The organism is Algoriphagus iocasae (genome assembly GCF_014206875.1).
Taxonomy (GTDB): Bacteria; Bacteroidota; Bacteroidia; order Cytophagales; family Cyclobacteriaceae; genus Algoriphagus; species Algoriphagus iocasae.
Genome location: NZ_JACIJO010000001.1, coordinates 1,377,694 through 1,435,364, shown reverse-complemented (window position 1 = coordinate 1,435,364; position 57,671 = coordinate 1,377,694). Strand labels below are relative to the sequence as shown.

Sequence of the window (57,671 nt, the reverse complement as noted above, 5' to 3'; positions counted from 1 at the left end):
AGGGAATCCTTAGAGTTGATTTCTTTAAAATAAGCCAGTCCATAATAAAGTGACTTGCCTTTATAAAATCGATAATCCTGTAAATAATACTCGATTTCAAACCCCAGTGCTTTATTTTCAACTATCAGAGGTTGGTCGGCTGTGGCATGGATGTAGTTGGGGCTTCTTTTGGCTTTGATCAGTTCGAAATCCAAAACCCATGGATTTTGGATTTCCATTTCCTTGAAAATCGGATCATCAGGAACAGCTAAAAACACTCGTTTGAAACGCTCCAAATGTCTTTCCCATTTCTTGTCTCTTTTACTTCGGGTTTCAACTTCCGTAAGAACATTTTCTAATGGTTCCAACTCAAAATTCGCCTCAATCAAGCTTTTCCCTCTCGTCTCCAACTTTTGGGTACTGGTCCGAAAGCCAACGAAGGATGCCACTAACTCCAAGGTAGCAGGTAAATCTGACCGAATCAGAAACTCCCCTTTTTCATTGGTAGTGGAGCCTATCGTGGTATTATTGATAAATACATTGGTGAATTGAAGTGGTTCTTTGGTTTTGGAATTAATGACCTTCCCACGGATTATTTGTGCATTTACCTGAAACTCGATCAGAAGCAAAAAAATTAAAGAAAAAACCTGCAAAGGCTTAAAAGTCATGGATATTTTGGGTTTAAACTAAAACCAATATACCAATTCAGAATTAAATTTAAAGAAAAATAAACCGCCCTTTTGAGGCGGTTTCATTATTTAATATCCTAATGTCTTTAACATGCTTTCTTCTGTCTGATCTTCCCTGAATAATCGATGGACAACCTTCCCATTTTCATCCCGATCGATCAGCACATGTTTAGGTGCCGGAATCAGGCAATGCTGAATTCCTCCATAGCCTCCCAGTGATTCCTGATAAGCACCTGTATGGAAAAATCCTAGGTATTGCTTTTTGCCGTTATCAGGTTTTGGAAGATAAATATTGAATTGATGCGCTTCTGAGTTATAGTAGTCCATGCTATCGCAAGTCAAACCACCCAGATTGATATTGTGGTACGTTTCATCCCAGTTGTTGATAGCAAGCATGATGTATTTCTGGTTCAGTCCCCAGCTATCCGGCAATTGCGTGATAAAAGATCCGTCGATCATATACCAAAGCTCTTTGTCATTCTGAAGCTTTTCATCCAAAACGGAATACAAAACTGCGCCACTCTCTCCTACTGTGAATGAACCGAATTCTGTGAAAATATTCGGCTCGGTGGTGTTGTTTTTAGCACACATCCATTTGATGTTTTTCACGATCTGTTCTGCCATGTATTGGTAGTCATAATCGAAAAAGACATTGGTCTTGATTGGCCAACCACCTCCTATATCCATGGTATCCAATGTCGGCGCAACTTTCTTCAGATCCACATATTTCTGAATGAATCGAGTCAATTCCGACCAATAATATGCTGTATCCTTGATTCCAGAGTTGATAAAGAAATGAAGCATTTTCAAACTTACCAGAGGATGATCCTTGATTTTCTCTTCATAAAGCTTGATGATGTCATTGTATCTCACTCCGAGACGGGAAGTATAAAATCCAAACTTTGGTTCCTCATCAGCCGCGATACGAATTCCTACCTGGAAAGGCACTTTGACATGCTCCAAGTAATAATCAATCTCACTGAGGTTATCCAGAATCGGAACACAATTCACAAATCCATCATTGAGGAGTTCGCTGATATATTGCTTATACAACTCCCTTTTAAAACCATTACAAATGATAAACGTGTCTTTGGTGATTTTCCCTTTTACATATAAACTTCTCACCAATGGAATATCAAAAGTGGAAGAAGTCTCAATATGAATGTCATTCTTTAATGCCTCATCCAAGACAAAGCTGAAGTGGGAAGACTTAGTGCAATAGCAATATGTATATTTTCCTTTGTAATCATGCGTTTGAATCGCATTGTTAAAGTAAGTCTTTGCCTTTTGGATGTTTTCAGAAATCTTAGGCAAATAGGTCAACTTAAGCGGAGTACCATATTCTTCTATGATCTCCATCATGTTTACCCCGTTAAAAAATAATTCATTGTTTTCAACATGAAACTCTTTGGTTGGAAAATCAAAGGTCTGCTGAATAAGATCAATGTATCTGTTCATTTTGACTTGTTTATTAATGCGAAATAGTCGGATACAAAAATTGTTCTTTCTCGGGGGATTTCAAATGAAAAAGGACAATTCCCAATGGAAATGTCCTTCTCAATTTTATAAAACAGTTTTAAAACCCCTATTAATCGGCTAAAAGGGCCGTTTGAAGTAAACTTTGCTCAGTTTTAAAACGAAGTCTGTTATCAATAATTTCTTTCAAAACCTTCTTGAATTTCACTTCTTTTTGAAGCAAAGCCAGAACTCGGGCAAAAAATTGCTCAACCTCGGTTTGATCTTCTTCTTTGAACGAATAAAAGATTGACCTCTCCTCATTGGAAAATGTCAGATGCAAAGACTTCGGTTTCCCTAATCTGATCAATCCTCTGAACAAAGGGAAAAGTGTATCAAATCCGTTTTCCAATCTGCACATTCCCTGCATCATTTCCCCTGATTTTTGATTAAAAATCTTAACCATTTCCTTCTGGCTTACTGACACCTGAGAAAATCTGGAATTACTTCCTAAAGTCACATTGAAGAGACTTGAGGTAGCTGGAGTTTGATAAGATAATGCGCTCATTTCGTTATGAATTATATTTCGATGCTTCAAATGTAAAATCAATTTCTTTTATTTCCTATATTCCCTATAATTTTTGTAGGATTTAAATACATAATATTTCTAATCATCTCATATACAGAGTTTTTATTTAAATAATTTAGATTTCTGTAAGATAGAAATTGCCTTTTCTAGTACTTGATCTTCCTTTGCAAAGCAAAATCTCAGGATCTTATGATCGTCCTTATTATTGAAAAACACAGAAATAGGTATACTGGCCACTCCTATTTTTTGGGTCAGCCTAACAGCCAGATCAAAGTCCGATTCTTGAGAAAGATGACCATAATAAACCTGTTGGAAAAAACTACCTTGGGCTGGAGTAAATTGAAAATCCGTCCCTTTTAATCCTTCACAGAACAGGTCCCTTTTCTTCTGATAAAAATGAGGGAGTTCCAAATAATGGTTTTGCTCTTCTAGGTATTCCGCCAGAGCATATTGAAGTGGAGTTGCCGTACTAAATGTAACAAACTGATGTACTTTTCTAAACTCTTTGGTTAACTCAGCTGGCGCAAAACAAAAACCGATTTTCCAACCAGTAACATGAAAAGTCTTTCCGAAGGAGCCACAAACAAAAGTCCTCTCTTTTAAAATGGGATGTGTCATTAAGGATAGATGCACTCTCCCATCAAAAGTGATGTGTTCATACACTTCATCGCTTATCACATAGATTTCTCTTTCTTGGATTAATGCAGCCAATTGATTTAAATCATCTTGGGTCCACATGTAGCCAGATGGATTATGAGGCGTATTGACCATAATCAAGCGAGTCTTTTCAGTTGTAGCCGCTTTCACCCTTTGCCAATTCACAGAAAAATCCGGTATATCCAAAGGAACAAAAACTGGAATTCCACCAGCGAGAATGATCCCCGGTGCATAGGAATCATAAGCCGGCTCTAATAATATCACTTCATCCCCTGGCTTCACGACAGCAGTAATGGCTGAGAAAATCGCGTCTGTAGCGCCTGAAACGATGGTAACTTCACTTTCTGAATCATAGTCAACACCATGGACTTTCTTGGTTTTCTCTGTCAAAATTTCTCTCAAAACCGGTATTCCACTCATCGGAGCGTATTGATTTTTGCCCTCATTCATGAATTTGTACACCAAATCCAGCAAGTGGGGATCACAACTAAATCCAGGAAAACCTTGTGATAAGTTGATAGCTCCATAGTCAGTTGCCATTTTGGACATGATGGTAAAAATGGTCGTTCCAACATTAGGCAATTTGGAATCAAAAGTCATAGACAATAGGTTATTTGAGTGGATTGAAATCTGAATTTAAGAATTATCCATTTTCATCCTATTTCTTCTTGGCTTGGATATTTAACTAGGAAAAGGAATTAATGAAGTGAGCAAGCATTGCATCCGGCCTGATTTTTTGCTCAATTTTACCTACTTTTGCGCCACCAATACACCCAAATCTAACTTTTAAAAAAGTCCCATGCGTGATATAAAATTAGTAGAAGTTCGCTCAGAAATTGCGGCAGGAACAAGAGGTGCTAGTCTCGGAATCGATGCTTTGAAAATCGCAAGTCTGGATAAGAAGTCGGATTTCTTTACTCAGTTTGATCCGATAAATGTCCCCGATGCCAATAATTACCTCTGGAAGGGAAATAGATTTGAGCATGCCAAATATATAGATGGAGTTTATCAGGTTTTGAAAAACGTGTATGGCACCATCGAATCCTTAAGGATGGAAAAGAAATTCCCTATAGTTCTAGCCGGAGATCATAGCACTGCCGCTGGTACTATTATGGGAATTAAAGCCGCCAATCCTGAAAAACGATTAGGCGTGATTTGGATTGATGCTCATGCTGACCTACATACGCCTTTCACTACTCCTTCTGGAAATATGCACGGAATGCCATTGGCAATGGCAGGAAGAATAGACAACCTAGATTGCAAGGTCAATGAGCCTGATGAAGAGACTTTGATCTATTGGAATAAGATCAAAAATATCGGAGGCGAATTTCCTAAAATTGATCTGAAAGACATTGTTTTCATCACAGTAAGAGATACTGAAGGTCCAGAAGATTTTCTGATGAAAAAACATGGCATCAAAAACTTCAAGACCAAACAAGTACGGGAGTCAGGTGTTGCTTCTATTGCAAAACAAGCATTGGAGGAGTTGAAAGATTGCGATCAAATTTATATTTCTTTTGATGTGGACAGCTTAGACAGCTCTATTTCTGTGGGAACAGGCACTCCGGTCGCAGATGGTTTAACTGTCGAAGAAGCGATCCAGCTCAATGCCGAATTGATCAAGGACAAAAGAGTGTGTTGCTGGGAAATCGTGGAAGTCAATCCAACTTTGGACTCTGAAAATGTGATGGCCGAAAATGCTTTTGAGGTATTAGAAATTACTACTAAGTCATTGGTGGATAATTTTTGATTAAACCACAAAGAGCACAAAGTGACTCGAAGATGAATGGAAAAGACCAAATAAATGAAAATGAATTGTCAAATATCAATCTTGGAGTGGCAATTGACATTCATACACAATTTGGTCCAAGATTACTTGAGAATGTTTACAAAAAAGTTTTAGCAATAAACTTCAAAACTTAGGTTTGCATGTTGAATTCGAAAAATCAATGCCAATCCAAATTGATGGAGTTGTTGTTGATCTTGGTAATAGAATAGACCTTCTATTGGAAAAAAAACTGGTTGTAGAATTAAAATCAGTTAAAGAAATATCCGATGTGCACCTTGCCCAAATAATCAATTATCTAAAGTTGGGAGAGTTTAAATTAGGCTTAATCATAAACTTTAATGTTTCTAAATTAAAATACGGAATAAAAAGAGTCATAAACACGAAAGGCCCAAGGCTTTTTTAATTTAATCTTTGTGAACCTTTGTGCACTTAGCGGTAAAAAATGATACCTTTTTTGGTAGTACAATATTATGAATATACAAGAATCGATACTTAGCGGCATTCAGCTGGCTTTTCAAAATATCTACAACCACGATGTGGCGCTGGATCAATTAAGTCTAGCTCCTACCCGTAAGGAGTTTGAAGGCACCTATACTTTCGTGGTTTTCCCTTATTTGAAAGTGAGTCAAACCACTCCTGAAAATACAGCAAATCAAATCGGAGAGTATCTGAAATCCTCAGTTTCAGTTGTCAAAGGTTTTAACGTAGTGAAAGGTTTCTTAAACCTTGAACTCAATGAACTGATCTGGTTGGACGTATTCAAGCAATTGTATGGAAATACAGATCTTGGCCAACTTCAGCCAAATGGACAAAAAGTGATGGTAGAATACTCTTCTCCCAACACCAATAAACCTTTGCACCTTGGGCATTTGAGAAACAACTTTTTGGGCTATTCTGTAGCTGAAATCCTTAAGGCAAACGGTTATGAGGTTACCAAAGCCAATTTGGTCAACGATAGAGGGATTCACATTTGCAAATCTATGGTTGCTTATCAGCACTTTGGAAATGGTGAAACTCCTGAATCGGCTAACCTAAAAGGTGACCACTTGGCTGGAAAATACTATGTGATTTTTGACAAGGAATACAAAAAGCAAATAGAAGCTCTTAAAGCCGAAGGTCAATCTGAAGAAGATGCAAAAAAGAATGCTCCACTTCTATTAGAAGCGCAGGAAATGCTTCGTAAATGGGAAGCAAATGACGAGGAAGTTGTCAGCCTTTGGAAACAGATGAATGCTTGGGTTTATGATGGTTTTGCAAAGACATATGAGAAAATGGGCGTCAATTTCGACAAATTCTATTATGAGTCGGACACCTATTTATTGGGGAAAGATATCGTAGAAGAAGGGCTGGCGAAAGGTGTATTTTTCAAAAAAGAAAATGGCTCAGTTTGGGTCGATCTGACCGATGAAGGACTGGATGAGAAGTTGGTATTGAGAGGCGATGGAACTTCGGTTTACATCACTCAAGATATGGGAACTGCCGATCTAAAATACCATGATTTTAATCTAGATAAATCTGTATATGTAGTTGGTAATGAGCAAGATTACCACTTTGATGTATTGTTTAAGATTATGCGTAAACTTGGCCGACCATATGGTGATGGTTTGTACCATTTATCCTATGGAATGGTGGATTTGCCTTCAGGCAAAATGAAGTCCAGAGAAGGAACTGTGGTGGATGCTGATGACTTGATGCAAGAAATGGTCGACACTGCAGCGCATCATACTAAAGAACTTGGGAAGATTGATGGTTTCAATGAAGAACAGGCTGCTGAACTTTATGAGACTTTGGGTTTGGGAGCTTTGAAGTATTTCTTGCTTAAAGTAGATCCAAAGAAAAGAATGCTTTTCAATCCACAGGAATCCATCGAATTTCAGGGAAATACTGGACCATTTATCCAATATTCTCATGCCCGTATCAAATCAATTTTGAGAAAAGCAGAGCAAATCGGAGTGGATTTCAAAAATCCTGACTTCAGCGGAATTACTGCTGTGGAAGAGTCTGAGGCAGGCTTGATTTTCCTTTTAGGCGATTTTGAAAAGAAAATAAAAATGGCTGGAGATGAATACTCCCCTGCTGTCATTGCACAATATCTCTTTGATTTGGCAAAAGAATACAATCGTTTTTATGCAGACCTTCCTATATTTCTAGAAAATAACCCATCTGTTCTTGCATTTCGCGTAGCATTATCAGCACTTACTGCCGCAACAATCAAGAAAGGAATGAGTTTATTAGGAATCAACGTACCTGAAAGAATGTAACTATGAAAAAGCTTCTTATTCTCTTTACTGCAATTTGTCTTTTCTCTTGTCAAAAAACATTGGAAAGACCTGAAGTCTTACAAGCTGGCTTTTTCGCAAGTATGACAACACCCATGGAAAGCACATTTTATGATTTCAAGATGAAAGATCTTGACGGAAAAGAAGTGGAGTTCAGCAAATACAAAGGCAAGAAAATTCTTCTTGTCAATGTAGCCTCCAAATGTGGCTATACACCACAATATGCAGCACTACAGGAATTAAATGAAAAATATGGCGACAAAGTCCAGATTTTAGGATTCCCAGCAAACAATTTTGGAGGTCAAGAGCCTGGCTCTAACGAAGAAATCAAAAGCTTCTGCTCTGAGAATTACGGAGTGACTTTCCCTGTATTTGAGAAAATCTCAGTTAAAGGTTTTGACAAACATCCTCTGTATCGCTGGCTAAATGATGAGAAACTAAACGGATGGAACAATCAGGAACCTACTTGGAATTTCTGCAAATATTTGATCGATGAAAAAGGAGAATTGGTCAAGTTTTATCCATCAGATGTAACTCCAATGGATGAAGCAATTCTCAAAGCAATCGGTGCATAAATAGAATTCAATTATTTGTGAAAAAAGCTATCCAAACTAAAAAAGAAGCCTGGCTGCACGCAGTCAGGCTTCGTACTTTACCTCTTTCCCTAGCCAGTATTTTTGCTGGTTCGTTTTTGGCCAAATTCAAAGATGTCTTCCGATGGGAGATTCTGGCTTTGGCCGCTCTGACTACCATCTTTTTACAGATCCTCTCTAATCTTGCCAATGATTATGGGGATACTGTCAATGGAGCAGATCATCAAGAAAGGCAAGGCCCAGTTCGAGCGGTACAATCCGGCTTGATTTCTCTTCAGGAAATGAAAAACGGAATGTATTTGTTTGGAGTACTTTCCCTGATTTCCGGCCTTTTACTTTTGTATTTTGCAGTCCAGACCTGGACTCTTTTCTTCATCTTTCTTGGATTGGGTTTAGCTTCCATTTGGGCGGCTGTTTCCTATACTTCCGGAAGCAATCCTTATGGATACCTTGGACTTGGCGACATCTCCGTTTTTATCTTTTTTGGGCTATTGGGTGTGATAGGAACTTATTTCCTACACAGTATTGACTTCAATTCAATCATAGTTTGGATAGGAATTTCTATGGGATTTTTCAGCACCACCGTATTGAATATTAATAACATAAGAGATATTGAATCAGATCAAGTAGCCGGCAAAAAATCAATCCCTGTTCGAATCGGTAAAAAGGCTGCTGTTAAATACAATTGGTTTTTGATTTTAGGAGGGTATGTTTCTTTGCTAATCTTTTGCTTTTTGAGCCAAAGCTGGGGAGCAAGTTTAGCATTTTTGATACTGCCTCTTATGTTAAGAATAGGAATGGGAGTTTCAAATGGAAAAACTTCAGAGGAAATAGATCCTTACCTAAAGAAAATGGCATTAAGTACTTTGCTGTGGGTGATTTTATTCGGTGTAGGATTACTTTTTTTGTGAAAAGGAGTGAATTTTCCTTCAGAGCTTCCATTTTTTAGCTAATTTGGATGAAACAATACCACAATTCACTATGATCAAAGTACTCGTACCTTATGATTTTTCTGAGCAAGCACAAAACGCTCTAAATTTTACTACTGGCCTAGCAGATAAAATCACTGGAATTCATGTAGAAGTTATCCATGTCATGGAAGTTCCATACGTTTCTAATATCGGGACTATGGGAGGTGGAGCAGAAATGCCTGAAATCGAAAATCAGATATTTTTTCTTGAATTGAGGGAAAAAAGAGCTGCTCAAATTGAAGAATTGAAAAAAGCACACGAGGGTAAAAATTACAGTTTCAATGCCAAGCTAAAGTTGGGAAATGCATTTCAAAGCATTAGCGAATCTATTGTTGAAGAAAACCCTGATTTAGTAGTGATGGGTTCCAAAGGTTCTTCCGGCATGGAAGAGGTACTTATCGGAAGTAATACAGAAAAGGTCGTACGTACTGCGACTTGTCCAGTGGTTACTGTGAAAGCATCTACTGATCCGGGTTCACTCAAGAAAATCGTTTTTGCAAGTGACTTCAAAGAGGATAGCGATGAGATCGCAAGAAGAATGAAGAATTTGCAGGGATTGTTTAATGCCCAGCTTTACTTCGTAGTAGTGAATACTCCAGCAAATTTTGAAACCACTAGAGAGTCAATCAAAAGAATTAATCTATTTGCAAAAACCTATGGTTTTGAAGGAGTGAAAGCAGAAATTTACAATTCAAGATCTGAGGAATCTGGAATTATTGAATTTGCTGAAGATATCGATGCAGATTTGATTGCCATGGCTACACATGGTAGAACTGGATTTTTGCACCTGATCACTGGAAGTATCGCAGAAGACGTAGTAAATCATGCCAAGCGTCCAGTTTGGACCTTGAAAGTAAAATAAATAGCCAAAATTAAATTAGAGCCTGTCCACTTGGGCGGGCTTTTTCATGTATCTATGGCAAAGAGAAATAACGATTGGAAGAAAAGAGATGGAGTAGTTTATTCAACTTCAGACGATTTTGAATACCAGGAAGGCGGAAATGAAGAAATGGATACGCTCCCTCCTTCCCAACAAAATCTAAAAGTGATGCTGGATAAAAAAGCACGTGCAGGAAAGCAAGTAACTTTGGTGGACGGGTTTGTGGGATCTGATGAGGATTTGAAAGAATTAGGTAAGCTACTCAAAAATAAATGTGGTGTGGGTGGATCTGCAAAAGACGGAGAAATCCTGATCCAAGGAGACCATAGAGACAAAGTGGTACAGATACTGCAGGCGGCTGGATACAAAGCCAAAAGATCTGGAGGTTGATTTAAATTCACACTACAATTCAGAAACAGAAAAAAGCCCTATTCGAATAGGGCTTTTTAATTATTGTTCTCCGGAAGAATTGGAGATTTTCGGAATTCTTCCCGCTTCCAAAATTGGCAAATTCGCTTCTGTAGGGATGTAGATCACCGTTTTGTCACCCAAATTCTTTTGCTGGCGCACCCATAAATATTGGATATACTTCTCTGATATAGATCCGTTTTCAATTTTGATTGCTTCAGCAGCTCCTTTTGCACGTTCTATTTCAGCTTGAGCATTAAGCTTCTCTGCTTCCAAATTTGCCGCAGCCTCTTCGATCAATATTCGTCTATTTTGTTCCGCTTTGGCAAATTCTGCCCTTCCACTCATTTCCTGTTGCCATACATTATAAGTCGGACATCCCCACATGCCAAAACCAATGAATGCAAATAACATCCAGGAAATGATCGTACCGAATAAGACAGGTGTTTGTTTTCTTTCCATTTTTAATAGGGTTTTATAAGGCCGCCCAAGGCCGAACTATTGAGGAAAGATAAGTAGGAACTCAATAAAAATTAGTCCGTCTAATTCCCAAAATTTCTTTTAAAATAGAATTTTGGAATAAATCCTAAAAAGCAGTTTTTCAATTTGCCAGTTTCAATTCCATCCCTATATTTGCCAACGGAAATGAAAAATAACACCCCAAATATTGCTTTTTCAACTACTGCACATGCTGTGCAGCATCATTTCCATCATTCCTCCTGAGGAATATTTTTACATACCCGGTGAAGCCGATGACAGGGATTCCGCTTTTCACCAAAAATTATTTCAACCTTTTATTTCTTAGCGTAACTTGCCAACATGGAACAAATTATCCGTATTGCCGTGCAAAAAAGCGGCAGATTATCAGATGACTCATTAGCCCTCATCAAAGAATGTGGGATCAAATTTTATAATGGAACTGGAAAGCTTAAATCCACTTCTACCAATTTCCCTATCGAATTTCTTTTTCTCAGAGATGATGACATCCCAGGTTATGTATCCGACGGAGTAGCAGACTTGGGAATCGTAGGAGAAAATGAACTGGTCGAAAAGGACAAATCTGTTACTGTTCTTAAAAAGCTTGGCTTTTCAAAATGTCGACTTTCATTAGCCATTCCAAAAGGTCAAACTTATTCAGGTTTAGAATTTTTCGAAGGAAAAAACATCGCTACCTCCTACCCGAAAATCCTTGGCGACTATTTAGATTCCAAAGGAATCAATGCGGACATTCACGAAATCAGTGGTTCTGTGGAAATTGCTCCAAGTATCGGATTGGCAGAAGGAATTTGTGATATAGTCAGTTCGGGTTCTACTCTGATGATGAATGGTCTGAAAGAAGTGGAAGAAATTTTTAAATCTGAAGCGGTTCTGATTGCAAATGATCAGTTGAGTGAAGCCAAAAAAGAGATTGTCGAAAAGCTTTTGTTCCGCATGAATGCTGTTCAAAAAGGAAAAAGCAGCAAATATGTATTGATGAATGTTCCAAATGCTTCAATCGATAAAATCATCAAATTGATTCCAGGTATGAGAAGCCCGACGATCTTGCCACTGGCTCAGGAAGGCTGGTCATCAGTTCATTCAGTTTTAAACGAAGATCAGTTCTGGGAGCATATCGAAGAACTAAGAGCCGCTGGTGCCGAGGGAATCCTCGTAGTACCAATCGAAAAAATGATCCTTTGATCTCAAAAAAAGAAACTCATTCCAAATGAAAATTCTTAATAATCCAGATTCGAATACTTGGGAAAAAGAGCTTGCCCGACCTGTACATAAAACAAAGCAAATCAACAAAATCGTCAAACCTATCTTAAGAAAGGTCAAGCGAAATGGTGACAAAGCTTTGATCAAATTTGCTTTGGAATACGATCATGTACAATTGGAAAGTCTGTTGGTTTCTGAGAAGGAAATAAAATCCTCTGAGAACTCACTTTCAAAAGAACTCAAAGAGGCAATCCAAGTTGCCAAAATCAATATCGAGAAATTCCACAAAGCCCAAGTCTCTGAAGATTTGGTGGAAGAAGTGATGCCTGGAGTAGTCTGCAAGAGGAATAGCATGCCGATTCAAAAGGTGGGATTGTACATTCCTGGTGGAACTGCCCCACTTTTTAGTACAGTTTTAATGCTGGGGATTCCAGCAAAAATTGCCGGGTGTAAGGAAATCGTCCTTTGTACACCTCCGGACCGACATGGGGAAATTCATCCTGCAATTTTATATACCGCAGACTTGATTGGCATTACCAAAATTATCAAAGCTGGTGGAGCTCAAGCTATCGCAGCGATGACTTTTGGCACAAACACGGTTCCTAAAGTGGACAAAATTTTCGGCCCTGGAAATCAATATGTCACTGCTGCCAAGCAAATGGCTACAAAATATGGCGTAGCCATCGATATGCCTGCCGGTCCATCCGAAGTGTTGGTGTACGCAGACAAAACTGCTGTTCCGGCTTTTGTGGCGGCGGATTTACTTTCACAAGCGGAGCATGGTGTGGATAGCCAAGTTGTTTTGGTGACCAATTCCGAGAAATTTGCTCAGAAAGTAATCAAAGAAATTGGTGCACAGGTAGAAGAACTTCCAAGAAAAGATATTGCTGTGAAAGCATTGAAAAATTCCCGTGCAGTGATCATGAAAGATCAGGTACAAGCATTGGAATTGATTAATGAATATGCTCCTGAGCATTTGATTATTTCTGTAGAAAATGAAGAGGAAGTAGTCAATTCTATCTACAATGCAGGATCGATCTTCATCGGAAATTTCACTCCTGAATCTGCCGGTGATTATGCTTCTGGAACAAACCACACCTTGCCTACTTATGGGTATGCAAGAAATTACAGTGGTGTCTCTTTGGATAGCTTTATCAAGAAAATGACTTACCAAAAAATCACGGAAGAAGGAATTAAAAACCTAGGACCAACGATTGAAGTGATGGCTGCCAATGAGTTGTTGGAAGCTCATAAAAACGCAGTAACGATTCGTCTTAATTATTTGAAAAACAATAAACTATGAGCTTTGATCTAAACTCATTATTAAGACCTCACATTGCAAAACTGCAACCCTACACTTCTGCAAGAGATGAGTATACCGGAAAGATTGGAGTCTTTTTAGATGCCAATGAAAATCCATATGGATCGGTAACGGATCAGAATTTTAACAGGTATCCAGATCCCTATCAAAGTGATTTAAAAGCTGAAATCGCCAAGATCAAAGTAGTTAAAAGTTCTCAGATATTTTTGGGAAATGGATCTGATGAAGCGATCGATTTGTTATTCCGGGCATTTTGTAATCCAGGTAAAGACAATGTGATCCTACTTCCTCCTACCTATGGAATGTATGAGGTCAGTGCATCGATCAATGATGTCGAGATCAGAAGGGTTTCTTTAACTGAAGACTTCCAGCTAAAACCTGAAAAAATCATTGCTGCAACGGACGAAAATTCCAAAATCATTTTCGTTTGCTCCCCTAATAACCCTAGCGGAAACAAGGTCAAAAGAGAAGAAATTCAATTCCTTTTGAAAAATTTCAAGGGAATCGTAGTGGTCGATGAGGCTTATATTGATTTCAACGATGAACCGAGCTTTACCACCGAGTTGGATGAATTCCCAAATCTGCTGGTAATCCAAACCTTTTCAAAAGCCTGGGGTCTGGCATCTTTAAGATTAGGAATGGCTTTCGGGTCAGAAGAAATCATCAGAATTCTAAACAGAATCAAACCTCCTTATAATATTTCAGGATTAACTCAGGACACTGTTTTGGCAGCAATCCGAAATACAAAAAGGGTAGAAAAAATGATCGGGGAAATACTACAAGAAAGGGATTTCCTGGAAGAGAAATTGGCTCAAATGCCTTTTATTCAGCATATCTTCCCTAGTCAGGCTAATTTTCTATTGGTCAAAATGCCTCATGCATCTGATGTTTATAATGAACTGATCGAACAAAAAATCATTGTCAGAAACAGATCAAAAGTATTGCTTTGCGATGATTGTTTGAGAATTTCTGTCGGAACCAGATCTGAAAATGAAGCCTTTTTACAGGCATTGGAAAATGTCATTTCCAAAACCGTTTAAACCTATTGAACCTCTCCATGAAAAAGAAAGTACTATTTATAGATCGTGATGGAACGATCATCAAAGAACCACCAACAGATTTTCAGGTTGACAGTTTAGAAAAGCTTGAATTTTTGCCTAAGGCGATATCCAATTTGAGAAAAATCGCAGAGGAAACGGATTATGAGTTGGTAATGGTGACCAATCAAGATGGATTGGGAACAGATTCTTTTCCTGAAAACACCTTTTGGCCGGCTCAATACAAAATGCTGAAAACTCTGGAGCAAGAAAATATCTTCTTCAAGGCGATTCATGTCGATCGCACATTCGAGCATGACAATGCTCCTACCAGAAAGCCAAGAACGGGACTATTGACCGATTATTTTTCTGAAGAATATGACCTTGCCAATTCTTATGTGATTGGTGATCGATTGACAGATGTGCAATTAGCTGAAAACTTGGGTTCCAAAGCCATTTTCATTGGAGAAAACATAGAGAATGCAGCTCTTTGCACAAAAGACTGGGATGAAATCTATGAGTTTTTGAAGATGCCTCCCCGTGCTGCAGAAGTCAGTCGCAAAACTTCAGAAACCGACATTTACATCAAACTTAACTTGGATGGAAGTGGGCAATGCGACATCAAAACCGGTCTTCATTTCTTTGATCACATGCTTGAGCAGCTTGGAAAGCATGGCAGCACAGATTTAGAAATCAAGGTCAATGGAGACTTGCACATCGATGAGCACCACACCATTGAAGATACCGCTTTGGCTTTGGGAGAAGCTTACCTGAAAGCTCTTGGTGATAAAAAGGGGATTTATAGATATGGTTTCTTACTTCCTATGGATGATGTTTTGGCGCAGGTAGCCATTGATTTCGGTGGAAGACCATGGATGGTTTGGGATGCCGAGTTTAAAAGAGAAAAAGTTGGTGACATGCCAACAGAAATGTTTTACCATTTCTTCAAATCATTCTCTGATACTGCAAAATGCAATCTGAATATCAAAGCAGAAGGCGCTAACGAACATCATAAGATCGAAGCAATATTTAAAGCTTTGGCAAGGGCGATAAAGATGGCGGTCATGAGAGACCCGAGAAATATCAACCAATTGCCAAGTACTAAAGGAGTCCTTTAATAGTCAGAGGATTATCAAGAATTTATTTTGAAAGGATTAGGAAATTTTCACAATGAAAATTTTTCCTAATCCATTTTTTTTGTTTCATTTAGTTATGAAACGAATTCCACATATTTTAACTATCTCAATAGTCATTCTTTTATTGAGTTCATGCTCCAACGATTTTCAAAAAATTGAGGCTTTATACAACAGCCAAAATTATGAAGCTGCACTCGAGGAGTTAAATAGCTATCTATTTTTTCATGTGACAGATCTAAAGGCTATTCATATGCGGGCAAGATCTTATGAAGAATTGGGGGACTTTTCAAGTGCCAAAAAGGATTATGAAAAAATCATTGCATTGGACGATGAATACGCACAGGCCTATGCAGGATTAGGAAAACTTTATTTTGAAGAGGAAGACTATGATAAATCGGAGTCTTATCTCTTAAGAGCAGCCTCATTGGAGCCCAAGGATTTTGACATTTTATATCTGCTGGGAAGAGTGCAGCTGATCAATGAGAAATATACTTCCGCAGAACTGTTTTTGACCAAAGCCAGAGAAATCAATCCAACGAATGCAAAAGTCCATTTTTACGAAGGTATGGTTAGAGCCATGAAAGGAGATGTGCTAGGCTGTGCTGTATCATTTAATAAATATGTCCAGTTTGAGCCAGACCAGCTAGTAGGTAGATATAACCGGGGCTTTGCTTTGATGAGAGCGGGTTATGTGTCTTTTGCTTTGGAAGATTTTGAGGCGGTTCTTAAAGCCAATCCCAATCATGTGGAAGCTTTAGCAAAAAAAGGCTATTGCCTTGCTAGAATGGGGAATCCAGAAGGATGCAATATTCTACAAGAAGCAGCAATCAAAGGCAGTGAGTATGCACAGAATCAGAAAGAAATCTGTATTTAACTCAATCTTTTTCTAAGAGCTTCTTTATAGTTTTGGATTGCAGCTGGATGGGAAGTCAGGAATAGATACGGTTCGATTAATTCCAACTCCATTAAATGAAAAGTTCCTTCGATTTCTACTCCATCCACTCTGGCATATAAGCTTTCTGGAGCGAATTCAGAAATAAAAGCTTTCGCCTCCTCTTTCATTTTTTCGGTTGGCAAAATAGATTTTATTTCCCCTCCAAAATAATGCTGAACCCTAAAATCTCCACTTGCAGGAGTCTTTAGAACAGCATGAGAAAATTCCCCATTAAAAAATATCAGCGAATACTCTCCTACTTCCTGCACTTCAGGAATGAAAGGCTGCACCAGAAAATCCTCTTCATTCACAAGAGATTGAATTTTCTCTGAATAGGAATTCCACTCAGTTTTCTTCAGTTTCAATGTGTTTTTTGCCCCACCACTTACCATGGGTTTCACCACTAAGGTATCTGCTAGCAAATTTTCTAACAGCTCAGAAACCGCAACGGATTCTCCTTTTTTCAATTCCAGTCCCGAAATCACATTGAATCCTTTTCTTTTTATTTCATTCAAATAGTTTTTCGAAGAATTCCATTTGATCGTATCCAAATCATTTAAAACAGGTTTGTTCAATGATTTGATTTTTTTAATCCATTCCAAAAACTGTGGGTAATAATCAAAATAATCCCAGGTAGATTTGATTAGAATAGCGCTAAAATCATCCCAATTAATGTTTTGATCAGACCAAGGGACAATTTGATTGGAGAAACCTAATTCGTTTAACACTGAAGAAAGGATTTCATCTTCATTGACAGTATTGGTGTCGTATGCACCCACCGAATAATAGCTAACTATTGCGATCATATTTTCGAAATTGAATCACGAAAATACGCTTTGCCCAAAAATAAATAGTTCATTCCTACAAAAATCATCCTGAAATCTTACTTTTGAACTTTATTAAAAAATGGAGCATCAAAAGTTAGTCATCATCCCCACCTATAATGAGATTGAAAATATCGAGGATATGATTCAATCTGTCATGGGGCTAGATGGAAATTTTGAATTATTAATCATCGATGATGGCTCCCCAGACGGCACTGCAGGTGTCGTTAAATCAAATCAAGAAATCTTTGCGGGAAGACTTCACCTCATGGAGAGGAAGGGGAAATTAGGTCTTGGAACAGCTTATATCGCTGGTTTCGAATGGGCCTTGGGTAAAGGATACGACTATATTTTTGAAATGGACTGCGATTTCTCCCATGACCCAAAAGACCTTATTCGGCTTTACAAGGCATGTATAGAAGGAGACTTTGATTTGGCTATTGGTTCCAGATATATTACTGGAGTAAATGTGGTCAATTGGCCAATGGGAAGGGTTTTGATGTCTTATTTTGCAAGTGTTTATGTAAAATTCATCACCGGTTTACCGATCAAAGATGCGACTGCCGGATTTAAATGTTATCATAAATCCGTACTTCAGGGGATTCGATTAAAAGAAGTGAAATTTATCGGCTACGCCTTTCAGATCGAAATGAAGTTTACCGCTTGGAAACTTGGTTTCAAACTCACTGAGGTCCCAATTATTTTCACAGACCGTACAAAAGGTACTTCCAAAATGAGCCCGGGAATTTTTAAAGAAGCTGTCTTTGGGGTGATCTGGATGAAAATCAAAAGTATATTTTCACCCTATAAGCTTAATCGAAGCGGATCGATTTAATCGGTTCCACTCTCGAAATCACCATCACTGGAATAAATAAAACCAGCGCTGTCAAAAAGGTGATACCAGCATTGATAAGCAAAAACAAAGGCCAATTCCATTCTATCGGCACGTAGGACATGTAATAACTGCTGGGATCCAAAGGAATTAATTTAAAATTGTCTTGCAAAACTCCAAAACCAAGACCGATCGCATTTCCAATAACCAATCCTCTCAATAGGATATTGATTCCATTCCAAAAGAAAATCCTTCTTATCTGTTTGTTTGCAGCTCCCATAGCCTTCAATAAACCGATCATCTGAGTCCTTTCCATTATCAGGATAAACAAGATCGCCCCCATATTGAAAATGGCAACAAATGTGATCAGTCCTACGAAAACATACACATTGGTATCCAGCAGGCTTAACCAATCAAATATCTCCAGAAACTTGTCTTTGCTGGCAATTAACTTCAAATCAAAATCCATGACATCCTCCAGCTGAGGAGAATAAGAATCGATATTTTTAGGATTGTCTACAAAAACTTCCAGTCCGCCGACCTGATCTTCGGTCCAGCCATTGAGATTCCGGATAGTTTGTAATTCACCGATGACTATTTTATCATCGAAATTCTCCAGATAGGTTTCAAAAATCCCAACTACCTCTACCCTTCTAAACCTTGGAGGTTCCTGTACAAAATACAGTGTCACTTTGTCACCGACTTTCAGAAGAAGTTTATTGGCAATGACATTACTCAACATCACCTCATTGCTGGTTCCTTCATCCGGAATTTTCAGCATTCGTCCCTCTTTGATATAATTCTTAAAACTCAAGGTATCAAAGTCTTTCCCTACTCCTTTTACCAAAATACCTTCCACCTCATTTTCACCTTTAACCAAGGCTGCTTTATGGGCAAAAGATTGAATTCGATTGACGAAAGGTAATTGGCTATATTCTTGCGCAAACTCGCTATTCAGGGAAAAAGGGGCTTCTTCAAAGGCATTACTCATCGTAAACCGTTGCACTTGATAATGCCCCGTAAATCCATAAACCTTATCAGAAACTGTCTTTTGAAAGCCTCCTAAAACCATAAAGGAAAGTAGTGACACGGCTAAGCCAATAGCAAGACTACCTACTGCGATTTTATGGATTGTTGCTGAGAATCCTCCCGCTCTTTTAAAGCTGATTCTTTTAGCAATGAAATAGGAAACGTTCAAGGGACTGTTTTAATTTGTTCTAATTGATCGCAAAATAGCATGAAGCAAACGAATCTTTTATCCTTTACTCACATTTTGAGCATAATGCTCATTTTTTTCTTAGGAATCACCAAACTAGCCGCCCAACAAACAGAAATAACTCCCGGAGCAGAACGACCAGACTTGTATCTGGATATGCTAAAGGGAAAATCTGTCGGGATCGTTGCAAACCAAACAAGTATTTTAACCCATAGTGAAAATAAACATGTGGTTGATTTTCTATTGGAACAAGGTGTAAAGGTTAAAAAGGTATTTGTACCGGAGCATGGTTTTCGGGGAGATGCTGATGCAGGAGAAAAAGTCGATAATTCAGTGGACTCCAAAACCGGACTTCCGATAGTTTCACTGTATGGAAACAACAAAAAACCTTCAGCTTCGCAAATTTCAGATTTAGATATTATCATTTTCGATTTACAGGATGTGGGTGTGAGATTTTATACCTACATCAGCACCATGCACTATATCATGGAGGCAGCAGCAGAAAATGGGAAACAGGTGATCATTTTTGATCGACCAAATCCCAATGGAGATTACATAGATGGGCCGGTTCTTAAAAAAGGTTTTGAAAGCTTCGTAGGCATGCATCCAATCCCAGTTGTACATGGATTGACAGTAGGAGAATTAGCACAAATGATCAATGGAGAAAAGTGGCTCAAAGGTGGATTAACCTGTGATTTGGAGGTTATTCCTATCGCAAATTGGGATCATCAAACTTCTTATAATTTACCAGTAAAGCCATCACCTAACTTACCGAACGATCTCTCCATCCGGTTGTACCCGAGCACCTGTTTTTTCGAAGGAAGCATTATTTCTTTGGGTAGAGGGACTCATTTCCCTTTTCAGGTATATGGCTATCCTTCCAAGAATTTCGGGGCGTTTACCTTTACTCCTGTAAGTATTCCAGGAATGTCAAAAAATCCAACATTACAGGACCAACTTTGCTATGGAGTTGATCTAAGAAATGAACCACTTACCCATCAATTTACTTTAAAATATGTCATTGATGCTTTGAAAAAGTCCGGTAAAGGCGAGGCATTTTTCAAAAGCTATTTTAATACTTTGGCAGGTACAGATGAGTTAAAAAAACAACTATTAGCGGGCAAATCCGAGGAAGAAATCAAGAAAAGTTGGGAAGCTGAATTAATTGCATATAAGAAAATGAGAGCCAATTACTTGATTTACAAGGATTGATCTAAACAAGGAATTATTTCGATTAGAAAAGGTAAAAAAATGAATAAAGATCTGAGAATCATATATATGGGAACGCCTGAGTTTGCCGTTCCTGCATTTGAAAAATTAGTTGAAAATGGCTGGAATGTTATTGCTGTGATTACAGCGCCTGATAAGCCAAAAGGCAGAGGGCAAAAGCTGATTCCTTCTCCTGTAAAAGAGTCCGCTTTGAAATTGAACGTTCCAGTTCTTCAGCCTACTAACTTAAAAGATCCCGTTTTTCAGGAGGAATTAAGAAACCTGAAAGCAGATTTACAGATCGTGGTCGCTTTTAGAATGCTGCCGGAATCAGTTTGGGACATGCCACCAATCGGCACTTTTAATTTGCACGCATCGCTTTTACCGAACTATCGAGGAGCGGCTCCGATCAACTGGGCAATAATCAATGGAGAGAAAGAAACTGGCGTTACAACCTTTTTCCTAAAACATGAGATCGATACTGGAAGCATTCTTTTTCAGGAAAAAATCAACATCCTTGAGGAAGATGATTTAGGAACTATTTATGAAAAACTAATGACCCTGGGTGCTGATTTAGTCTTGAAAACTGTAGAGGCAATTTCCAAAGATGAAATCGACCCAAAACCACAAGATGAAGCGCAGGCGATTCATCATGCTCCTAAAATTTTTAAAGAGACTGGCCAGATTGATTGGGAAAAATCAGCCGAATCCATTCATAATCTGGTAAGAGGACTTTCCCCCTACCCTGCAGCATGGACAGAATTGGATGGGAAGATCTGTAAGATCTATAAAACCAAGATTGATGAACAGGAACAATCCAATGAAAAAGCAGGAACTTATTTTTCAGATGGAAAGACTTATTTAAGATTTCAAACTGGCAAAGGGATTTTGGAAATTCTAGAGCTACAACTAGAAGGAAAAAAGAGAATGAAGACTGAAGATTTCTTGAGAGGATATAAGTTGGAAAGGAATTTATAAGAAAAAATTTTTTCATCTGTCTGATTTTTAGGAAATTCAGAAAACTAAGTATTTATAACATTTTTATAGAATAATTATGAAAATCTCAATTAAAACATGGTCTATTTTCATTCTCCTGTTTTCAATATCCACAATAACAGAAGCACAATTCATTAATAAAATAAAAAAGGCCGCAAGCAAAGGAGCAGAAAAAGCAATTGAAAAAAAAGTAGAAGAAGAAGCCAATAAAATGGTCCAAAAGCAGCTCGAAAAGCAATTGGAAGGCCTTTTTGGTGACAGCGAGGAATCCAGCAACCCAGTAACCTTGGACATGGGTAAAATCTTGGAGGGTATGGGCGAAGAGGTGGAAACCGCGGATAAATATGACTTCTTTGGTTATGTGGTTATGGAAGTAAAATCGACTAACAAGAATGGAAAAGAAGATGAACCGATGACCATGAAGTCCTATTTGTCAGAAACAACAGATTACACTGGACTGGAAATGACAGATCCAAAAAAACCAAAATCTGTCATGACAATGGTTTATGACATGTCAAACAAAGCATCCATTTTATTGATGGACAATGAGGGTCAGAAAAGCAGCTTTGCTTACAAAATTGACATCAATGAGATCGCTGACGATGCTATGGAGGATATGGCCGACCCGATGGAAGATCCTGAATTGGTCATCGAAAAAACCGGAAACACCAAAGAAATCCTAGGGTACACTTGTGATGAATACCATGTAAAAAGCAAAGATGGTGAAGGAACTTACTGGGTGACTGAAGAACCAATCGGAGGATATGTGGCTTTTTGGGGAGCAAATAGTCCATTTGTATCAGATAAATCGAAAAGCAAATATGCCGAACATTTCAAGGACTTTCCACAGGGAAACTTCATGGAAATGGATTTCACCTCCGCTGATGATGGCTCAAAAATAGAATTAAAAGTAATTGAGGTAAATGATTCAGCCTCAAAGTCTTTTGTCATGAGCGAATATCCAAACATGATGGCTCAGGCAGCCAAGCAATAACTCTCTAACAAATTTTATTTTTTCCCTTGCCAAAGGCTAGTATCTTCAAGGTATTGAAGATTTAAACTATGAGGATATTACTGATTGCTGCCGTTGCTAAAAATGGAGTTATAGGAAAGGAAAATGATTTGGTTTGGAGAATCCCAACCGATTTCAAAAGATTTAAAGCTTTAACCTCTGGCAATTATATCCTTATGGGGAGAAAGACTTTTGAATCCCTTGGGAAACCTCTACCTAATCGAACCCATTTGGTGATTACCAGAAATCCGGAATTTGAAGTTCCAGAAGGTCATCATGTATTCGAGAGTGTAGAGGAAGTTTTTATTTACTGCAGCAAAATAGGTGTGGAAAAGCTCTATGTCATAGGTGGTGGAGAAATTTACAAGCAGACCATTGGTATTGCTGATGAATTAGTGATCACAGAAGTGGAAGCAAGCCCAGAGGGTGACACCTATTTCCCTGAAATTGATCTTAATAATTGGAAAGAAGTAAGCAGAGAAAGTCACCCAGCTGATGAAAAAAACCAATTTCCATTTTCCTTTGTTGACTACGTTAGAATAAAATAATAAACATGACAAAAACTGTCATTTGGATCACTGGAGCGTCCTCTGGCATCGGAGCAGCAACGGCGAAAAAATTTTCCAAAGAAGGATATTCAGTAATCTTATCTTCCAGAAAAGAAGATGAATTAAATCAGGTGAAAGAGGCATGTGCTCATCCTGAAAATTGTGCGGTTTTACCTTTAGACCTCGCCCAGACTGATACTCTTTCCGACAAAGTAAAACAAGCTATCAGCCTTTTTGGCCATATAGATATTATGTTTCATAATGGTGGAATCAGCCAACGTTCTTTGGCGATTGAAACCCAACTTGAGGTTGACAGAAAAATCATGGAAGTCAATTTCTTTGGCACCATTGCATTGACAAAAGCCCTCCTACCACATTTTAAGTCCAGAAAATCCGGCCAATTCGGAATTACCAGTTCATTGGTAGGAATCATTGGTTCACCTTATCGATCCACCTATGCAGCTTCTAAACATGCTTTGCATGGATATTTTGACTCTTTACGTGCTGAGCATCATGAGGACAATATCCATGTCACGATGATTTGCCCGGGATTTATTAAAACAAATGTCTCCGTGAATGCTGTTACTGCCGACGGAAAATCTTTGAATGAAATGGATGATGCTCAAGCAAATGGCATGAGTGCTGAGGAATGCGCGAATCAGATTTTCAAAAGCCTCAAGAAAAAAAAGGAGGAGATATACATTGGTGGAAAAGAAGTCATGGCAATCTATCTCAAGAGATTCGTTCCTGGTATCTTTTCCAAAATCTTAGTAAAAGCCAAAGTCAGATAATTATCATCCGATAAAATATGAGTACTGTAAAAGCAGAAATAATTGCCATTGGGGATGAATTGCTTTATGGGCAAATCATGGATACAAATAGCCATTGGATCAGTCAGCAGCTAGACTTGGTCGGAGTAAGAGTGGTGAGAAAAACCACTGTGGGTGATAACAGGCTTGATATTTTAGATGCTTTCAGCAAAGCCGAAAAAAGAGCTGATATCATATTAATTACAGGCGGATTAGGTCCTACACAGGATGATTTGACAAAACCTCTGATGGCGGAGTATTTCGAATGTCCAATTGTGGAATTTCCTGAGGCTGTCGAAGCTGTTACTACGTTTTTTAAACGTCGTGGAAGAGAAATTACTCCCTTAAATATCTTACAGGGCCATCTTCCAGCTTGCTGTACCTATGTTCCAAACGAAGTGGGAACTGCCCCAGGCATGTGGTTTTCCAAAAATGGAACCTATTGGATGTCAATGCCTGGTGTGCCACATGAGATGAAAAAACTCATGAAGGACTTTGTCTTGCCAAAACTTCCTCAGCTGTTTGAATTACCTGTGATAGTTCATGAGGTGATCAAAACTGTTGGGATTGGTGAAAGCTGGCTAGCAGATTTAATCAAGGATTGGGAAAATGCCTTACCGGAACATATTAAGCTTGCTTACCTCCCCTCTTTGGGACATGTGAAATTAAGGCTTACCGGCTTCGGCCAAAGTAAGGAAAACCTTCAAGAGGAAATCCAAAGTCAAATTGCAATTGTCATGCCTCTTATCCAAGATTATGTCTACGGGTATAATGAGGAAACTCTGGAAACTGCAATTGGCAAGCTTTTGAAGAAAAGTAATAAAACCCTAGCTTTGGCTGAAAGCTGTACTGGTGGATTTATCTCTCATCTGATCACAAGCATCGCTGGAAGCAGTGCTTATTTTCAGGGGGCATTGGTTCCCTATCACAATCAGTTCAAACATGAAATTTTGGGAGTGTCCGACGTAACACTTTCTGAATTTGGAGCTGTAAGCGAGGAAACTGTCAGAGAGATGGCTGTTGGAATCAAGAAGCTTTTTAAATCAGATTTTGGTTTGTCTAGCAGCGGCATTGCCGGACCAGATGGAGGAACAGAAGCTAAACCTGTTGGGACAATCTGGATCGCTTGTGCCGGAGACGGATTTGTAGAAACTAAAAAGCTACAGCTAACTCAGGATAGGCTTTTGAATATAGAACTGACAGCAGTGGCGGTTTTGAATTTATTTAGAATTTGTTTTTCCCGTAAATAGCAAATAAAATTTTAATCAAAAGGTTTGGGATGATTCATAATAAAATTTAATTTTAAAAGTTGAATATATACCCAATTTAATTATTTTAAGACTATGGCAAGTGTAGAAATGCTAATGCCCAAAATGGGCGAAAGTATCATAGAGGGAACCATCCTTGGCTGGTTGAAAAAAGAAGGAGATACGATCGATCAAGACGAATCAGTTCTAGAAGTAGCTACTGACAAGGTTGACACTGAGGTCCCTTCCACACATGCAGGAGTTTTAAAGAAAATTTTGGTTAAAGAAGGAGATGTAGTAGCTGTTGGAGCACCTGTTGCTATCATAGAAACCAGTGGTGAAGCAGAAGCAGCTGCACCAAGTTCCAAGGAGGAGGACAATACTTCCAAAGAGGATTTATTGGCAATTGCTCCGGAAAACACCGCTTCTTTAATTTCTCAAGAAACCTCCCCTGCTGCCAGCATTGACGATGATCGCTTTTACTCCCCATTAGTACAGAGCATTGCCAAGGAAGAAGGGATTTCTAAGGTTGAACTTTCCAAAATTCCTGGAACAGGTAAAGATGGGCGTGTTACTAAAAATGACATGCTAGACTATCTTAAAAACAGAAATGGTAGTAAATCTGAGACTACAAAAACAATCCCTTCTATTTCGGAACCTAAAGTTCAAGTCAGCATCTCTGGTGCAGATGAAATCATCGAAATGGATAGAATGCGCAAAATGATTGCGCAAAGAATGGTTGATTCAAAACGGATTTCTGCTCATGTCACTTCCTTTGTAGAGGCTGATATGACGAATATTGTTCTCTGGAGAGAGAAAAACAAACATGCTTACAGAGAGAAGTTTGGAGAATCCATTACCTATACACCATTTTTCATAGAGGCAGTATCTAAAGCAATCAGAGATTTCCCAATGATCAACATTTCTATTGATGGAGATAAAATCATCAAGAAAAAAGATATCAATATTGGAATGGCGGTGGCTCTACCAAGTGGAAACTTGATAGTTCCTGTTATCAGAAAAGCAGATCAACTGAATTTGGTAGGCATCTCAAAACAAGTAAATGATCTAGCCAATAGAGCTAGAAATAATAAATTATCTGCGGACGATTTAAGCGGAGGAACTTACACAGTTTCCAATGTAGGATCTTTCGGCAATGTGATGGGCACTCCGATTATCATGCAGCCACAAGTGGCCATTTTGGCTGTGGGAGCTATTGTTAAAAAGCCTGCAGTAGTAGAAACCCCTACCGGTGATGTCATTGCAATCCGTCATAAAATGTTCCTATCACATTCTTATGATCACAGGGTAGTGGACGGTTCTTTAGGAGGCATGTTTGTCAAAAGAGTCGCCGATTATCTCGAAGGCTTTGATTTAAACACCCCACTTTAAAAAATAAAACCAGGCCGAAAGCCTGGTTTTTTTATTGCTTTATCATGATTTTCTTTTTGTAGAAAAACTCTATTTTTTTGGCCAATGAAATCAAACGAATCGGCTTGGTTAGATAATCGTCCATCCCACTTCCAATTGCTTTTTTCTGATCTTCATCAAAAACGTTAGCAGATAAACCAATAATAAATAAGCCCTCTTTATGACATGATTCTCTGATTTTTTTGGTTGCTTCCAACCCATTCATGATCGGCATCTGGACATCCATTAAAACAATATCATAGTCATTTTTCATCACCATCTCCAGTGCTTCTAGCCCATTTTTGGCGATATCAAATGAGTATCCCAATTGCTCCAGCATCAAGTTCATCAATTGAAGGTTCAGATCATTATCCTCTGCCAAAAGCATTTTCATCGGATATTCATTGGCCATTCCAAACCAATTGACACGTTTCTCCTGTAGGTTTTTGGCAGTATCATCTACCTGGACTTTGGCCTTTTTCAGTAGGATAGAGAATGAAAACTTAGACCCCACTCCTTCTTTACTGGAAATACTTAATTCACCTCCCAATAATTCGACAATTCTTTTGGCAATCGCCAAACCTAAACCTGTTCCTTGAAAACTCCGAGTACTGGAGCTTTCTACCTGAAAAAATGGATTTGTCAAGGAAGGAATCAAATGCTCAGGAATTCCAATCCCGCTATCCTCCACTCTGGTTTTTAGATAATAAAGATCATCTTCAATATTCTCGAGGTTCATGAAAATAGATACTTCGCCACCAATTGGGGTGAATTTGATCGCATTTCCAACCAGGTTAAGGATTACCTGATTGATACGATCATAATCCGTCTCGAAGAGTTCATATGCAAGAGGATCTATTTCGGTATTGATCTGAATGTTTTTCTTTTGGGCCAAACCAATGAACATTTGGATTTGCTTCTCGAGCTCTTCCGCAGGTTTCCCTGAAAAGGGATTGATATCCATTTTTCCTGCTTCGATTTTCGAATAGTCCAAAATATCTTTAATGATCCCCAAAAGTGAATTCCCGGAATTTTTTATAATCTCCAGATATTGCTTCTGATCCTCATCTAGCTCCGTCAATTCCAGTAAATCGATAATACCCAAAAGACCATTCATCGGTGTTCGAATCTCATGACTCATATTGGCCAAAAATTCAGACTTCGCACGACTCGCTTCATCAGCCGCATTCATTGCTTCTACCAGCCCTTTTTCCCAGATTTTCTGGCTTGTAATATCTTTTGCCAAAGACATCATTCTATTTTCATCCAGCGGGAAATATCTGATTTCGAAATATCTAGTGCCGGATTCCAAATTCAATCGTCTGCTTACAGTTTGAATCTGTCCTGTTTTCCTTGCTAGCTCAAATGCTTTGATCGTTTCATCTTTCTGGTCAGGAGGAAGTAAAACAGAAATGTTTTTTCCTAAAGATGATTTGTCCCAGCCCGGAATAACTTCTTTCACGTGAAAGTCAATAACCATCCCTGTATTGTCATAAATGAAAATCACATCTGGAATATTCTCCAATACAGTTCTCAGTCGATTTTCACTCAACTTCAACTCCTGACTGGATTCAAATTGGGCGGTAATATCCGTACAGATCCCTAATCCTCCATTAAACCTTCCCTGATCGTCAAAAATTAACTTCTCAAAGATTTTTACACGGATTTTCTTATGATCTGGACGCACATAATCATATTCCAGGGCTATATGAGAGGTCTTTTCAGACAAAGCATTTGTCACCATCGATTTTAAGAAAAGAGCATCTTTATGTTGACTACTGGTAGAAAATGCTTCCAGGAACTCTTTCCTAGGCGAGCCTAAAATTTCCTCCACCTCGTCACTAACCTGGGTAATTTCCCCCAGATGGTTATGGTAATAAACGAAGCCATTTAATTCTTTCAGAAGAAGGTTTTGCTGTCCAAACAAATCCGAAATCTCCCTGGAGCTTTTTTCCAGCTTCTTTTGAGACTGAATATTGTTGGTCAATGAAACAATGAAAAATACAATCGTCAGAAGCAGCAAAAGCAACAAAACTGAAAACAACCATAAATAAGTATTGTAAATACCGGATGTGATCTGCTCTGTTTCTATAAAAAATAAAAGAGAGGCATTTTCTAAAAGAGTTCCAAAATCAAAAGGGTATTGCACCAAAACTCCACTGACGGAACCTTTATCCGATTTCCAGGAAAGCTCATACATTCCCTTTAGACCAAGAGCAATGTCATTTTTTATTGTGACTAAATCTTTATTTTGAAAGGCTACCGAATCCTGTTGCCCACTTGGGTTTAAATCAAAAACTTGATCCCTTATTAATAGGGACTTCCCTCCTCCTTCATTGAGATAATAATTTTCTACAAAAAGCCTTGTAAACCTCACAAGATTTAACCGAATTAACAGCTGCATCTCTGAAATTGGATTACTTCTATAAACACTGGCATTCTCAACAAACTTACTCCTGATAAAACCCTCAAATGGCTGCCTGATAAAATCATTTCTTTCAGTCATTGTGAAAAATATGGACGAATCAGGCAAGCTGACCCAGACAGTATCAATCAATCCAGGGTAATTGTTTACCACTCTTCTGATAACTGTAGTAAGATCCTGTCTATAATCATCAAGGTCCAAGTCATCATCATCCAAGAAACCAAAGACTCCATTCACATCTTCCTCAAAATTTAATATTTCAAGCTCTAGTTCCCTTGCGGCCAGTTCAGTTTGTTTACTTAAAAACTCTTTTCGGCTATCTAATTGAGCATCAGAAATGGCAAAGTAAAAACTCACTCCCAGCGCTATAACCAGGAAAACGAGTAGAATCCCCAGCACAGTAGTAAGTCTAAAACTTAAATTATTACCAGGTTTATTTACCATCTAATGGAGGATTAATTTGTATCAAATACCAATCTGTAAAATCAAAAGGGTAGGCAATAGCTGAGGTTAGATTATATTCATCTGTAAAGACGAATTTATTTTCCTTATTAAAAATAAAAGATTGGGCCATTTCTCTCACGCCTTTGCTTTTACTAGTAAATAAATTGAAATCCGAAATCCTAAAATTATCAGCGCGGATTGTCTCTCTATAAACATGATTTTTCAATGGAGGTAAACTCAAAGCTTCAATAGCTGATGATTTTCCAGACACTATTTCCCCTTTCCCATTGATGATTAAATAATTTCCATCTTTCACCTCGAGAAAACGATGAAGAATTTCATCAACAGTAATATCTATACCCAAAACAGCGGATAGTTCAGATCCATCGTACACTGGATGAACCAATGACATGATCCAACCTTTTCCCGCAGGATCTACATAAACTTCAGGGATCCAAACAGGTTTTTTCTCCGGATTATGCTCTAAGTCAGCCTCGTAGTAGAAATTATATTTTATGAGATTGATATCCGGCTCCATCAGATTCTGTGCATCATAAGGTGGATAAACCCTCGAAACCTGCATGGGTGAATTTGAATAGACCTGTGCAATGATTCCGTGCCGATCGTATACGACTTTAAAAGCTGAATCTAAATCATTGGTAAAATAAACTTCCTCTAATGATTTTTGGGGGTCGGGAGAAATCGAGGAAATGATCATTTTACTTAAACCTCCCTCCTCAACTGGAATGTTGTTTGAAAATGAGCCTTCAAAAACGTATTTGTTTTTTTCTGCTTTTTCTAAAAGTGAATCTTTGTTTTCGAGGAGGTATTGGTAAAAACTTTCAAGCCAAACTATTTCTTTCTCCAAAACCAGAATCTCTTCCTCCATCTCATTCACCATCAATTCTAGATGTTCTGTATCAGGAAGATCTTCCTGCGTCAATTCCCTATTGCAGGAAAAAAGCGTGACAATAAATAGAATTAAATAGCAGGAGTTTCTGAACATGGGACTTACACAATCATGGAAATTATAAATTTTCCAACTGTGCACGAAAAGTTTTTCCCATTTCTTTAAATCTTTGTTTGACCTCTTCAAAAAATTCTCCCTTCCAAAAAACTTCAAGGTCACTTTCCTCCAGCACGTCCATTTCACTCACCTTAAAGGTTTGTTCCATAGGGCCAAACTCATATTTGATGATGTATTTATTATTCCAGGAGAAAATACTGATTCGTATTTCCTCCTGGGTAAATTCCTGAATGACTCTCATTAAGGTCTTTTGACTAGGAATGAATAAGTAATTTTCGGATTCAATGAGGAAGCCACAGAACAATACTTTTCTACAGATAGCGCTACCACCTTGCCAAACTCTGTTTCATTGGCATCCGGTGAAACCAAAGTGAAAGACAAATGAATATCGGTGTAGAATGCAGGAACTCCGTCATTTCTTATTCCTTCCACATCTACAGTAAATGATTCGATCGTTCTTCTCTTTTTCTTCATCATCAATACCGCATCTACTGCAGAGCAGCCTCCAAGGGCTGAAAGCAACAAATCCATAGGAGATTGTGCTTTCTTTTCAGGAGCATCATACATATCGATCTGAACAACATTTCCTTGAGGGTTTACTGCCTCATATTCGTAGTCCGCTTTCATGCGAACAGTCACATTCCTTTTTGACATGATTTTATTCTTTCTTCGAGTATTTAATCAAATTTATCGCTTCAGTATTACATATTTCTTCGGTACTGACCACCCACTTCATATAAAGCATGAGTGATCTGTCCCAAGGAGCAATATTTAGCAGCCTCCATTAGCTCCGCAAAGATATTTTCATTTTTCACTGCGGCCAATTTTAGCGTTTTCAGATGTTCTTCAACAAGTTCCGGATGAGATTGATTCAAATTATTGAAAGTTGAAATCTGGTCTTCTTTTTCCTCCTTTGTAGCTCGAATCACTTCACCTGGAGTTACAGTTGGAGAACCATCAGAAGAAAGGAAAGTATTCACCCCGATGATCGGATATTCTCCTGTATGTTTCAGCATTTCGTAATGAAGACTCTCCTCCTGGATTTTTCCTCTTTGGTACATGGTTTCCATCGCACCAAGAACTCCTCCTCTTTCAGTAATCCTGTCAAACTCCAGATAAATCGCCTCTTCTACCAGGTCTGTCAATTCTTCGATAATGAATGCTCCTTGTAGCGGATTTTCATTCTTCGCCAATCCCAATTCCTTATTTATAATCAACTGAATCGCCATTGCCCTCCTCACAGAAGCTTCTGTCGGAGTGGTAATAGCCTCATCATAAGCATTGGTATGAAGGGAGTTGCAATTATCATAGATCGCATAAAGGGCCTGCAGGGTTGTTCGGATGTCATTAAAATCAATCTCCTGAGCATGAAGTGATCTTCCTGAAGTTTGAATATGGTATTTGAGCATTTGAGAACGCTCATTTGCACCATATTTTAATTTCATGGCTTTGGCCCAAACTCTTCTTGCCACTCTACCGATAACCGCGTACTCTGGATCAATACCATTTGAGAAGAAGAATGAAAGGTTTGGTGCAAACTTATTGATATCCATTCCTCTGCTCACATAGTACTCCACATAGGTGAACCCATTTGAGAGAGTCAGTGCCAACTGAGTGATTGGATTTGCTCCAGCCTCTGCAATATGATATCCTGAAATCGAAACAGAATAAAAATTACGGATGCCGTTTTCAATGAAATACTGCTGCACATCTCCCATCAAACGAAGAGAAAACTCCGTAGAGAAAATACATGTATTCTGTGCCTGGTCTTCTTTTAAAATATCTGCCTGAACCGTTCCTCGCACTCGCGAAACAGTATCAGCTTTGATTTTTGCATAAACGTCTTTTGGCAAAACTTGATCCCCAGTTACTCCCAAAAGCATCAATCCCAAGCCATCGCTTCCCTCAGGGATTTTTCCAGTATAAACTGGTCGTTTAAGACCTTTTTCTTTATAAATCGAATCAATTTTTTGATTGACTTCATCTTCTAAACCATTGGCTTTGATATAAACCTCACACTGCTGATCAATTGCAGCATTCATAAAAAAGGCAGTCATCGTTGCTGCTGGTCCATTGATCGTCATAGAAACAGAAGTCATCGGATCTACCAGGTTAAATCCAGAATACAGTTTCTTTGCATCATCAAGGCAGCAAACGTTTACTCCGGAATTTCCGATTTTACCATAGATATCAGGACGATAATCTGGATCTTCTCCATAAAGTGTCACTGAATCAAAGGCCGTCGATAGCCTCTTTGCAGGCATATCTTTAGAGACATAATGAAAACGTTTGTTGGTTCGCTCTGGACTTCCCTCGCCAGCAAACATTCTTGTAGGATCCTCTCCTTCTCTTTTGAAAGGAAAAACACCAGCCGTGTAAGGGAATTTTCCTGGGACATTTTCCCTAAGGCCCCATTTCAATAAATCTCCCCAAGCTTCATATTTTGGAAGGGAAATTTTCGGGATTTTGGTGTCAGAAAGTGATTTTGAATAGGTTTTTACTTTGATCTCTTTGTCCCGAACTTTAAAAACATAAAATTCATCGCTATACATCGCCACTTCATCAGGCCATTCTTCGATCCATTTTTTGTTCTTTGGATCCAGATCCAATTCCACTTTGGAATAAACTTCCTCTAGCTCTTTTAACAAACGATCCGAATCTTCTACTTGAAGAGACTGGATTGTTTCCATTGATTTTTTGATGCTATACAGCTTCTGAGCGATTTCTTTTTGCTCTTCTACCCAAAGGTCATAATTACGATTTGTCTCCGCGATTTCTGACAAATAACGAGTCCTAGATGGAGGAATGATGTAAATCTTTTCGGAAGTACCTGCGGAAAGCTCAAAACTACTTTCCCAACCAGCATGATCCGTATTGATCTTTGAAATCAAAGCTTTGTAAAGCTGATTCATTCCTGGATCATTGAACTGAGAGGCAATTGTGCCAAAAACAGGAATTGCATCATCTTCGATATCCCAAAGATTATGGTTTCGCTTAAACTGCTTTTTCACATCTCTGATCGCATCCAGTGCTCCTCTTTTATCAAATTTGTTTAGCGCGATAACATCGGCAAAATCAAGCATATCGATCTTTTCCAGTTGAGATGCCGCTCCATATTCTGGCGTCATCACATACAAGGATAAATCAGAGTGCTCGATGATTTCAGTGTCAGATTGGCCAATTCCAGAAGTCTCCAAAATCACCAAATCAAAACCAAAGGCCTTTACTGTATCAACTGCATCCTGAACGTATTTAGAAAGTGCCAAATTGGACTGTCTTGTCGCCAATGACCTCATAAATACCCGTGGATGGTGAATGGCATTCATTCTGATTCTATCGCCCAAAAGTGCACCACCAGTTTTCCTTTTTGATGGATCGACTGAAATAATGGCAAGTGTTTTATCCTCAAAATCTATCAGAAATCTTCTGACCAACTCATCCACTAATGAAGATTTTCCTGCTCCACCTGTTCCAGTTATACCCAAAACAGGAGTTTTGGAATTGGCGCTAGCGGATCTTACTTCATCTAGAAGTGATTTTGACTTTTCTGGAAAGTTTTCAAATGCTGAAATAGCCCTTCCGATAAATGCTTTATTTTCTCTATCAATTTTAAATCCTTCCTGAAGTTGATCGCCAATAGGAAAATCAGATTGTTTCACCAAATCATTGATCATTCCCTGAAGGCCCATTGCACGACCATCGTCAGGTGCATAAATCCTAGCAATTCCGTATGCGTGAAGTTCTTTAATTTCTTCCAAAAGGATGGTACCTCCTCCCCCTCCAAAAATCTTGATATGACCAGCACCTTTCTCTTTTAACAGGTCATACATGTATTTAAAAAACTCGACATGTCCACCCTGATAAGAAGTGATCGCAATCGCTTGAACATCTTCTTGAATAGCACAATCAACAATCTCCTGAACAGACCGGTTATGTCCCAAATGAATCACCTCGCAACCAGTGGATTGAATAATCCTACGCATGATATTGATCGCAGCATCATGCCCATCAAAAAGAGAGGCAGCTGTCACAATCCTGATATGATTTTTTGGTTTATAAATCTCTGTTGACACAGTCATATAGTGGGTTTATTTTATTTATGGCAATTGAATTCACACATTTCTTAAAGCAAAAATCTAGATTTTTACCTGCTCGCGAATATACGCAAAATCACACGAGAAGACCTTGGATTCAGGCCTTCTAAACAAAATATTCTTTGGTTTCAATTGATCACTTACACTGAGTCGGATGATTTAAATCAGGAAATTTTGCGATCTTATAGAATACTTTTGTGGCAACCTAAACCAAGAAATTTTTATGTCGATCACCTACACTTCAGCAGAAAATGCAGTTTCCCTGATCAAAAGTCATCAGCGGGTTTTCATTCACGGAAGTGCTGCTACTCCTACCCGACTGCTTCATGCTTTGGCAGCAAAAAAAGATGAACTCAGAAATGTAGAACTAGTCGCGATTACCACTTTGGGAGAAATGCCGCTCGTTCAGCCGGATTGCAAAGAGTCTTTCTTTATGAATTCACTCTTTGTTTCTGAAAATGTCAGAAAAGCGGTCAATTCAGATCATGGTGGCTATGTCCCGATTTTTCTAAGTGAAATAGGCCATTTGTTTCGAAATAAAATCCTAGAAATAGATGTGGCATTGATCCATGTTTCCGAACCTGATGCACATGGTTTTTGCACTCTTGGCACTTCTGTGGATGTGGCAAAACCAGCGATAGAAACAGCTAGAATTATCATTGCCCAAGTAAACAAAAGAATGCCGAGAACGCATGGCGATGGGCATATTCACATTTCTAAATTTTCCGCCGCCATCCATGTGGACGATCCTTTGCCAGAAATTGATTACTCAAAGAAAATCACAGATCTAGAAATCCAGATTGGTCATCATATCTCTTCTCTCATAGAGGACAGATCGACTTTGCAAATGGGAATCGGCGCAATTCCAGATGCAGTTCTGAGCTCATTGAAGCATCACAAAGATTTGGGAGTGCACACAGAAATGTTCTCCAATGGTATTCTTGATTTAATGAAGTCTGGTGCTGTAACCAATGCTTACAAGAAAAAACATCCCGGTAAAGTTGTCTCATCTTTTGCTGCAGGTACGAGAGAATTGTACGATGCAGTTCACGACAATCCAGAGTTTTCATTTCATGAAGCTGCCTATGTGAATGACACAGCAGTTATTCGAAAAAACCCAAAAGTCATCTCAATTAACAGTTGCGTGGAAATGGACCTTACCGGTCAGGTTTGCGCAGATTCGATCGGAAGCTATCACTATTCAGGTGTAGGCGGGCAAATGGATTTTATGAGAGGAGCCGCTTTGTCCGTAGGAGGAAAACCTATCATGGCTTTGCCTTCCCAAACAAAAAAAGGAGCTTCTAAAATTGTCCCATTTTTAAAAGAAGGTGCTGGTGTCGTGACCACCAGAGCACATATGCAATACGTGGTTACCGAAAATGGAATTGCCAACCTATATGGTAAAAACCTAAGACAAAGAGCCTATGAATTGATGCGAATTGCTCATCCAGATCATCAGGAAGATTTGGAAAAAGCAATCGTTGAAAGATTTGGAAGCTATATCTATCCATTTCGATAAAAATTGCTGATTGACTGAGATTCAGTTTTTATTTATTCGGCTTCTCTATAGATTAGGGCTCCAATGACCCGAAATACTATGTCTTCAAAAAATTATGCATTCTTTGTCTCCATCACTGCTGCGCTAGGCGGTTTTCTTTTTGGCTTTGACACAGCCGTTATATCCGGTGCAGAAAGAGCGATACAAGAAGTTTGGAAACTAAGCGATTGGATGCATGGTTTGGCTATTGCTTCGGCATTATACGGAACAGTAATCGGTGCATTATTTGGAGGAATTCCTGCAGACAAAATCGGAAGAAAGCAGAGCTTACTTTGGATTGGGTTGTTTTACCTGATCTCGGCTTTGGGTTCAGCAATGGCCTGGGATGTTACTTCATTTACGATTTTCAGATTTCTCGGTGGTCTTGGAGTTGGAGCTTCTTCTGTAGTTGCTCCGATGTATATCTCAGAAATTGCACCCGCTAAAAACAGAGGACTTTTGGTGGCGCTTTATCAATTCAACATCGTATTTGGTATTGTGATGGCTTATGTTTCAAATTATTTGATCGGAACAGCTGAATTAGTACAGGATTGGAGATGGATGCTAGCTGCAGAGGCCCTTCCTGCATTTATCTATTCGATCCTGATTTTCCGAATTCCAGAAAGTCCAAGATGGCTGATCGGAAAGAAAAATGATGAAGTTCAGGCCAGAGCAATTTTGACCCGAACTGATCCTGATGGTGTGGATGAAGCAATTCGACTGGCATTGGAGGAGGAGAAAAAAATGAAAAAGGCAGGTAGCTTCTCAGCTATTTTCGAGAAGAGATTTCTTCCAACCACCGTCATGGCGATCATGTTCGCTTTCTTCAACCAAGTCTCTGGCATCAATGCCATTATTTATTTTGCTCCAAGAGTATTTGAAATGGCTGGAATTTCCACTGAAAGTGCATTGATATCTACGATTGGCATCGGAATCGTCAATTTATTAGCGACTTTCCTCGGCCTTTATTTAATCGATAGAATCGGAAGAAAGAAATTGATGTACATCGGCTCAGTTGGATACATTATCTCGCTATCATTGATGGCATTTAATTTCCTTGGTCCTGGAATCCCTACTTTCTGGTTACCCATATTCGTCTTTGCATTTATCACTTCCCATGCCATAGGTCAAGGATCTGTTATTTGGGTATTCATTTCAGAAATGTTCCCGAATGATTTACGAGCATATGGTCAATCTATCGGGTCCTTTACACACTGGATTTTGGCAGCCATCATCGCCAATGTTTTCCCTTTCTTCGCCAATCAGTTTGGACCAGGCTACATCTTCTCTTTCTTTGCTATCATGATGGTTTGGCAGCTGCTATGGGTGAAATTTATAATGCCGGAAACAAAAGGAAAATCATTGGAAGAAATCCATCAAAATATTCATTAAAACATGAAAAATAAGGTTATCGTCTTTGGAGAAATGTTGTGGGATTGTCTACCGGGAGGGGCTATTCCCGGAGGAGCTCCTATGAATGTGGCACTCAACCTTCATCGACTTGGACTGGAGTCAAAATTAATTTCTGCTGTAGGAAATGACGAAGATGGAAAAGGATTGATCAATTTTTTGGAACAATTCGGATTCCCAACTAGTCTGATCCAGATTTCCGAAGAGCACGAGACCTCCAAAGTTTTGGTGGATGATTCAGATCCTGAAAACATGAAGTATGATATTGTTTCCCCTGTAGCTTGGGATTTTATCAACTGGAATGAAGCTATGGATCAAGAAGTCTCCAAAGCTGATGCATTTGTTTTTGGAACTTTGGGAGTTCGAACCCCAGACAGTTTGACTACTTTAATCAAACTTCTTCACCACAAAACATTAAGGGTTTTTGATGCCAATCTCCGATCTCCATTTTATGATTTCGAAGTGATAGAAACGCTTTTGGGCTTTGCGGATATTCTAAAAATCAATGAGGATGAACTGGAAATCTTCGCTGATTACTTCAATCTAGACCCAAGCATCAAAGCGGTATGTGAATACTTGGATCAACATTATCCAATGGACTTGACTTGCGTCACCAAAGGTGCCAATGGCGCTTTGATCTATAAAAAGGGAGGAATCATCTCACATGCAGGATATAAGGTAAAAGTGGCGGACAGTATAGGTGCTGGAGATGCATTTTTAAGTGGCTTTGTCAAATGCCATCTTGAAGGCAGGGCACTGGAAGATACATTGGATTTTGCCAGTAAAATGGGAGCTTTTGTCGCTTCAAAAAATGGAGGGACTCCAAGCTACACTATTTCAGACATAGAGTCTATCAACTAAAAAAGGGAAGTAAAACTTCCCTTTTTCTTTAAAAACCTTTTCTGATCTGATTGGCTATTTCCGCTAATTCCTCTGAACTTAGCTTGAGTTTCGGTCTGGTGAAATTAATATCATCCATCGTTTTCAGCGGAACAAGGTGCACATGCACATGAGGCACTTCCAGACCAATCACTGCCACTCCTATTCGAGTACACTTGATGGTTTTATCCATGGCTTTGGCTACTTTCTGGGCAAAGAGATGAAGCCCGGATAAAACTTCCGGTTCCAGGTTAAAAATATAATCCACCTCTTGCTTTGGAACGACCAAAACGTGCCCTTTGACAAGTGGCATGATATCCAGAAAAGCAATGTAATTTTCATCCTCTGCTACGATCTGAGCGGGAATTTCTCGATTGATGATTTTGGTGAAAATTGAAGCCATAATTTTGAACAAAAAATCCCGGACTAGCCGGGATAAATGATTAATAAGATATATCTAAAATTTCGAATTGAAGTACGCCAGCAGGTGCATTGATTTCTGCAACTTCACCTACTTTTTTGCCTACCAAACCTTTTCCGAATGGAGAACCCAAGGAGATTTTTCCAGCTTTCAAATCAGCTTCTTCCTCAGATACCAGGGTATAAGAAACGGTCATGCCGTTTTTGACATTTTTAATTTTAACGGTACTAAGAATTCCAACTTTGGAAGTATCCATCTGCGAATTATCGAAAACTCTTGCATTTCCTACAACAGCCTCCAACTTGGCAATTTTAAGTTCAAGGTGACCTTGTGCATCTTTCGCTGCATCGTATTCAGCATTCTCACTTAAGTCTCCTTTGTCTCTTGCCTCAGCAATTTGCTTCGCAATGTCGGTACGTCCTTTCGTTTTTAATTCCTGAAGTTCATCTTTCAATTTCTTCAGCCCTTCTTCGGTGTAGTATTGTACTTTTCCCATATTTTTTCTCAATTAGAAAGGCACCAAAAACAAAGTAACGGTCGCGTTTTGGTGACCGTTACTTTGCCAGATGTCTTTATTTGATGCTCAAAGATAATAAACCAATTGCTACAAAACAATTGAACTATTTTTCATATTCTATCAATAATAGTCTTAAAACGGCTATTTGAAGGCTTTTGTTATCTTCTTTACCATGACTCTATTTATTTTTTTATAAGACTCAAAAGTCCATCCAGCGACATGAGGACTGAACAATACATTTTCTCTCTGTGCTAATTTTTCAAACTCTTCTTTTTGCTCATCCGTGAATCTCTGAAACTTCTCGTTTTCCAGAACATCCAACACTGCACCTCGAAGAATACCTCTGTCCAAAGCTTCATTTAGAGTCTTGAAACTGATCACTTCTCCTCTTGCAGTATTGATCAGCCAAATCGGATTTGCAAAACTCTCCAATTCCTCGATGGTTAAAAAATTTCGCGTTTCCTGAGTCAAAGGGACATGAATACTTAAGATTTCTGCTTCGGCTTTCACCTTTTCCCAGATCACTTCCTGAACAGCATTGGTACCAAAATCAAATTTGTATTTGTCATAGGCATAGATGTCCACATCGAATCCCTTCAGCCTTCTGGCAAAAGATTTCCCCATATTGCCATAACCCAAAATTCCGACTGATTTCCCCATTAATTCATGACCACGATTTCCTTCCCGATCCCAAATTCCTTTGCGTACTTCAGAGTCTGATTTTTTGATATTATTACATAGTGCCAAAAGCATCCCTACAGCATGTTCCGCCACCGCATCTCTATTCCCTTTGGCAGCATGAAACAGTTTAACTCCTCTTTCCACCAAATATTCCAAATCGATCTGATCCAAGCCAGCACCCGCTCTCCCAATAAATTTCAGATTGTTGGCTTTCTCCAATAATTCCCTGTCCATAGGGGTTTTGGAGCGGATTATAAGTCCATCGTATTGGTCTACGATTTCAAGTATTTCACTTCGGGTGATTTTTGGTGCATAGTTTACCTCATGCCCTTTTTTCTCAAGCATTGGCACAATGCTCAAATGCATTTCATCAATAATCAGAATTTTCATCTGTTTTCTTTTAGTTTATTAATGTCATCCCGAAATATATCGGGAGGAATCTCGCAAGGGGAATAATTCACTTTCAATATACCGTTTGCGACACGCTCGATTTCATGCGAAGATTTTAAATGTGCAAAAGAGACATTGCTACTAAAAAGTAAACTGCAAGTCCCAATAAATCATTTGCTGTTGTAATAAATGGACCAGATGCCAAAGCAGGATTGATACCGGCTTTGTCCAAAAGAATCGGAGTGATCGTGCCCATAAAAGAGGAAAGCAAAACCACGGAAAACAAAGCGATAGCCACGACTAAACCAAAAGCCACATCACTTTGATAAAACAAGACCACCACCGCAAAAACAAAAGTGGCGAGAATCAATCCATTGATGACAGCTACAGCCAATACCTTTAGAAAACGTTTGACAATCGAATCGTCAAAAGCTGATTTGCTGGCTAGTGATTGCACCACCAAAGAGGAAGACTGAATTCCTACATTTCCTCCTGTGGCAGTAATTAGGGGAATAAAAAATGCCAGAGCAGTTACTTTGCCCAATCCCTCTTCGAAGAACCCAATAAACCCTGCTCCCAATAATCCTCCAACAATCCCAATCAACAACCAAGGCAGACGAGCTTTTGTAAGACGGATTACACTATCATATTCATCAACTGTATCCGAGATACCAGTCATCGCCTGAATATCTTCCTCAGCTTCTTCCCGGATGATATCCAAGATGTCATCAAACGTAATTCTACCAACCAATTTGTTTTTCACATTGACCACAGGAACAGTTTCCAAATCATAACGACGCATGATTTCTGCCACTTCCTCTTGATCCATATGAGTTGGTACTGAGATTACCTCATCCTCATAAATATCCTCGATTTTGGTTTGCTCAGATGCAAGGACAATGCGTTTCAGTGAAACACGGCCAAGCAGCTGCTGTTTGTTATCGACAACATAAATCGAAAAGATTTTATCTACGTTTTCAGCTTGTCTTCTGATTTCATTGATAGTCTGGACTACATTCCAGTTTTTATTGGCTCGGATATATTCCTTTGCCATAATACCACCGGCAGTATCCTCTTCGTAACGTAATAGTTCCAGAATCTGCTCTGACTTTTGTCTATCAGTGAAATAACTGATTACTTCTTCCCTCTCCCGAAGTGGAAGAAGATTCAAAATATCCGCACCATCATCGGAGTCCATGCATTCGATCAAGCTGGCGATCTCCGGCGCTTCCATTTCTTTCAACACTCTGGACAAAGTATCTTCATCCAGCTCGATCAGAATATCCGCGGAAAACTGATTTTCTAGCAAACGCAGAACATAGATGGATTCATCCATCGAAAGTTCGTCCAAAATTGCGGCAACGTCGGCAACATTGGCACCATCAAGAGAGTCTTTGATGAAGGCATTATTCTCCTCTTCAATCCCCAGTCTGAGGCTTTCTAGGTACTCCTTCGAAAGTTCAAATTGCTTAATGATTTCCACGGGAAGCTTCTATTTGTTGTGCGATAAAAACAAAGTCAGCGACATCCAATTGCTCGGCACGCTTATCCATCAATGCATTCTCTTTTAATTCTTCTGGAAGTTGAAATGACTTTAAAGAATTTCTAAGCGTCTTTCTTCTATTTCCAAATCCACCTTTGACTACTTGAAAAAACAATTTCTCATTACAGTCGAGGCTCTTTACTTCATTCCTAACTAAGCGAATGACTCCTGAGTTCACTCTCGGAGGAGGGTCAAAGACTTCAGGTGGAACAGAAAACAAATATTCTATATCGTAAAATGCCTGAAGCAAAACCGAAAGGATACCATAATCCTTATTTCCTTTTGGGGACGCTATCCGCTCAGCCACTTCTTTTTGAAGCATACAGACGACTTCGGTCACCTGATCGCGGACTTCCAAAACCTTAAAGAAAATCTGAGAGGAAATATTGTAAGGGAAGTTCCCTGCGATTGCATATTGATCCGGGATTACTTTTTGTAAATCATACTTTAAATAATCTCCATAAATAATCCGCTGGTCAAGGCTCGGGTATTTCTTATGTAAGTAGTCAATGGACTCTTTATCTATATCAATCAGATAGAGTTCTAGGTCACTTTTCAACAAATAATCTGTGAGCACACCCATCCCAGGTCCGATCTCCAGGACTTTTTTTACCCCACCATGCCCTTTGACCGCCAGAGCTATCCGCTCCGCAATACTCAAATCGGTCAAAAAGTGCTGGCCAAGATGTTTTTTGGCTCTGACTTTTTCCATCGGTTAGCTCTGATTATTTTTTATAAATTAGCAACTTCAAAAATAAGAGAATATTCCTAAAGGACTACCCTGCGAATCGGCCTGCAATTAAAAGCCAATATTCGCAAAGCCCAAAATTATATGAACATAAGAAAGAGCAAACCCATCATTGGGATCAGCATTGGAGATATCAATGGAGTAGGAATCGAAGTGACGATCAAAGCATTATCTGACAATCGCATCTTTAAAAATTTCACTCCTTTAATTTATGGCCATGGCAAAGCCATTTCGTTCTATAAAAAGATTCTGGGAATTGAGGATTTTAATTTTGTGCAGATCAAATCATTAAATGAAATCCAGCACAAACGTGTCAATGTCATCAATGCCTTAGAAGAATGTCCTGAAGTGATTCCTGGAGTAGAATCCCAAGAAGCAGGAAAAATGGCCTTGGCAGCTCTTTCGATGGCTATGGAAGATTTAAAATCAAATGCTATCCAAGCCCTTGTTACTGCACCTGTCAATAAGAACAACATCAATTCCGAAGAATTGCACTTTGTAGGACATACAGAGTTCATCACGTCTGCCGTCGGAGCAAAAGACAGTTTGATGCTGATGGTTTCTGAGGAATTAAGAGTTGGTTTGGTAACCGGTCATATTCCTTTGGCTAAAGTTTCTGAAACAGTCACCAAAGAAAGAATAACCCAAAAAGCAAATTTGCTTTTGGCATCATTGGAAAAAGATTTTGGAATCAACAAGCCCAAGATTGCTATTTTAGGATTGAATCCTCATGCAGGCGAAGATGGACTATTGGGCCAAGAGGAAGAACAAATCATTAAACCGGCAATCCGGGAATTGAAAGACCAGAATAAAATGGTTTTTGGTCCTTATCCATCTGATGGATTCTTTGGGATGATGCATCAGACAAAATTTGATGGAATTTTAGCGATGTATCATGATCAGGGATTAATTCCATTTAAATCCATCGCCTTTAGTACTGGAGTGAATTTCACCGCAGGTTTACCTGTCATTAGAACCTCTCCAGATCACGGAACAGCCTATAATATTGCAGGTAAAAACCTGGCGGATGAAGGCTCCATGAGAGCTGCAATCTTTCTAGCTGCCGATATTGTGGAGCAACACGGAGAAAAAAGCGAATAGAAAATCAAATAATTGGAGAGAAAACCGCAAATCACCAAATATTATTTTACAATCTATTTTATCCTATTTAAATAATTCCCTAAATTTGCGGTCTTAAATCGAGAGGAGGAATCGTGAAATTCTGGAGAACCTTTGATATTGAGGTAATTAAGTTCGTTGAGGGAAGACACGAAATCGACTTCGAAATCGGAGATTCGTTCTTTCAACATTTCGAAGACAATCATCTTGTCGAAAAAGGCAATTTGACCGTACGGGTCAAAATGAATAAAGGCGCTAATCTGATAGAAATGGTATTTCAGATTCAAGGCAAAGTAAGACTCACCTGTGACAGAAGTCTAGAAGAGTACGATCAGCCATTGGATATTGAGGAAACCATGATCTACAAGTATGGCAGTGAAGAAGCTGAAATCAATGAAGATGTCATTATGATCACAAGGGACACCCCTTCTGTGAATGTGGCGCAGCTGATTTACGAATTCATATTGCTTAATCTTCCTGCAAAAAAAATTCATCCTGATTACAGAAATGAATTGGATGAGGATGATTTTGAAGGAGAAGGCGGCATTGTCTATTTAGATGAAGAAGAGTTTGAGGACGACGAACTTGAGGACAACTCAGAAGAAGAAACAAAAGAAATTGATCCCCGCTGGGCATCATTAAAAAATTTAAAAAACAAGGAATAATCATAAACCACACATAAAATGGCACATCCTAAACGAAAAATTTCGAAAACCAGAAGAGATAAAAGAAGAACTCATTACAAGTTAGAGGCTCCTGGATTGGCTAAATGCCCAACCACTGGTGAAATGCACTTGCCGCACAGAGCGTTCTGGTTGGATGGTAAATTGTACTACAAAGGACAAGTTATCATTGAAAAAGAAATCCTAGCTTAAGTTATATTCTTAAGAAAATTAAAATCCATTCTTCTTTCAGAATGGATTTTTTGTTTTAATAGGAATTCAAATCACTGTCTTTCAGTATATTGAATTCCAATGGTAGTTTTTGTTTTGGTGGTCAGAGACAATTATAATATTTTTGGCATTCCCCAAAGAAAGCTTACCTACCTTTCAACCCATTTTAAGGAGTTTTATATTTGGGGCTCCTTAGCATAACCAAAATATGATGGACAAAATCAGAGCCATGGTGACCGGGATTCAAGGATACGTTCCTGAGTACCGATTAACTAACAAAGAACTTGAAACTCTGGTAGATACCAACGACGAGTGGATTTACACAAGAACAGGAATCAAAGAAAGAAGAATTCTCAAGGGTGAAAATCAGGGAACTTCTGTCATGGGTGTAGAGGCAATCAAAGGTTTATTGGCAAAAACCAATACCGATCCAATGGATATTGACCTGATTATTTGCGCTACTGTAACACCTGACATGCCTTTTCCTGCTACTGCTAATATCATCGCAGATAAAGTAGGCGCTAAAAAAAGCTTTAGTTTTGATATTTCAGCAGCTTGTTCTGGATTTTTATATGCACTTCAAATCGGAAGTCAATTCATCCAAACTGGTCAGCATAAGAAAGTAATCGTAGTAGGAGCAGATAAAATGTCCTCGATTGTAAATTATGAAGATCGTACCACCTGTATCCTTTTTGGAGATGGTGCAGGAGCGGTGCTATTGGAACCAACCACAGAAGAGTTCGGAATCATGGATGCACTTCTTCATTCAGATGGATCTGGAGCTCCTTACCTGAATATGAAAGCTGGAGGCAGTATGAAACCTGCTACTCATGAAACAGTGGATGCCCGTGAACATTTTGCTGCTCAGGAAGGCTCAACTGTATTTAAATTTGCAGTAACCAATATGGCGGATGTCAGTGCAGCTGTCATGGAAAGAAACAATCTGACAAGTGATGATGTCGCTTGGCTGGTACCTCATCAGGCAAACAAGAGAATCATCGATGCCACTTCGAGCAGAATGGGAATCGGTTCAGACAAAGTCATGATGAATATTGAGAAATATGGCAACACCACTGCTGCTACTCTCCCACTTTGTCTTTGGGATTATGAAAGCCAATTGAAAAAAGGAGACAATTTGATTTTGGCAGCATTCGGAGGTGGATTCACCTGGGGAGCTATTTATATGAAGTGGGGATACGACCCAAAATAATTCGTTAATTAATAAGTAAACATATGGCAAGTACTGCAGATTTTAAAAACGGGCTTTGTCTGGTGATGAACAATGATATTTTTACCATTGTTGAATTCCAGCACGTAAAACCTGGAAAGGGTGCGGCTTTCGTAAGAACTAAGCTAAAAGGACTTACAACTGGCAAAACTCTGGATAAAACATTTAATGCGGGGGAAAAAGTAGAAACTGCCCGGGTTGAGAAAAGACCACATCAATTCCTATATAAGGATGATTTGGGATACCATTTTATGGACACCAATACATTTGAGCAGATTTCTATTGAAGAAAAACTGATCGAAAGATCAAATCTTTTGAAAGACGGACAATTGGTTGACATCTTAGTTCATGACGAGACTGAAACACCACTTTCTGTAGAATTACCTCCATTTGTAGAGCTGATGATCACCTATACAGAACCTGGTATCAAAGGAGATACTGCTACAAACGCCCTTAAACCTGCGACAGTAGAAACTGGAGCGACGGTAATGGTACCATTGTTTGTAGAGCAGGATATCATGATCAAAGTAGATACTAGAGACGGATCCTATTCCGAACGAGTAAAATAATTAACTTAGCTGTGCATTACTGATTGTAACAGCTATTTTTATTTAAACCCAATTTTGGATTGTCCTTGGACATTTTAATAAAAACGAGACTATGAAACCTAAAGAGATTCAAGAGCTGATTGATTATATCTCAAATTCAGGCTTGGCAGAAGTCAAAATCAAAACTGATGAGTTTGAACTATCAATTAAGAAAGATTCATCCAACGTACGAGTAGTGGAAGCTGCTCCGGCACCTGCACCAGTTGCAGCTCCGGCACCTGCTCAAGCGGCTCCAGCACCTGCTCCGGCAGCTCCTGCTGCGGCTCCTGCAGCTCAAGAGGCTTCAAATTTGGTGGAAATTAAATCCCCAATGATCGGAACTTTCTATTTGACTCCTAATCCTGACTCTCCGGCTTTTGTAAACGTAGGAGACAGTGTAAAACCAGGACAGACAGTTTGTATCATCGAAGCTATGAAGCTTTTCAATGAAATCGAGTCTGAAGTTTCTGGAAAAATTGTGAAAATATTGGTAACTAATTCTACTCCAGTAGAATATGATCAGCCTTTATTCCTTGTAGATCCTGCAGGATAATTTTCCAAACTAAAAGAAAACACCGTGTTTAAAAAGATACTAATTGCCAATAGAGGGGAAATAGCACTACGAGTGATCCGTACCTGCAAGGAAATGGGAATCAAAACGGTTGCTGTTTATTCTACTGCTGACAAAGATAGCCTTCATGTAAGATTTGCGGACGAAGCAGTTTGTATTGGCCCTGCTCCAAGTAGAGAGTCTTACTTAAATATCCCTCGAATTATTGCAGCAGCTGAAATCACCAATGCTGACGCGATTCACCCGGGATATGGTTTCCTTTCAGAAAATGCTGAATTCTCAAGAATTTGTGAAGAATATGGCATCAAGTTTATAGGAGCAAGTCCAGAAATGATCGCTAAAATGGGTGACAAGGCTACGGCTAAAGCAACCATGAGAGAAGCTGGTGTTCCTACAGTTCCTGGATCAGATGGACTTTTAGAGTCTATCGAACAAGGCGTCAAACTTGCAAATGAAATGGGTTACCCAGTAATCCTGAAAGCAACTGCAGGTGGTGGTGGCCGAGGAATGAGAATCGTGAAAGAAGAAAGCGGTTTCAAAAAAGCTTGGGATGATGCTAGAATGGAATCTGGAGCTGCTTTCGGAAACGATGGATTGTATCTAGAAAAATTCGTAGAAGAGCCTAGACATATCGAAATCCAGATTATAGGAGATAATAAAGGAAGAGCATGTCACCTATCTGAAAGAGACTGTTCAATCCAAAGAAGACACCAAAAATTAGTTGAAGAAACTCCATCTCCTTTCATTACAGATGAATTGAGAAATGCAATGGGTGAAGCAGCCATTAAAGGAGCAGAAGCCATCGGATACGAAGGAGCTGGAACGATTGAATTCCTGGTGGATAAAAACAGAAACTTCTACTTTATGGAGATGAACACCCGAATTCAGGTGGAGCATCCGATTACAGAAGAAGTAACTGACTTTGATTTGATCAAAGAACAAATCAAAGTAGCCGCTGGAGATGTCATCAGTGGTAAAAACTACTATCCAAAGCTATTTGCAATGGAATGTAGAATCAATGCCGAAGATCCTGCAAATGGGTTCAGACCAAGTCCAGGAAAAATCAACAATCTTCATATCCCAGGAGGCAGAGGTGTCAGAGTTGACTCTCACGTTTATGCAGGATATGTGATTCCTCCAAATTACGACTCAATGATTGCCAAACTAATTGTTAGCGGTCAGTCCAGAGAAGAGGTAATTGTAAGAATGAAAAGAGCTTTGGAAGAGTTTGTGATTGATGGAATCAAAACTACAATTCCTTTCCATATCGCTTTATTGGAAGATCCTGAATTTAAAGCTGGAAACTTCACTACGAAGTTCCTGGAAACATTTGATTTCTCAGTTATTAAAAAATAATCCAACCTTATACCAAGTTAAAAGCTGCTCAAATGGGCAGCTTTTTTTATTTTAATGAAATTTTCAACTTAACTACTAATCATGTTTTTCTAGTAGATTGGCTATCAAGAAGTATTTTTCGGGAGTTAATATTTAAAAAATTTGAATAAATACCGGATGACTTTTGTTATTTTTTTTTATAACTTGAAAACCTAAAATTACCCCAAATGACCTTTAAGCAGATAAAAATTCCGGTTTTAGTTTCGCTAGCTGCCATTTTATTCTCTTGTCAGGAAAAAAACGAGAGTAGCAGTACTCTAACAGGAATTGACCAAGTGAGCTACAATTTTCACATCCGTCCGATTTTATCTGACAAATGCTTTGCATGCCATGGTCCTGATGCCAATAAAAGAGAAGCTGATTTAAGGTTAGACACCGAGGATGGAGCTTTTGCTGCACTAAAAGAAAGCCCAGGGAAATTTGCTTTAGTTTCTGGAAACCTTCAAGAGTCTGAAGTTTACCACAGGATCATTTCTGAGGATCCAGGGGAAATGATGCCCCCTCCTGAATCAAATCTGGTGTTGACAGAAAGAGAAATCACTCTGATTAAAAAATGGATAGAACAAGGTGCGAAATATGAACCCCACTGGGCTTTTACAAAAGTTGAAAAGCCTAACCTCCCTCCTTCTGATGATTGGTCTAAGAATGAAATTGATCGATTTGTGCTTCAAAAAATGGAGGAAAATGGGCTTGAACCTAACCCTGTTGCAAAACCACATGAATTAATCAAACGAGCAAGTCTGGATCTGACTGGACTGCCTCCTAGTCCGGAGTTATTAGATCGGTTTGGAGATTTGACTGGTGAAAATAGCTACGAAGACCTATTAAATGGCCTTTTATCTGACCAATCTTTCGGAGAAAAACTTGCCGTGCTTTGGATGGATATTTCCAGATATGCAGATAGCTACGGGTATCAAGATGACAACATCAGAGGACAATGGCCTTATCGAGATTGGGTAATTCATGCATTTAATGAAAATATGCCTTATGACCAGTTTATCACTTGGCAACTTGCGGGAGATTTGCTTCCTGACCCCACCAAAGAGCAGATTTTAGCGACAGCTTTTAATAGAAATCACAAGTACACCGAAGAAGGTGGTGTAATCGATGAAGAATATAGAATTGAATATGTTCTAGACAAAACAAATACATTCAGCAAAGGGGTCTTGGGAATCACGATGGAATGTGCACAATGCCATGACCATAAATACGATCCATTTTCCCAACAGGAATATTATGAAATGTTTGCCTTCTTCAACAATACACCTGAAAAGGGATATGAAGGGGATGTTTCTGTTTCCAAACCTGCAAAAACTCCTATTCTTTGGATTGACGAGCAGGATCTTTCAGGAATAATGAGTTTCATTAACTATCAGGACACTTCCAAATTAAGTGTATCGGTGATGGGCGAACTAGGTGAAGAAGAAAAAAGGACCACGTACATTTTAGATAGAGGTGTCTATGACGCTCCTTCCGTACCTGTTTCCGCATCTACTCCTTCCTCGATCTTAGAATTCCCAAAAGGTCTTGAAGCTAATCGGCTTGGGCTAGCAGAATGGACCACCAACAGAGACAACCCACTTACTTCAAGAGTCTTTGTAAATTTGATTTGGCAGGAAATATTCGGTACAGGCATCGTAAAATCCGCCGGAGACTTTGGAATGCAAGGAGATTTACCAAGTCATCCTGAGCTTCTAAATTGGCTAGCTGCAGATTTTATGGAAAATGGATGGGATATCAAGCGATTATTAAAGCAAATCCTTAGCTCTGCAACCTACCAACAATCAGCCGAGATCACCAAAAATCATTTGGCTAAAGATCCTGAAAACATCTATTTAGCAAGAGCACCAAGACTAAGGTTATCAGCAGAAAATATTCAGGATTTAGTTTTAGCTAGTAGCGGCTTACTACACCAAGAACTCGGTGGTCCTAGCGTAAAACCTTATCAGCCAGAAGGTGTTTGGGAAGCGGCTTCTTCAGGTCGCGGAGTCTTGGCAACGTATGTTCAAGACACCGGAAAAAGTCTTTACCGTAGAGGGCTATATAATTTCATTAAGCTGACCGTACCACCTCCAAAGGCAATTATTTTCGATTCCAGCAACAGAGATCAATGTGAAGTGGGTCGAGGAAGAACCAATACGCCATTACAGGCATTAGTGATGCTGAATGACCCGATGGTTTTAGAAGCTTCGAGAGTCCTTGCAGCGAATCTGGAAGAAACTTACGAAAATGACAATGAAGCAATTCAAATGGCATTTAAGAGGATTCTTTGCCGAGATATGAACTCAGAGGAAGAAGAGTTATTGGAAAGTTATTTTGAGGATCAACTGAAACGGTTTGAATCGAATCAGGATCAGATCAAACCAACTCTTGAAGTTGGGGAGTATCCAATTTCATCAGAACAGGAGAATGCCAGAACTGCCGCATTGATGCAGGTGATCGTCAGTTTATACAATTTGGAAGAAACTATTACAAAGATTTAAAGATGGACAAGGAAATTTTAGAGCAGGGATTAAATCTTAACAGAAGAAAGTTTTTGTCCAAGTTGAGCTTGGGAGTTGGGAGTGCGGCATTAGGTTCACTTTTAATTCCAGATTTGTTTAAAGGAGGTAGCCCGGACGAAGAAGCTATCATGGCTGCTCTCCCTCATTTTGCTCCGAAGGCTAAACGAGTAATTTACCTTTTCCAAAATGGAGCTCCTAGCCAATTGGAATCATTTGATTACAAGCCTTTATTAAATAAAAATATGGGCGAGGAATTGCCTGAATCAATTCGTCAAGGCCAAAGACTCACAGGGATGACTGCAGGACAATCCTCATTTCCATTGGTGGGTTCCTATTTTAAATTCAATCAATACGGGGAATCCAGAGCATGGATTTCTGAAATATTTCCGCATACTGCCAGTGTGGTAGACGATATTTGTATCGTCAAATCCATGCATACAGAGGCAATCAATCACGATCCCGCTTTGACATTTTTCCAAACAGGAGCGCAAGTTGGAAACCGTCCAAGTATGGGTTCTTGGCTTAGTTATGGTTTGGGAAGTGAAAACAGCAATTTACCTGCCTTCTGTGTCCTTTTGAGTAGAGGAAAAGGAAATGGACAGGGAGTTTATTCAAAGCTTTGGAGCAATGGGTTTTTAGATGCTACGCATCAAGGCGTCCAATTTTCTAATTCCGAAGACCCGGTTTTGTATTTAAAAGATCCAAAATCCATGTCTCGGGATGAAAGAAGGAAAATGTTAGATCAGATAGCGGCCATGAATGACCTCAGTTATCGAGAATTTAATGATCCTGAAATCAGTGCTAAAATCCAGCAATACGAAATGGCTTTTAGGATGCAAACCGCTGTTCCTGAAATGACTGATGTCTCTAAAGAACCAGATAGTATCATCAAAATGTATGGTCCGGATTGTTTGGTGCCAGGAACATATGCAGCCAATTGCCTGCTAGCAAGAAAGCTTTCGGAAAGCGGCGTTAGATTCGTTCAGCTTTATCACCAAGGCTGGGATCAACATGGAGATTTACCTTCTCAAATGGCCATGCAAGCAAAAGATGTAGATCAGGCTTCGGCAGCATTGATTTCTGATTTGAAACAAAGAGGTTTGCTTGATGAAACTTTAGTGATTTGGGGTGGGGAGTTTGGTAGAACGAATTATTGCCAGGGTAAAATCCAGCTTGATAATTATGGAAGAGACCACCATCCTCGAGCGTTTTCCATTTGGATGGCCGGTGGCGGTGTCAAGTCCGGAATGGTCTATGGAGAAACGGATGAATTTGGCTACAACATTGTCGAAAACCCTGTTCATGTCCACGATTTCCAAGCAACAATGCTTCATCTTATGGGAATCGACCATGAGCGACTTACCTACAAGCATTTAGGAAGAAGGTATAGATTAACTGATGTTTCAGGAAAAGTCATTAAGGATTTACTGGCCTAAAATTTATGATTCAAGCACAAAGGTTTAAGCAAATCCTCGAAAACTCGCTTTTCGTTTGGTTAGGGTTGACATGCATTTTGGTAATTGGAGGTTCTAACCTTTTAATTCCAGATTGGCTTCAAGTTCTCGGCAGGTCACATCCCCTACTACTCCATTTTCCAATTGTTTTGATCTTAATGGGATTGGTATTTTTCTGGATCCCTAAATTAAAACCAGAGATCAAAGAAGTCGGAACCTATTGTCTTTTGATTGGAAGTAATTTTGCAGGAATAACCGTCATAGCAGGTTTATTGCTAGCACAAGAAGATTTTGAAGGAGCGGACTTAGATTGGCATCAATGGATGGGAATTGCCACATTTGTCCTCTCTATTTTGATTTATTTTTATAGAGAAAAACAAAGTGCTCTTTTAAAACCATTAACCATAGGATTGGGAGCTGTTATTGTCCTTACTGGCCATTTGGGAGCCAATTTAACCCACGGATCAGATTTTCTTTTAGCACCTTTTCAAAGCCAAGAAGTCAAGAAGGTACAGCTTTCAGAAGCCGTTATTTTTACTGATATGGTTCAGCCTATTTTGGAAGCAAAGTGTCTGAGTTGCCATAAGGAGGGGAAAATCAAAGGTGAGTTACGATTGGATCATTTGGAAGGGATCAAAAAAGGTGGAGAATCCGGTCCATTTATCGTCCCTGGTGACACCAAAGAATCTTTGCTTACCCAGCGAATACATTTGCCTAAAGAAGAGAAAGAACACATGCCTCCCAAAAACAAGGAGCAGCTAACTGATGAAGAATTAGAAATATTGACTGCCTGGGTTTTGAACGGAGCGGATTTCGAAAAGAAGGTGGTTGATCTTGAGCCTGAAAACGATCTATTTATTTTTGCCTCAGCAAAGTTTGACGAAAATAAAACCTATTCATTCGATGCAGCAGATCCGGATTTGGTGGAAGAATTGAATAATTTTTTCAGAAAAATCAATCCTTTGTACCCAGATTCTCCTGCTCTGGAAGTTTCCTATTTCGGAATTTCTGCCTTTGATCCCGAAAGCTTAAAAGACCTGACCAAGATCAAAGAACAGGTGGTCAAAATCAATTTGAATAAAATGCCCTTGGAAGGTGTTGACCTTTCACTTTTCAGCAAATTTCCAAATTTGGAGGAAATCCAGGTGAATTTCGCAGGGTTAAGTAATTCACAAATTTCAGATTTGAGTAAGATAGAAACTTTGGAAAGTCTAGCTATTTCTGGAAACAAAATCACTGATGAAGTCATCCCTGATCTTAAAAAGCTGAAGAACCTGAAAAAGCTTTTTGCTTGGAAAACGGATTTTTCGGAAAACGGAATGACAAAACTTCAAACAGAGTTAGTAGGCGTAGAAATTGATTTTGGTTTTGATGAATCTGGTTTAATCTATGAATTGAATGCCCCTAAACTGATTTACGATGATATTCTATTTAAGGATAGCACTCTTTTGGAAATAAAGCATCCAATTCCGACCGTGGATATTCGATATACGCTCGATGGGTCGACACCAGATAGTATTTCCAGTAAATCGTATTCAGGTCCATTTTCACTAAAAAACACTTCCAGAATCAGTGCAAAGGCTTTTGCAAAGGGCTGGATCGGGAGTCCTGAGGAAAGTATCTTATTATTCAAATCCGGAATCAAACCTTCAGAAATCGAACTACTCTCTGAACCAAATGAAAAATACGCCGGTAAAGGAGCAATTACATTAAACGATGAAGTAAAAAGTAAACCAACTCACACTACTGGTGAATGGCTTGGCTTTCAGGAAAACCCTGCGGATTTTATTGTGAAATTAGCTGACTCAAGAAAGCCTAAACAAATTGTTTTCAGTGTTTTATATAATGAAAGCGCTTATATTTTTCCTCCTACTCAGGTTGAAATTTGGGTTAAAAAATCTGGAAACTGGGAATTGGCAATAAAGGAAACTCCTCCTCAAAGCGAAGATATCAAAATACCAAGACTAGAAGCTTTATTGTATGACCTACCTGAAGGATCATATGATGAAATTCGTGTGAGATTAACACCAATCTCCAAATTGCCGAAATGGCATCCTGGAGCTGGTGAAAAAGGTTGGTTTTTTATTGATGAGGTGCTCTTGGAAGATTAAAATGTAGCTAGTAGCAAATTTTATCTTCCAGCTTTTGGGTAAGTTTTTCCGTCTACATCAATTTCTCCAATTTTCTTAGGGTTTCCATTTGTAGCATGTATGATCCCTGCCATAATTGCAGCAGCCATGGATGTTCCAGACATAATCTGATATGGATTGCTGCCTCTTTCTCCATTTCCTAAGGCATCTTTTGACCAAGTGGAAAATACTTTACTTCCAGGGACAAAATAATCAACATCTAACCCAAAATTTGATTCAGAATATTTTTCTCCTAAACTATCACAAGTAAAATCCAGAGCGCCAACAGTAAAAATATTTTGACCATTTATACAACCAGGTAAATTTCGGTGTGCCTCTCCTCCTTCATTTCCAGCTGACATTACCACAAACATGCCTTTATTGGCAATATTCAGAATTGCTGATGTAAGTAAAGGATTCGAATCACTACATTCAGAAACATCATAGCTTCCTAAGCTCATCAATACAACATCTCCTTCTTGTCCGTAATTTGCAATATGATCCAGTGCTAATAAGATTTTTGACCAGCTACTAACACCCTCTCTATTAAATACTTTTATAGGAATAATCTCTGCTCCAGACGAAACTCCATTTGCAGAAAGCCTTCCGGACCCTTTGCCTGCAGCTAGGCCGGCACAGTGAGTTCCATGGCCCAAAAAATCCTCAAATGGAGATTCACCAAGAACAAAGGAGGCAGCCAGCTTTTGATTCCTATTTACTTTTAAATCTTTATGGGTCATATCCACTCCTGTATCTATTATCCAAATACTTTCTTTCCTATTATTGCTATTAATGGATCCGCCTACTAATTCAATGGCACAACTTGCTTTGTTATTCTCATCATATAACCAATCAGAGTTGGTCATTCCCCTTGACTGCATAATCGGACGACCTTGCATGATTGGCCTTCCTTGTGAACCTGGTTCACCTTGCATCATTGGCCTCCCTTGAACTTGGATATCCATTACAACACTTTCCACATTAGGATCATTTTTTAAACTTTGAACCTCTTGATCCGTCAATGGAGCAACGAACCCTACTTTAACATCCACAAACTGATTATCAATTTTTCGAATCCCTTTATTATTGACGAAATTCTGAAGTTTATTCTTCTTTTCAGCTCTTCTACCTTTATTACTATCAGATTGTAGGATTCTATCTGAGTTATTTTGCCTTGATTCCAGAACTGGATTATCGAAGGTGTTTTTCATCGTGACGACATACGTACTTTGCCCAAGACTGACAAAACTCAAAATCAAAAAACTGGTAAGAAACAATAACTTTTTCATAAGACCCATGTTAAAACATCAAACAATGTAATAGTAGATTATTAAGCAAAATACTCTTTTTAGGATATAAAACACATTTAATATTGTAAAAAATTTATCAAACCTTGAATAATTTCAAGAATCAGGATAAATTGAATTCGTAATAAAAAAGTTGTCCATAGAAAAATTAATGACTAAAAAATATTTAATAAAAAGCAGATCATGGTCAATCAATTTTATGAGAGATAATCCCAATTGTATTAACAAGCCGGGACAAATCGCGTATTATTGTTTAAATGTTGACAAAAATTATTTAGATTATTCAACTACCATACAAATTGAATAGCTAAACTGATTTCAAGATTTTTTATGGCCCAAACATTAAATAGAAAACAGTCTATTGTTTATTTTTCTGATATCGTCGGATATACCTTACTAATGGGTAAGGATGAGGATCATGCTTTCGATTTGATGAAGCAAAACCTCGAGCTTCATCAGGAAATTTTTAGCAAATATCGAGGCAAAATCATAAAAGAACTGGGTGACGGAATTTTAGCCATTTTTGAAACTGCCGAAGAAGCAATCAAAGCAAGCTATGAGGTCCAGAAGGAATGGCAAAAATCAAAAGAACTACAGTTACGAATAGGTCTACATTGTGGAGGAATTATTCTTGATCATGGAGATGTCTATGGAGACGCCGTAAATGTGGCCTCCCGAGTTCAAAGTATAGGAGTACCATCTTGTATCCTATTCAGCTCCAAAGTACTGGAGCAATTACCAAAAGATTTAGAATTTACTTATGTAAATCTTGGCACATTTCGCCTAAAGAATGTTGCCAAAGAATTGGAGCTTTATGCCGTGACCAATAAGCCTTTGGCAACGCCAAAAAGGGCCGAAATGATCAAGACTGTTAAGTTTCAGGAACGCGAACCATGGAAGTTTTGGGTCGCTTTTGCAGCCACAATTTCAATTTTTTTATTTTTGATCTACTCGCTGATTTGGAATAACAATACATGGGAAAAAGACAAGTCGGTAGCGGTTTTGCCATTCACCAATGTAAATGCACAAAGTCCTCAGGATGCATTTTCAATAGATATCACACAAGAAATCATCAGTCAACTTTCTGAAATTGCAGATATAAAGGTCATTTCCTTTTCTTCCATAAAAGACATCTCAGATTCTAATCTTGATTTAGATTCATTGGGAGAAGCTTTAGAAGTCAGTACAATTTTGAAAGGGTCAATTCAATATTTAAATGAAATGACTAAAGTCAATGTACAATTAATTGACATTGAAGAAAATAAAAACCTTTGGACAGAATCATTTACGCGATCAGGAGAAAATCTCCTTCAAATACAAAGTATCATTGCTAAAGAAATTTCAAGAGTTTTAGGCATATCATTAACAGCAAAAGAAGAAGCGGAAATAGGAAAAGTAATTACTGAAAGCCCCGAAGCTTACAATTTGTATTTATTGGCAAAAAAGGAATATTCCAATTATAATATGGAAGGCTTTACTAGAGCTGCAGAATATTATAAGAAAGCTATTAGCATAGACAGGAATTTTACAATGGCTTACGCAGGATTAGCTGACACCTATTCTCAATTTGCTGCGAATACTGCTGAAACCGCATGGTATGACTCGAGTAATATAGTCACTGAAAAAGGTCTTTTAATTGATCCTAATTCTGCAGAACTCTATAAAACAAGGGGAAATACTTTCTACTATCAAGGCAAATTAGAAAGCGCAAAAAAATCCTTTGAAAATGCAACGTTAATCAAACCCAATTATAGTGAAGCAATAGGAAATTTGGCAACCATTGATTTCAGTCAAGGATATTTAGAAGATGCATTAAATGGTCAAATTAGATCAGCTTCACTAAATCCAAA

At 38.8% G+C, this 57,671-nt stretch carries 51 protein-coding genes and 1 pseudogene (2 of these 52 only partly in view); 34 read left to right on the top strand and 18 right to left on the bottom strand.

What is annotated here, in order from left to right; all coding sequences use genetic code 11:
- From FHS59_RS06320 to FHS59_RS06305, 4 genes are all read right to left on the bottom strand, one after another.
- On the bottom strand, positions 1-647 hold the 5' end (the start) of the coding sequence (locus tag FHS59_RS06320) for a carboxypeptidase-like regulatory domain-containing protein (protein ID WP_184494063.1). 2,137 nt of this gene lie to the left of the window's left edge; 647 of the gene's 2,784 nt are visible here — the first part of the coding sequence; it begins with the start codon at positions 645-647; its stop codon lies off the left edge, out of view.
- A gap of 90 nt (positions 648-737) precedes the next feature.
- Complete coding sequence (locus FHS59_RS06315) at positions 738-2,126, bottom strand: arginine decarboxylase (RefSeq protein WP_184494061.1); 1,389 nt, start codon at positions 2,124-2,126, stop codon at positions 738-740.
- Positions 2,127-2,256: 130 nt separating this feature from the next.
- Entirely contained in the window at positions 2,257-2,691 is a 435-nt protein-coding gene (locus FHS59_RS06310) for a hypothetical protein (protein WP_184494059.1), read from the bottom strand.
- Positions 2,692-2,814: 123 nt separating this feature from the next.
- Positions 2,815-3,969 (bottom strand): methionine aminotransferase, encoded by a 1,155-nt coding sequence (locus FHS59_RS06305; RefSeq protein WP_184494057.1) that lies wholly within the window; start codon positions 3,967-3,969, stop codon positions 2,815-2,817.
- A gap of 199 nt (positions 3,970-4,168) precedes the next feature.
- Here FHS59_RS06305 and FHS59_RS06300 point away from each other — a divergent pair, with 199 nt between their 5' ends.
- The 7 genes and pseudogenes from FHS59_RS06300 to FHS59_RS06270 all read left to right on the top strand — a co-directional run bounded on the left by FHS59_RS06300 (position 4,169) and on the right by FHS59_RS06270 (position 10,271).
- Entirely contained in the window at positions 4,169-5,119 is a 951-nt protein-coding gene (locus FHS59_RS06300; RefSeq protein WP_184494054.1) for an arginase, read from the top strand.
- A gap of 32 nt (positions 5,120-5,151) precedes the next feature.
- Positions 5,152-5,561, top strand: a pseudogene (locus tag FHS59_RS06295) (GxxExxY protein).
- 67 nt (positions 5,562-5,628) lie between these two features.
- The gene (gene argS / locus FHS59_RS06290) at positions 5,629-7,419 is read left to right on the top strand and encodes an arginine--tRNA ligase (RefSeq protein ID WP_184494052.1); all 1,791 of its coding nucleotides are present in this window, start codon (positions 5,629-5,631) and stop codon (positions 7,417-7,419) included.
- Between the two features lie 2 nt (positions 7,420-7,421).
- On the top strand, positions 7,422-8,012 hold the full coding sequence (locus tag FHS59_RS06285; RefSeq protein WP_184494050.1) for a glutathione peroxidase: 591 nt from the start codon (positions 7,422-7,424) through the stop codon (positions 8,010-8,012).
- A 17-nt stretch (positions 8,013-8,029) separates the two neighbouring features.
- Complete coding sequence (locus FHS59_RS06280) at positions 8,030-8,941, top strand: 1,4-dihydroxy-2-naphthoate polyprenyltransferase (RefSeq protein WP_184494047.1); 912 nt, start codon at positions 8,030-8,032, stop codon at positions 8,939-8,941.
- A gap of 70 nt (positions 8,942-9,011) precedes the next feature.
- Positions 9,012-9,863 (top strand): universal stress protein, encoded by an 852-nt coding sequence (locus FHS59_RS06275; RefSeq protein WP_184494046.1) that lies wholly within the window; start codon positions 9,012-9,014, stop codon positions 9,861-9,863.
- A gap of 54 nt (positions 9,864-9,917) precedes the next feature.
- Positions 9,918-10,271, top strand: coding sequence for a translation initiation factor (locus FHS59_RS06270; RefSeq protein WP_184494044.1), 354 nt, complete (start codon positions 9,918-9,920; stop codon positions 10,269-10,271).
- Between the two features lie 60 nt (positions 10,272-10,331).
- On the opposite strand, the gene FHS59_RS06265 is transcribed toward FHS59_RS06270, so the two are convergent.
- Entirely contained in the window at positions 10,332-10,751 is a 420-nt protein-coding gene (locus tag FHS59_RS06265) for a hypothetical protein (protein WP_221444444.1), read from the bottom strand.
- A gap of 357 nt (positions 10,752-11,108) precedes the next feature.
- Between FHS59_RS06265 and hisG the strand changes: the two genes are divergently transcribed.
- The 5 genes from hisG to FHS59_RS06240 all read left to right on the top strand — a co-directional run bounded on the left by hisG (position 11,109) and on the right by FHS59_RS06240 (position 16,355).
- Positions 11,109-11,969, top strand: coding sequence for an ATP phosphoribosyltransferase (hisG, locus tag FHS59_RS06260; protein WP_184494042.1), 861 nt, complete (start codon positions 11,109-11,111; stop codon positions 11,967-11,969).
- Between the two features lie 25 nt (positions 11,970-11,994).
- Complete coding sequence (gene hisD / locus FHS59_RS06255; RefSeq protein WP_184494040.1) at positions 11,995-13,290, top strand: histidinol dehydrogenase; 1,296 nt, start codon at positions 11,995-11,997, stop codon at positions 13,288-13,290.
- Positions 13,287-14,348, top strand: coding sequence for a histidinol-phosphate transaminase (gene hisC / locus FHS59_RS06250; RefSeq protein WP_184494038.1), 1,062 nt, complete (start codon positions 13,287-13,289; stop codon positions 14,346-14,348). The genes hisD and hisC overlap by 4 nt, the downstream gene beginning before the upstream one ends.
- 17 nt (positions 14,349-14,365) lie before the next feature.
- Positions 14,366-15,463, top strand: coding sequence for a bifunctional histidinol-phosphatase/imidazoleglycerol-phosphate dehydratase HisB (gene hisB / locus FHS59_RS06245; protein ID WP_184494036.1), 1,098 nt, complete (start codon positions 14,366-14,368; stop codon positions 15,461-15,463).
- Between the two features lie 94 nt (positions 15,464-15,557).
- The gene (locus FHS59_RS06240; RefSeq protein WP_184494033.1) at positions 15,558-16,355 is read left to right on the top strand and encodes a tetratricopeptide repeat protein; all 798 of its coding nucleotides are present in this window, start codon (positions 15,558-15,560) and stop codon (positions 16,353-16,355) included.
- On the opposite strand, the gene FHS59_RS06235 is transcribed toward FHS59_RS06240, so the two are convergent.
- On the bottom strand, positions 16,352-17,221 hold the full coding sequence (locus tag FHS59_RS06235; protein WP_184494031.1) for an ATP-grasp domain-containing protein: 870 nt from the start codon (positions 17,219-17,221) through the stop codon (positions 16,352-16,354). The two genes, FHS59_RS06240 and FHS59_RS06235, sit on opposite strands and share 4 nt — an antisense overlap.
- Before the next feature lie 100 nt (positions 17,222-17,321).
- Between FHS59_RS06235 and FHS59_RS06230 the strand changes: the two genes are divergently transcribed.
- On the top strand, positions 17,322-18,074 hold the full coding sequence (locus FHS59_RS06230) for a polyprenol monophosphomannose synthase (protein ID WP_184494029.1): 753 nt from the start codon (positions 17,322-17,324) through the stop codon (positions 18,072-18,074).
- Here the strand turns inward: FHS59_RS06230 and FHS59_RS06225 are convergent.
- A complete protein-coding gene (locus FHS59_RS06225) occupies positions 18,052-19,269 on the bottom strand; it encodes an ABC transporter permease (RefSeq protein WP_184494027.1) in 1,218 nt (405 codons plus the stop codon). The genes FHS59_RS06230 and FHS59_RS06225 overlap by 23 nt on opposite strands.
- Positions 19,270-19,308: 39 nt before the next feature.
- Here FHS59_RS06225 and FHS59_RS06220 point away from each other — a divergent pair, with 39 nt between their 5' ends.
- The 7 genes from FHS59_RS06220 (at position 19,309) to FHS59_RS06190 (ending at position 26,500) form a co-directional block, all read left to right on the top strand.
- A complete protein-coding gene (locus tag FHS59_RS06220; protein WP_184494025.1) occupies positions 19,309-20,499 on the top strand; it encodes an exo-beta-N-acetylmuramidase NamZ family protein in 1,191 nt (396 codons plus the stop codon).
- Positions 20,500-20,538: 39 nt separating this feature from the next.
- Positions 20,539-21,474 (top strand): methionyl-tRNA formyltransferase, encoded by a 936-nt coding sequence (gene fmt, locus FHS59_RS06215; protein WP_184494023.1) that lies wholly within the window; start codon positions 20,539-20,541, stop codon positions 21,472-21,474.
- 76 nt (positions 21,475-21,550) lie between these two features.
- Complete coding sequence (locus tag FHS59_RS06210) at positions 21,551-22,486, top strand: DUF4412 domain-containing protein (RefSeq protein ID WP_184494021.1); 936 nt, start codon at positions 21,551-21,553, stop codon at positions 22,484-22,486.
- 68 nt (positions 22,487-22,554) lie between these two features.
- Positions 22,555-23,052: a dihydrofolate reductase gene (locus tag FHS59_RS06205; protein ID WP_184494020.1), complete on the top strand. Its 498-nt coding sequence runs from the start codon at positions 22,555-22,557 to the stop codon at positions 23,050-23,052.
- A gap of 5 nt (positions 23,053-23,057) precedes the next feature.
- Complete coding sequence (locus FHS59_RS06200) at positions 23,058-23,843, top strand: SDR family oxidoreductase (RefSeq protein WP_184494019.1); 786 nt, start codon at positions 23,058-23,060, stop codon at positions 23,841-23,843.
- A gap of 17 nt (positions 23,844-23,860) precedes the next feature.
- Complete coding sequence (locus FHS59_RS06195; RefSeq protein ID WP_184494017.1) at positions 23,861-25,111, top strand: competence/damage-inducible protein A; 1,251 nt, start codon at positions 23,861-23,863, stop codon at positions 25,109-25,111.
- A 93-nt stretch (positions 25,112-25,204) separates the two neighbouring features.
- Positions 25,205-26,500 (top strand): dihydrolipoamide acetyltransferase family protein, encoded by a 1,296-nt coding sequence (locus FHS59_RS06190; protein ID WP_184494015.1) that lies wholly within the window; start codon positions 25,205-25,207, stop codon positions 26,498-26,500.
- A 31-nt stretch (positions 26,501-26,531) separates the two neighbouring features.
- On the opposite strand, the gene FHS59_RS06185 is transcribed toward FHS59_RS06190, so the two are convergent.
- Genes FHS59_RS06185 through FHS59_RS06165 form a run of 5 tightly spaced genes read right to left on the bottom strand, consistent with a single transcriptional unit; the run spans position 26,532 to position 34,493 of the window.
- Complete coding sequence (locus FHS59_RS06185) at positions 26,532-29,387, bottom strand: PAS domain-containing hybrid sensor histidine kinase/response regulator (RefSeq protein ID WP_184494013.1); 2,856 nt, start codon at positions 29,385-29,387, stop codon at positions 26,532-26,534.
- Positions 29,377-30,393: a cache domain-containing protein gene (locus tag FHS59_RS06180; RefSeq protein ID WP_184494011.1), complete on the bottom strand. Its 1,017-nt coding sequence runs from the start codon at positions 30,391-30,393 to the stop codon at positions 29,377-29,379. The genes FHS59_RS06185 and FHS59_RS06180 overlap by 11 nt, the downstream gene beginning before the upstream one ends.
- A gap of 22 nt (positions 30,394-30,415) precedes the next feature.
- Positions 30,416-30,655 (bottom strand): hypothetical protein, encoded by a 240-nt coding sequence (locus FHS59_RS06175; protein ID WP_184494009.1) that lies wholly within the window; start codon positions 30,653-30,655, stop codon positions 30,416-30,418.
- Entirely contained in the window at positions 30,655-31,068 is a 414-nt protein-coding gene (locus FHS59_RS06170; protein ID WP_184494007.1) for an OsmC family protein, read from the bottom strand. Before FHS59_RS06170 ends, FHS59_RS06175 begins: the two co-directional genes overlap by 1 nt.
- Before the next feature lie 47 nt (positions 31,069-31,115).
- Entirely contained in the window at positions 31,116-34,493 is a 3,378-nt protein-coding gene (locus FHS59_RS06165) for a methylmalonyl-CoA mutase family protein (RefSeq protein WP_184494005.1), read from the bottom strand.
- Positions 34,494-34,731: 238 nt separating this feature from the next.
- On the opposite strand from FHS59_RS06165, the gene FHS59_RS06160 reads away from it, so the two are divergent.
- The 3 genes from FHS59_RS06160 (at position 34,732) to FHS59_RS06150 (ending at position 38,316) form a co-directional block, all read left to right on the top strand.
- Positions 34,732-36,027 (top strand): acetyl-CoA hydrolase/transferase family protein, encoded by a 1,296-nt coding sequence (locus FHS59_RS06160; RefSeq protein WP_184494003.1) that lies wholly within the window; start codon positions 34,732-34,734, stop codon positions 36,025-36,027.
- Positions 36,028-36,105: 78 nt separating this feature from the next.
- Positions 36,106-37,437, top strand: a complete 1,332-nt coding sequence (locus FHS59_RS06155; protein WP_184494001.1) for a sugar porter family MFS transporter — start codon at positions 36,106-36,108, stop codon at positions 37,435-37,437.
- A 3-nt stretch (positions 37,438-37,440) separates the two neighbouring features.
- Entirely contained in the window at positions 37,441-38,316 is an 876-nt protein-coding gene (locus FHS59_RS06150; RefSeq protein ID WP_184493999.1) for a carbohydrate kinase family protein, read from the top strand.
- 28 nt (positions 38,317-38,344) lie between these two features.
- Here the strand turns inward: FHS59_RS06150 and FHS59_RS06145 are convergent, their stop codons facing one another.
- The 5 genes from FHS59_RS06145 to rsmA all read right to left on the bottom strand — a co-directional run bounded on the left by FHS59_RS06145 (position 38,345) and on the right by rsmA (position 42,598).
- Entirely contained in the window at positions 38,345-38,737 is a 393-nt protein-coding gene (locus tag FHS59_RS06145; RefSeq protein ID WP_184493997.1) for an HIT family protein, read from the bottom strand.
- 40 nt (positions 38,738-38,777) lie between these two features.
- A complete protein-coding gene (gene greA, locus FHS59_RS06140; protein WP_184493995.1) occupies positions 38,778-39,251 on the bottom strand; it encodes a transcription elongation factor GreA in 474 nt (157 codons plus the stop codon).
- 162 nt (positions 39,252-39,413) lie between these two features.
- Positions 39,414-40,343, bottom strand: coding sequence for an NAD(P)-dependent oxidoreductase (locus tag FHS59_RS06135; RefSeq protein WP_184493993.1), 930 nt, complete (start codon positions 40,341-40,343; stop codon positions 39,414-39,416).
- 115 nt (positions 40,344-40,458) lie between these two features.
- Positions 40,459-41,826, bottom strand: a complete 1,368-nt coding sequence (gene mgtE / locus FHS59_RS06130; protein ID WP_184493991.1) for a magnesium transporter — start codon at positions 41,824-41,826, stop codon at positions 40,459-40,461.
- Positions 41,813-42,598 (bottom strand): 16S rRNA (adenine(1518)-N(6)/adenine(1519)-N(6))-dimethyltransferase RsmA, encoded by a 786-nt coding sequence (gene rsmA, locus FHS59_RS06125; protein ID WP_184493989.1) that lies wholly within the window; start codon positions 42,596-42,598, stop codon positions 41,813-41,815. Before rsmA ends, mgtE begins: the two co-directional genes overlap by 14 nt.
- A gap of 120 nt (positions 42,599-42,718) precedes the next feature.
- Between rsmA and pdxA the strand changes: the two genes are divergently transcribed.
- From pdxA to FHS59_RS06075, 10 genes are all read left to right on the top strand, one after another.
- On the top strand, positions 42,719-43,735 hold the full coding sequence (gene pdxA / locus FHS59_RS06120; RefSeq protein ID WP_184493987.1) for a 4-hydroxythreonine-4-phosphate dehydrogenase PdxA: 1,017 nt from the start codon (positions 42,719-42,721) through the stop codon (positions 43,733-43,735).
- A gap of 113 nt (positions 43,736-43,848) precedes the next feature.
- Positions 43,849-44,418 carry a YceD family protein gene (locus FHS59_RS06115; RefSeq protein ID WP_184493985.1) on the top strand — a complete coding sequence of 190 codons (570 nt, stop codon included), beginning with the start codon at positions 43,849-43,851 and terminating at the stop codon, positions 44,416-44,418.
- Between the two features lie 18 nt (positions 44,419-44,436).
- Positions 44,437-44,628 carry a 50S ribosomal protein L32 gene (gene rpmF, locus FHS59_RS06110; protein ID WP_057938136.1) on the top strand — a complete coding sequence of 64 codons (192 nt, stop codon included), beginning with the start codon at positions 44,437-44,439 and terminating at the stop codon, positions 44,626-44,628.
- Positions 44,629-44,857: 229 nt separating this feature from the next.
- On the top strand, positions 44,858-45,856 hold the full coding sequence (locus tag FHS59_RS06105) for a beta-ketoacyl-ACP synthase III (RefSeq protein ID WP_184494513.1): 999 nt from the start codon (positions 44,858-44,860) through the stop codon (positions 45,854-45,856).
- A 23-nt stretch (positions 45,857-45,879) separates the two neighbouring features.
- The gene (gene efp, locus FHS59_RS06100) at positions 45,880-46,443 is read left to right on the top strand and encodes an elongation factor P (protein ID WP_184493983.1); all 564 of its coding nucleotides are present in this window, start codon (positions 45,880-45,882) and stop codon (positions 46,441-46,443) included.
- A gap of 91 nt (positions 46,444-46,534) precedes the next feature.
- Positions 46,535-47,014: an acetyl-CoA carboxylase biotin carboxyl carrier protein gene (accB, locus tag FHS59_RS06095; RefSeq protein ID WP_184493981.1), complete on the top strand. Its 480-nt coding sequence runs from the start codon at positions 46,535-46,537 to the stop codon at positions 47,012-47,014.
- Between the two features lie 24 nt (positions 47,015-47,038).
- Positions 47,039-48,388, top strand: a complete 1,350-nt coding sequence (accC, locus tag FHS59_RS06090) for an acetyl-CoA carboxylase biotin carboxylase subunit (RefSeq protein ID WP_184493979.1) — start codon at positions 47,039-47,041, stop codon at positions 48,386-48,388.
- A gap of 206 nt (positions 48,389-48,594) precedes the next feature.
- Positions 48,595-50,910: a PSD1 and planctomycete cytochrome C domain-containing protein gene (locus tag FHS59_RS06085; RefSeq protein WP_184493977.1), complete on the top strand. Its 2,316-nt coding sequence runs from the start codon at positions 48,595-48,597 to the stop codon at positions 50,908-50,910.
- Between the two features lie 2 nt (positions 50,911-50,912).
- Positions 50,913-52,367 (top strand): DUF1501 domain-containing protein, encoded by a 1,455-nt coding sequence (locus tag FHS59_RS06080; protein ID WP_184493975.1) that lies wholly within the window; start codon positions 50,913-50,915, stop codon positions 52,365-52,367.
- A gap of 5 nt (positions 52,368-52,372) precedes the next feature.
- Positions 52,373-54,496, top strand: coding sequence for a c-type cytochrome domain-containing protein (locus tag FHS59_RS06075; RefSeq protein WP_184493973.1), 2,124 nt, complete (start codon positions 52,373-52,375; stop codon positions 54,494-54,496).
- 20 nt (positions 54,497-54,516) lie between these two features.
- On the opposite strand, the gene FHS59_RS06070 is transcribed toward FHS59_RS06075, so the two are convergent.
- Positions 54,517-55,803 carry a S8 family serine peptidase gene (locus FHS59_RS06070; RefSeq protein ID WP_184493971.1) on the bottom strand — a complete coding sequence of 429 codons (1,287 nt, stop codon included), beginning with the start codon at positions 55,801-55,803 and terminating at the stop codon, positions 54,517-54,519.
- A gap of 348 nt (positions 55,804-56,151) precedes the next feature.
- Between FHS59_RS06070 and FHS59_RS06065 the strand changes: the two genes are divergently transcribed.
- Positions 56,152-57,671 carry the 5' portion of an adenylate/guanylate cyclase domain-containing protein gene (locus tag FHS59_RS06065; protein ID WP_184493969.1) on the top strand. The gene runs 685 nt beyond the window's last position, so 1,520 of the gene's 2,205 nt are visible here — the first part of the coding sequence; the start codon lies at positions 56,152-56,154; its stop codon lies off the right edge, out of view.

Bases quoted from the DNA above. Each gene is read 5' to 3' on its own strand.
- FHS59_RS06315 (WP_184494061.1), bottom strand. From the start codon at position 2,126: ATGAACAGATACATTGATCTTATTCAGCAGACCTTTGATTTTCCAACC.
- FHS59_RS06310 (WP_184494059.1), bottom strand. From the start codon at position 2,691: ATGAGCGCATTATCTTATCAAACTCCAGCTACCTCAAGTCTCTTCAAT.
- FHS59_RS06305 (WP_184494057.1), bottom strand. From the start codon at position 3,969: ATGACTTTTGATTCCAAATTGCCTAATGTTGGAACGACCATTTTTACC.
- FHS59_RS06300 (WP_184494054.1), top strand. From the start codon at position 4,169: ATGCGTGATATAAAATTAGTAGAAGTTCGCTCAGAAATTGCGGCAGGA.
- argS (WP_184494052.1), top strand. From the start codon at position 5,629: ATGAATATACAAGAATCGATACTTAGCGGCATTCAGCTGGCTTTTCAA.
- FHS59_RS06285 (WP_184494050.1), top strand. From the start codon at position 7,422: ATGAAAAAGCTTCTTATTCTCTTTACTGCAATTTGTCTTTTCTCTTGT.
- FHS59_RS06275 (WP_184494046.1), top strand. From the start codon at position 9,012: ATGATCAAAGTACTCGTACCTTATGATTTTTCTGAGCAAGCACAAAAC.
- FHS59_RS06270 (WP_184494044.1), top strand. From the start codon at position 9,918: ATGGCAAAGAGAAATAACGATTGGAAGAAAAGAGATGGAGTAGTTTAT.
- FHS59_RS06265 (WP_221444444.1), bottom strand. From the start codon at position 10,751: ATGGAAAGAAAACAAACACCTGTCTTATTCGGTACGATCATTTCCTGG.
- hisG (WP_184494042.1), top strand. From the start codon at position 11,109: ATGGAACAAATTATCCGTATTGCCGTGCAAAAAAGCGGCAGATTATCA.
- hisD (WP_184494040.1), top strand. From the start codon at position 11,995: ATGAAAATTCTTAATAATCCAGATTCGAATACTTGGGAAAAAGAGCTT.
- hisC (WP_184494038.1), top strand. From the start codon at position 13,287: ATGAGCTTTGATCTAAACTCATTATTAAGACCTCACATTGCAAAACTG.
- hisB (WP_184494036.1), top strand. From the start codon at position 14,366: ATGAAAAAGAAAGTACTATTTATAGATCGTGATGGAACGATCATCAAA.
- FHS59_RS06240 (WP_184494033.1), top strand. From the start codon at position 15,558: ATGAAACGAATTCCACATATTTTAACTATCTCAATAGTCATTCTTTTA.
- FHS59_RS06235 (WP_184494031.1), bottom strand. From the start codon at position 17,221: ATGATCGCAATAGTTAGCTATTATTCGGTGGGTGCATACGACACCAAT.
- FHS59_RS06230 (WP_184494029.1), top strand. From the start codon at position 17,322: ATGGAGCATCAAAAGTTAGTCATCATCCCCACCTATAATGAGATTGAA.
- FHS59_RS06220 (WP_184494025.1), top strand. From the start codon at position 19,309: ATGAAGCAAACGAATCTTTTATCCTTTACTCACATTTTGAGCATAATG.
- fmt (WP_184494023.1), top strand. From the start codon at position 20,539: ATGAATAAAGATCTGAGAATCATATATATGGGAACGCCTGAGTTTGCC.
- FHS59_RS06210 (WP_184494021.1), top strand. From the start codon at position 21,551: ATGAAAATCTCAATTAAAACATGGTCTATTTTCATTCTCCTGTTTTCA.
- FHS59_RS06205 (WP_184494020.1), top strand. From the start codon at position 22,555: ATGAGGATATTACTGATTGCTGCCGTTGCTAAAAATGGAGTTATAGGA.
- FHS59_RS06200 (WP_184494019.1), top strand. From the start codon at position 23,058: ATGACAAAAACTGTCATTTGGATCACTGGAGCGTCCTCTGGCATCGGA.
- FHS59_RS06195 (WP_184494017.1), top strand. From the start codon at position 23,861: ATGAGTACTGTAAAAGCAGAAATAATTGCCATTGGGGATGAATTGCTT.
- FHS59_RS06190 (WP_184494015.1), top strand. From the start codon at position 25,205: ATGGCAAGTGTAGAAATGCTAATGCCCAAAATGGGCGAAAGTATCATA.
- FHS59_RS06185 (WP_184494013.1), bottom strand. From the start codon at position 29,387: ATGGTAAATAAACCTGGTAATAATTTAAGTTTTAGACTTACTACTGTG.
- FHS59_RS06180 (WP_184494011.1), bottom strand. From the start codon at position 30,393: ATGTTCAGAAACTCCTGCTATTTAATTCTATTTATTGTCACGCTTTTT.
- FHS59_RS06175 (WP_184494009.1), bottom strand. From the start codon at position 30,655: ATGAGAGTCATTCAGGAATTTACCCAGGAGGAAATACGAATCAGTATT.
- FHS59_RS06170 (WP_184494007.1), bottom strand. From the start codon at position 31,068: ATGTCAAAAAGGAATGTGACTGTTCGCATGAAAGCGGACTACGAATAT.
- FHS59_RS06165 (WP_184494005.1), bottom strand. From the start codon at position 34,493: ATGACTGTGTCAACAGAGATTTATAAACCAAAAAATCATATCAGGATT.
- FHS59_RS06160 (WP_184494003.1), top strand. From the start codon at position 34,732: ATGTCGATCACCTACACTTCAGCAGAAAATGCAGTTTCCCTGATCAAA.
- FHS59_RS06155 (WP_184494001.1), top strand. From the start codon at position 36,106: ATGTCTTCAAAAAATTATGCATTCTTTGTCTCCATCACTGCTGCGCTA.
- FHS59_RS06150 (WP_184493999.1), top strand. From the start codon at position 37,441: ATGAAAAATAAGGTTATCGTCTTTGGAGAAATGTTGTGGGATTGTCTA.
- FHS59_RS06145 (WP_184493997.1), bottom strand. From the start codon at position 38,737: ATGGCTTCAATTTTCACCAAAATCATCAATCGAGAAATTCCCGCTCAG.
- greA (WP_184493995.1), bottom strand. From the start codon at position 39,251: ATGGGAAAAGTACAATACTACACCGAAGAAGGGCTGAAGAAATTGAAA.
- FHS59_RS06135 (WP_184493993.1), bottom strand. From the start codon at position 40,343: ATGAAAATTCTGATTATTGATGAAATGCATTTGAGCATTGTGCCAATG.
- rsmA (WP_184493989.1), bottom strand. From the start codon at position 42,598: ATGGAAAAAGTCAGAGCCAAAAAACATCTTGGCCAGCACTTTTTGACC.
- pdxA (WP_184493987.1), top strand. From the start codon at position 42,719: ATGAACATAAGAAAGAGCAAACCCATCATTGGGATCAGCATTGGAGAT.
- rpmF (WP_057938136.1), top strand. From the start codon at position 44,437: ATGGCACATCCTAAACGAAAAATTTCGAAAACCAGAAGAGATAAAAGA.
- FHS59_RS06105 (WP_184494513.1), top strand. From the start codon at position 44,858: ATGGACAAAATCAGAGCCATGGTGACCGGGATTCAAGGATACGTTCCT.
- efp (WP_184493983.1), top strand. From the start codon at position 45,880: ATGGCAAGTACTGCAGATTTTAAAAACGGGCTTTGTCTGGTGATGAAC.
- accB (WP_184493981.1), top strand. From the start codon at position 46,535: ATGAAACCTAAAGAGATTCAAGAGCTGATTGATTATATCTCAAATTCA.
- FHS59_RS06085 (WP_184493977.1), top strand. From the start codon at position 48,595: ATGACCTTTAAGCAGATAAAAATTCCGGTTTTAGTTTCGCTAGCTGCC.
- FHS59_RS06080 (WP_184493975.1), top strand. From the start codon at position 50,913: ATGGACAAGGAAATTTTAGAGCAGGGATTAAATCTTAACAGAAGAAAG.
- FHS59_RS06075 (WP_184493973.1), top strand. From the start codon at position 52,373: ATGATTCAAGCACAAAGGTTTAAGCAAATCCTCGAAAACTCGCTTTTC.
- FHS59_RS06070 (WP_184493971.1), bottom strand. From the start codon at position 55,803: ATGAAAAAGTTATTGTTTCTTACCAGTTTTTTGATTTTGAGTTTTGTC.